The organism is Vagococcus sp. 211 (assembly GCF_056322705.1).
On sequence record NZ_CM150475.1, the window covers coordinates 807,399 to 865,069 of the forward strand.

A 57,671-nucleotide genomic window follows, 5' to 3' on the forward strand; every position below is an offset into this window, starting at 1 on the left:
GGCAGCGCATGAGATGAAAGAGTTAATCTTATCGATGAAGAACGAATCTATTGTTATTTTTTCGACACATATTCTACAGCTAGCTCAAGATTTGTGTGATGATATTGTTTTGTTGCACGAAGGAAAACTAGTCGGGCTTAAGAGTTTAGACATTCAAGGGGATGACTTTGAAGAACAGATTGTCGATTTGTTATCAGGTGTGACAAAAGGGGAAGAGTATGACAGTTGATTTTAAGAAAAGTAGCCGTTTGTTGTGGCAGTTTGAACAATTTAAAGGGAGCCTTTTTGTTAATGGTCTTATTTATTATTTAGGACGAATTCCCTTAATTGGTAAGTACATACCCACATCTATGCTGTATTCAGATTATAGTCTTAAAAAAATAATTGCCCAAATAAAAATAGGTATGGGCCAACTAATGAAATTAGTTAGTACCTTTATTGGCTTTTTTATTAGTTTTGGAATAACCAAAGTCATTAATATGTTATCAGAGCATCAACTAAGTGTCTTTTTTGTGTGGTTTCTTCTATTTCCAGTGCTTGGATCCATGATTGAGTCCTTGTTTTTATCCTTAGACCGAAAGGAAATTCAATTCACTGAAAGTTACCACGTCTCACGAAAAGAGTTTTTAATTAGTAAAACATTATTAACAGTCTTAAAAAAGAGTCTATTCTATCTTGTTCCTTTGCTTGTGTTTGGTTTTATTGAAGAAAATGTGATGTTATATGTTTTAGTTGGCTTCTTTGGTTATATGACGTTGTCTTTATTCTGGGCAGTGGTTAGTTTGAGGATAACAGCGTATAAAAAACATTTTCAATTAAAACTTGGCTTAAGTATCATGATGATTCTTATAAGTAGTGTTATCACATTTGCCTGTTATTATTTCGATTATTTACCTCACATTGAGGGAGCACTAGTTAGTTGGTTAACAGCATTACTATTTATTTTATTCAGTATCCCTTGTTTATATGCTTACGTCCATTTTAAAGATTTTGACAAAGTAACGATTAATATTGTTGAATCATCTATGATTAGTATTAGTAAGTCTTCCAAAGAAGAACAATCGAAAGTACGTTATTTTGGAGAAGGTCAAAAAATGCAAAGTAAGATGGCGATTGAGAGTGATGATTTCTCTCACTTGAAAGGGCAAGAGTATTTAAATGCCTTATTATTTAGTCGTTTTAAACGGACATTGCGTCGTCAATTATTAGTGAGGGTTCTGATTATAAGTGCCATTATGCTGGCTATGACGATTACGGCACGATTTGCTCCTGTGGTATCGTCCAAAGAGTTAGAATCGCTATTTTATGCCTTATTACCGTCTATGTTTTTTGTTATGTTTGTTTTTTCTTTCGGTAAAAAGGTCGTACAAGTTATTTTTATGAACTGCGATGCATCAATGTTAGCCTACCCATTCTATAGAGAAGCTCATGAGATTAGACAAGGCTTTACTTACCGCTTTTTTAAATTATTTTATTATAATGGCATGCTTGCGGTGACGTTCTTTGTTTGGTTATTAATTTTTAACAGTGTCAATGGCTGGGTACTAAATATAACGTTCTTGTTTATTTATGGCATTGTCTTACTAAGTTTAGTGTTATTCTTTTCATTTCATGAACTGTTTGTCTACTATATTTTACAACCTTTCACAAGTCAACTTGAGGTTGTAAATCCTGTTTATAAATTTGTTGATGGTTTATTTTATGGTATCTCGTATATTAGTCTTCAAATTAAAACAGCTGGATTTGGTATTGCGATGATTTTCACGGTGGCTGCGATTTTCTATGTTAGTGTAGGCTTCATTATTATTATGAAAGTCGCACCAAAAACATTTAAATTGAAAAGCTAATAAATCTCACTTGCCTTTATAGAGCAAACATGTTTTAATATGTGTAGTTATATAGTGATTGATGAGAAAGACATGAATCAATGCAAGCAATCTTACAGGGAAGAGAACCTCGACTGAAAGTTTTCTAGATGAAGCTCATTGTATTTACCACTTTCGAGAGTTTAGTTGAAACTAAGCCGGTACGTACCGTTAACACGTTTGAGAAAAAGCAATAACTGCTTTTAAAAGATTTAGGTGGAACCACGATTATTTCGTCCTAGTCCGTACAGATGTATGGACTAGGACTTTTTTTATTTTAAAGGAGGAAAAAAGATGTCAATGATTAATATTACATTCCCAGATGGGGCAGTGAAAGAATTTGAAGCAAAATCAACAACGTATGATATTGCTAAGAGCATTAGTAACAGTTTGGCTAAAAAAGCATTAGCAGGTAAATTAAATGGAGAACTGATTGACCTAGCTAGAGAAATTGAAGAAGACGGTTCTTTAGAAATCGTCACACCTGATCATGAAGATGCGTTACAAATTATTAGACATTCATCAGCACATTTAATGGCAAATGCATTACGCCGTTTATACCCAAACATTCATTTTGGTGTGGGACCAGCGATTGAGAATGGTTTCTACTACGATACTGATAATGGAGACAACCCAGTTACTGAAGAAGATTTAGTCAAAATAGAAGAAGAAATGATGAAAATCGTTAAAGAGAACAACCCAATTGTTCGTAAAGAAGTATCAAAAGAAGAAGCGTTAGAGTTATTTAAAGAAGACCCATATAAAGTAGAGTTAATTACAGACTTGCCAGCAGATGAAACGATTACTGTTTACGATCAAGGGGACTTTGTTGATTTATGTCGCGGAGTACATGTGCCGTCAACAGGACGTATTCAAGTCTTCAAATTATTATCCGTAGCAGGGGCTTATTGGAGAGGTAACTCAGACAATAAAATGATGCAACGTGTTTACGGAACAGCCTTTTTCGATAAAAAAGAATTAAAAGCGTACTTAAAAATGCGTGAAGAAGCGAAAGAACGTGACCACCGTAAATTAGGTAAAGAACTTGATTTATTCATGGTAAGTCCTGAAGTTGGTTCTGGATTACCTTTTTGGTTACCAAAAGGTGCCACTATTCGTCGTACTATCGAGCGTTATATCACAGATAAAGAGATTAGCTTAGGGTACCAACATGTATACACACCAATCATGGCAGATGTTAACCTATACAAAACAAGTGGTCATTGGGATCATTACCATGAAGACATGTTCCCACCAATGGATATGGGTGACGGAGAAATGCTAGTGTTACGCCCTATGAACTGCCCTCACCACATGATGGTTTACAAAAATGATATTCATAGCTACCGTGAATTACCGATTCGTATTGCCGAATTAGGTATGATGCATCGTTATGAAAAATCTGGTGCATTATCTGGGTTACAACGTGTACGTGAAATGACATTAAATGATGGTCATACGTTTGTTAGACCAGACCAAATCAAAGACGAATTCAAACGCACATTAGAATTAATGGTAGCCGTTTACCAAGATTTTAATATAACAGACTATCGCTTCCGCTTAAGCTACAGAGACCCAGAGAATACTGAAAAGTATTTTGATGACGATGAGATGTGGGAAAAAGCACAAACAATGTTAAAAGCTGCCATGGATGAAATGGAGTTAGACTACTTTGAAGCAGACGGAGAAGCAGCCTTCTATGGTCCTAAGCTAGACGTTCAAGTGAAAACAGCGATGGGAATTGAAGAAACATTGTCGACCATTCAATTGGATTTCCTATTGCCAGAGCGTTTTGATTTAACTTATGTTGGAGAAGATGGCGAGAATTCACATCGACCAGTGGTTATTCACCGTGGGATTGTGTCAACTATGGAGCGATTCGTTGCTTATTTAACAGAAGTTTATAAAGGGGCATTCCCAACTTGGTTAGCTCCCGTTCAAGGAACAATTATCCCTGTGAACTTAGACATGCATAGTGATTATGCATATGACATCAAAGAATTACTTAACAGCAAAGGCTTGCGTTTTGATGTTGATGCTCGTAATGAGAAAATGGGTTACAAGATTAGAGAATCACAAACACTTAAAATTCCTTACCAAATTGTTGTAGGAGATAAAGAAGTGGAAAGTAAAGAAGTAACGGTTCGTCGTTATGGTAGTAAAGAAATGAACACAATTAGCTTAGAAGAGTACGTAGCATTAGTTGTGGAAGAAGTCGCAACTTATAGCCAAAATTAAGCATTATCTCCGACTTTGGTCGGAGATTCTTTTTTTAGTCTATCTATCTAACTATTTTAATTGAAAAACAAGATAAAGCATGAGATACTTTGAGGTGGAAAAATAAAAAAAGATTAAATAACCTGTCCACCCAATGACAGAGGCAAACAAAAATAAGTATAATGAATCATAATGACGGATTGAGAGGGTTTTAAGATAAATGACAAGAAAAAATCAAAATTGGCGACCATTTGGAAAGAAAAATAGAGGTACAGGTACCAATCAATCTCATGTCCCTTTTCGACTGGATGTTCTTTTTTTTATTGTCTTTCTTTTATTCACTGCTTTGATTGTGAGGTTATCTGATTTACAAATCAAGCAGCAAGATAAATTCAATAAGATAGTAGAAACAGGTCAAAAAAATATCGTAGAAGAAAATGCTCCGCGAGGCAATATTTATGATTCAAAAGGCAAAATACTCGTAGGTAATAAGGCAAACCAAGCCATTATCTTTACTAGAAGTGCAGGAATGACAGCGGATGATATTAGAAAGACAAGTGAAGAAATTGTTAAACTCGTTACGATTGAAGCAGATACACTAACAGAACGAGATAAGAAAGATTTTTGGTTATCTGATCCGGAACACTTAAAAGAAGCACAAGAGCGTTTGACAGTGAAAGACAAAGCCAATAATAAAGGGGAGCAAGCCTCTGAAGCTTCTATTTACTTAAAAGTTGTAGAGAAAGTGACAGAAGATGAAATTAATCTGTCTGAGGAAGAGTTGAAAATTGCTTCCGTTTTTAAAAAAATCAATGGTGCTTATGCGCTACAACCTGTGACAATCAAAAATAAAGGTGTTACGCCAGAAGAAATTGCCGTTGTTGGAGAAAACACAGCTAACATTGCAGGTCTTTCAACAGGAACAGATTGGGAACGAGAATACCCTGAAAAAGATCAAATCCGAACTATTTTAGGGACAGTATCTTCTGAAAAACAAGGATTACCAGAAGACAAGGTCGAAGAATACTTGGCAAAAGGTTATAAATTAAATGACCGAGTGGGACTAAGTTACCTTGAAGCGGCTTATGAAAAAGAACTACAAGGTAAAAAAGGGCAATACGAAGTTGTCACAGATAAAAATCAGCAAATCACGTCGAGCAAAGAAGTGAAGCCAAGCGAAAAAGGCGATAATGTTATGCTTACGATTGATTTAGATTTTCAAGATAAAGTTGTAGAAATTCTGAGAGATAATTACCAAGGGCAAATTAATAACGGAAACGCTGATCTTTCGGAAGGTGCGTATATCGTTGTTACAGAACCTAAGACTGGTGATGTTTTAGCGATGGCTGGACTACAACACGACTTGAAAACAGGGGAACTAACAGATGATGCATTGGGAACGATTAATAAGGCCTTTGTTCCAGGGTCATCGATTAAACCAGCCACAATCATGTCAGGTTATGAGAATGGCATTATTAGTGGTAATCAAACCATGGTAGATGAACCTTTAAGCTTTAATGGCGGACAAGTGAAATCATCCTTATTTAACCCTTATGGTGCAGTGTCACTTACAACAGCTCAAGCGTTAGAAGTATCTTCCAACGTTTATATGATGAAAATTGCCTTAGGTATGATGGGAACTCAGTATAGCCCAGGCATGATTTTACCAATTGAGCCAGATGTCTTCAATACTTTAAGAACAACGTATGAAAAATTTGGACTGGGTACTAGCACAGGGATTGACTTACCTGGAGAGTCAACAGGTATTATTAACAAAAAATTTGAGGATGACAATGGTAATTTAATCCCTGGTCTTATGGGGAATTTACTTGACTTATCTTTTGGTAACTATGATACGTATACACCTATGCAGTTAGCGCAGTTTGTCTCAACCATTGCTAATAATGGGACTAGAGTAGCGCCTCATGTGGTAAAAGGAGTATACGGTAACAATGATTCTGGAGAACTTGGAAAATTAAAACGAGGAATTGAGCCAAAGATATTAAATAAAATTGAAGGCCGAGACAGCGAATTTGAAATTATTCAACAAGGAATGTCTCAGGTTGTTTATGGACCGATGGGAACAGGTCATGCTTTGCAAGGAGCTAAATATGATATTTTAGCCAAAACAGGGACGGCAGAAACGTTTGCAGTAGATCCCAAAACGAATCAAGTAGTACCTTTGATTAATAGTACAATAGTAGGCTACGCGCCAGGAGCTGATCCACAAGTGGCAGTGAGTGTGGTTGTTCCACAATTAAGAAATGATAGCTCCGGTATTAACACGACATTATTAAGAGAAGTAATCAATGCGTACTATGATTCAGTGAACGGTACGGAGTAAACAGAAGTGTAAAGTAGAACTACTTAACAAAATTACCAAAAAGGGTAGAAATTTACTTTAAAAGATGATATGATACTTAAGTGTCAAGCGAAGATTGACGTTAAATTTTTTAGGAGGTAAGAAAATGCGCGTAAATATTACTTTAGAATGTACAGAATGTAAAGAAAGAAACTATCTTTCAAACAAAAACAAACGTAATAACCCTGACCGTTTAGAGGTTAAAAAATATTGTCCACGTGACCGTAAAGTTACTTTACACCGTGAAACTAAATAATCATTGTTAATGATAAGCTAGAAGCCTTATGTGTTAAGGTTTCTAGCTCTTTTTTTATTTTCTAAAGCAAGATTGACTACGCTTTTGACTATGTTCTGTTTAAAAATGGCTTTCAGATGTGCATTTTTGGAAGCGGCAACAAAGCTGGGTTGCTTTTATATCCTTATAATAACCCTGTCTGTTATAATGAGGTGATAGAATAAAAGGAGGTTTTTTTGTGAATGACATACTTGATTTTAAAGAAGAGGTAGAAAAACGGCACGGTCATTTTATAAGGGTCCCGTTACAAGTCAAAATAGAGGATAAAAAAATAATAACAGAAGTACCTACAACGTTTTTAAGTGATTACAGTGGAATGTCTCTCAGTTTTATGTGGGAGAATGCAGGGTTAAACAATTACGTAGAATTAGGACTTTTAGATCAATATTTTGCTACTTGGGATAATATGACGTTTAGTGAAGAAAGTAAAAGTATTAAAATAAGGGATAAAAAAGGTTTGGATATAGTAGTGTCTATTTAGCAATTGGTTAAACAATCAGAGCGTAAAGCCGACATTTTTTACATAAAGTCATAATAAAGCGATGTTATCCAAATAATTGGACAAAAGTGATAAAATCGATTAAAATGAAGTGTAAGAGTTTTAAATTACGTTTGTTTTTTTGAAGAGGGGGTTCTTATTATGAAAGAACAATTAGTGATAGGTCAGACTTATTCTGCTAAGGTAATTGGTAGAAAAGGAGTCGAAGAAGTATCTATTTTAGCTTTATTCAATAACACTGCTGTAGTATCAATTAAAGGGACAAAAGAAAACGGTGTTGTCAGATTAGAAGATTTTATTTTTGAAGAGACACGCTAAAGAGTGTGTCTTTTTTTATTATTTAAAATACAAAAATAAAGATATGTCGTTTTAAAAGACATAAAAAATATGTATAAATCCTTTTTTAGTATATAATGTTCTTTAAGGGGAAAACTTATTTTAAGACATCTATCTGGTACTCGAGTTTGGGACGAACTTCGGGTACCTTTTTTGATTTGTTTTTTGCTAAGGGACGGTTATAATGAAACTAATGTCATAAAAATAGGATGGTGACACATGTTAAAAAAAGAAGTACGTCAAGAAGTGTTACAACAATTAACAAAGTTGTCGGCACAACCAGAATTAAAAGAAAAGGCCCAAGAAAAATTAAGGGAGCGTTTATTTAAATCAGAAGAATGGCAACGAGCTAGTGTGATTGGTATAACACTCTCTATGAACAAAGAATTAGACACAGCACCTATCATACAAAGGGCATTGTTAGAAAATAAACGGGTAGGTATTCCTGTAACCTTTGAAAAAGGACGAATGATTTTTTGTGAGTATCAACTAGGAGACCCTTTAGAGGAAACCTCTTTTGGTGTGTTAGAACCAGTGAAACAATTAGACATTCCTAAAAAGGAGATAGATTTATTATTAGTTCCAGGCGTGGCCTTTTCTACTGAAGGCTACAGAGTCGGTTTTGGAGGAGGTTTTTACGACAGGTACTTAGTGGATTTTGAGGGGACAACGTGTAGTCTTGTTTTTACTGTTCAGTTAAGAGATGATTGGGAGCCAAATCAATACGATCTACCTGTCAATAAACTTATTATTGAGAGAGAAGAGGAGATTGATCATGATTTATCAACCACCCACTAAGTTAGAAAAAATCAACCGATTGCCATTTTTTACCTATGGGTTTTTAGGCATTCAAATCATAGTGTATGTCCTGATGGAACTAAAGGGAGTGAGACTTGGTATTATTAATGGGTCTGAAAACAGTGCCATCTTGTATTTATTTGGTGCCATGAGCCCAGCAGCTATTGCACAAGAACATGACTATTGGCGATTAGTAACGCCTATATTCATTCATATTGGCTTTATGCATTTAGCATTAAACTCTTTTTCTCTCTATTTTGTCGGTCGATTATTGGAACCAATTATTGGTCATACACGTTTTTTTGTCTTGTATATGTTAGGTGGTATTTTAGGAAATCTCTTTAGTTTTGCTTTGGGTAATCCTTATGGGTTATCAGCTGGAGCAAGTACATCCTTATTTGGTATTTTTGCAGCCTTTGTGGTATTGGGTAAAATTTTTCCTTACCAACCTCTAATCAGACAAATGTCTCGTAATATGGGGCTTCTTATTATGTTGAATTTAGTAATGAATCTTTTTGATTCAGGCGTGGATATTTTGGGCCATTTTGGTGGTGCTGTGGGTGGAGTATTGCTTATGTTAGTACTAGGTGTACCCAAAGCTCGTAACCGAGGAGAAGTAGATATCAATGGCCACAAAAGAATTGTGTCAGGGATAATGTTTGTCTTTTTATGTGTGGTTTGCTATTACTATGGTATGACCGTCAAATTTTGATAAATAAAGACAAATACGTAATGAAAATGCTAAAATTTGATAGTATAATATAGGGGTGTTGAGATGAGAAGCATGTATGATGTTCAACAATTATTAAAAAGATATGGCATTTTTGTGTATGTCGGCAATCGTTCATGGGATATTGAAGTGATGATGAGTGAGCTCCGGGATTTACGATTGGCCAAAGTAATTGAAGAACGAGAATTTATTAGTGCTATGATGATTTTAAAACGAGAATACCGAATAGAGACGCAGGAGGGTTAACATGTCAAAAAAATTAATTGGGATTGATTTAGGTGGCACGACAGCAAAATTTGCTATTTTAACTGAAGCTGGTGACATTCAACAAAAGTGGAGCATTAAGACCAATATTATGGATGAAGGGATGCACATTGTTCCAGAAATTATTGCTTCTATAAAGCATCATCTTGATCTATACGGGATGACCAGTGCTGATTTTTTAGGAATCGGTATGGGAACACCAGGTACGGTTAATCGTGAAGAAGGAACGGTGATTGGTGCTTATAACCTTAATTGGAAGACATTACAAGCGATTAAAGAACCTATTGAAATGGCATTAAATATTCCTTTTGCGTTAGACAATGATGCTAACGTAGCGGCTCTTGGAGAGCGTTGGAAGGGTGCTGGTAATAATTCTCCTGATGTTAGTTTCATGACTCTTGGAACAGGTGTCGGTGGTGGTCTTATTGCGGAAGGTAACCTCATCCACGGAGTGGCAGGAGCTGCTGGTGAAGTAGGTCATATTACGGTTGAACCTAATGGGTTTGATTGTACATGTGGTAAAAAAGGGTGTTTAGAAACGGTAGCCAGTGCTACTGGCGTTGTACGTTTAGCTTGGACGCTAGCAGAGGAATTTGCTGGGGAATCGGTATTAAAACAAATGATTGATAATGGAGATGATGTCTCCAGTAAAGATGTTTTTGATTTAGCTAAAAAAGATGACCGGTTTGCGTTAATTGTTGTAGACAAAGTCTGCTTCTATCTTGGTCTAGCTTGTGGTAATATAGGTAATATGTTGAATCCAAGTGATATTGTCATTGGTGGGGGAGTCTCTGCTGCAGGGGACTTTTTGTTAGAACGTGTCCAAGAATATTTTGAGCAGTTTACTTTTCCACAAGTACATAATAGTACGAAAATTAAGTTAGCTCAACTAGGAAACGAAGCTGGTGTTATCGGCGCTGCATCTTTGGCGTTGCAATTTAAGGACAACAAATAATAATATAGTGAGGTATTAGAGGCAATGGGATTTGTTAAATTTTTATGGGGCGTTATTATTTTATTTTTACTAGGATATGGTTTTTACCGTTTGTTTTTCTGGTTCAAGAGAAAGCGTTCTGGAGCACAGTTGTTAGATCAAGCTGATTTCCAAAAAAACAGTCGAAAAGCACAGATTATTGATGTGCGTGAGCGTGAAGAGTTTAATAAAGGACATATTTTAGGCGCTCGCAGTGTCCCTTATACTGTGTCAAGAGCACATAAAGAATACCTGACAGCTATTAGAAAAGACATGCCGATTTATTTATATGATAACAATGAATCTATTGTTCTTTATATGGCAACATTATTGAAAAAAGAAGGTTACACTGATATTTTTGTTTTACGTGGCGGTTACAGTGAATGGACAGGAAAAACAAAATAGATAATAAAAAAGACGCCATAAAAGGCGTCTTTTTTTATTATCTAGCGCGACTTTTACGCATCGCTTTTTTACGATTATCATCGATTTGTAATTCTTTTTCTTCAACTGGTTCGATAACGATTTTTTTAACACCAAAAGCAACGCTAGCTAAAGCAGCTAATGTCACAGTGGTACCTGCTAAAAATCCTGATGTGAATTTCTTCATTGATTATCACTTCCTCCGTTTAATATACATTACCATTATGACTTAAATGGACAAAAAAATCTAGTGATAACATATAGGATTGGTGTTATTTTAAAAAAATAGTGTTAAACTAATACATGATTGGAGATGATGAGATGACAAAAATATTTGCTCATAGGGGTAGTAAGGGAACTCATCCAGAGAACACGTTAAACGCTTTTAAAGAAGCATGTCGTGTGAAGGCTGATGGTATTGAATTAGACATACAATTAACCAAGGATCATCATTTAGTGGTGATACATGATGAAACAGTAGATAGAACGACAAATGGTCAGGGTTTTGTTAAGGACTTAACGCTGGTAGAAATTAAGAAATTAGACGCAGGAAGTTGGTACGATGAGAAGTATCAAGGGGTAAAGGTACCAACCTTTAAAGAGGTATTAGCACTATTAAAACAAGAAGCATTTAACGGAATATTAAACATTGAAGTCAAAACAGATCGTTTTAGATACAAAGGAATAGAGAAGTTGATGGTGAAAGAATTAGAAGCGATTTCTTTTCCAGGGACGTACATGTACTCTTCTTTTAATACTAAAACATTGAAAAGATTACAAAGCATTGATCCTGAGACGAAAAAGGCTGCGATATTGGACCGGTCACCTAAGACGTTACGCTTTAGTCAAGAAACGTCTTATATTGAGGGCTTTCACCCTTCATTATTTTGGATTAAGAAAAACAAAGAAAAATTAATGGAATATCAAGGAAATATGAGACCTTGGACGATTAATGAGGATGAGGACATTTCATTGTGTCTGTCGTTAGGATTAGAAGGCATCCATACTGATTTTCCAGAGAGAGCGATACGAATAAGGGAGGACTATCAAAAGTGAAACAACCGTTAGTAGTTATTGTAGGACCAACAGCTGTCGGCAAGACAGCACTAAGTATTGACGTGGCGAAAACCTTTAATGGCGAAATTATTAGTGGGGATTCTTTACAGGTTTATAAAAACCTCAACATTGGAACAGCTAAAGTAACACCTCAAGAGATGGAAGGAATCCCACATTATCTAATAGACGTGGCTGAACCAGAAGATACTTACTCTGCTTTTTCGTTTAAAGAACAGGCACAAAGATGCATCGAAGACATAGCCTCTAGAGGAAAACTACCGATTATTGTAGGTGGGACTGGCATGTACATACAGTCTCTTTTGTTTGATTTTGATTTAGGGAGTCAAAATAAAGAAGATCAAAAAGAAAAAGAAGCACTAAGACGAGAATTAACTGATTTAGTGTCAACACAAGGTGGGGACGCTTTGTGGGATGAATTAATGCGCATTGACAGTAAAGCCGCTTTGACTATTCATAAAAACAATGAAAAGCGAGTGATGAGAGCTATAGAAGTGAAGCGTTTAACAGGCAAAAGTATCACGGATCAACAAGGCGTTGACTTACATGATTTGAATCAAAGTTCTTATGATGTTAAATTAATCGGCTTAATGACTGATAGAGAGGTCTTGTATGATCGGATTAATCACCGCGTGGATCAAATGATGACTGAGGGGTTGTTAGAGGAAGCGAAATATGTCTATGAATTGGGCCTTGTACAAGCAAGCCAAGGAATCGGATACAAAGAGTTCTTTCCTCATTTTTCTCACGAGAGTTCATTAGAGCCTTGTATAGAGCAAGTGAAACAACATTCTCGCCAATATGCGAAACGCCAGTTAACATGGTTTAGAAACCGAATGACAGTGGAATGGTGGGATCTTGTAAGTGATCCAACAATGACGATTGAGTTAATTGAAAACATCCGTAAGTGGATAGAAAAAGAAGGTGGATAAGATGGAGCGTGTCATTATTGTAGGAGTAGAAACACAAAATAATTATCGAACATTTGAGGCCTCGATGGAAGAGTTAGTTAATTTAACTGAGACGGCTCAAGGAGAAGTAGTGGGGCGATTAGATCAAAAAAGGCAAAATCTAGACCGACGGACCATTGTGGGTAAAGGAAAACTTGAAGAACTTCACTCCTTAGTCTTATCTACGGAAGCCGATGCTATTGTTTTTAACCATGAATTGACAGCAAGGCAGACAACATCTATTGAAGAAATTGTAGGAATTAAAGTGATTGATCGAGTGCAGTTGATTCTAGACATCTTTGCTTTACGAGCTAGATCAAAAGAAGGTCAATTACAAGTGGAATTGGCCCAGTTGAACTACATGCTACCACGCCTAGTAGGAAAAGGAACAGCTCTTTCTAGGTTAGGTGGAGGAATTGGAACCCGAGGACCTGGTGAAACGAAATTAGAAACAGATCGCCGACACATTAGATACAAAGTAACTCAAATCAAAGAAGAATTAAAACAAACGGAAAAACACCGAGAGAGAAGTCGTCAAAAACGTCGGGACAGCAATGTCTTTCAAATTGGGTTAATTGGTTATACAAATGCGGGTAAATCAACTATTCTTAATTTATTAACAGATGCTGGAACCTATTCAGAAGATCAATTATTTGCTACTTTAGACCCATTAACAAAGCAATGGACCTTGCCGGAAGGCTTCCAAACAACGTTGACAGATACTGTAGGATTCATTCAAGATTTACCGACACAATTAATTGAAGCCTTTCAATCAACCCTTGAAGAAAGTAAGGGGATGGATTTGTTGCTTCACGTAGTCGATGCAACGAGTGAGAATCGTCACCAACAAGAAGAAACCGTACTGAAATTATTAGAGTCTTTAGATATGAACGATACGCCTGTATTGACCGTCTATAATAAAGCCGATTTAATTGATACCGAGACGTTTGTTCCAAGTTTATTTCCTAGCTGTTTAGTATCCGCTAAGATACCTGAACACAGTGATTTATTAACACATCACATTAGAGAGATGATGAAAACAGTATTAGTTCCATACGACATGGCATTGCCCGCTCATGAATTGTATCAATTGAGCCAGATGCAGCAAGATACTATGGTAGTGCATTATGAGTTTGATGAAGAAGAAAATGGATACGACGTAACTGGTTTTGCGAAAGAAAATTCTAAGTGGATTAGAAAGGAAGAGCCAGATGAGTTGGAGTGGTAAACTACACCCAGATTTAGTAGCTGTGATTCAACGCGTTGATTTTAAAATAACAGAAGAGCGAAATAAAATACAAGATGTGGCGCTGACAAATCAAGGGAAAGTTTTAGAGGCTTTTCGAGAGCATCGATTGTCAGAAGCACATTTTGCCCCTTCTACAGGATATGGTTACGATGATATGGGAAGAGAGGCTTTAGAGGCAGTTTATGCCAGTGTGTTTAGAACGGAAGCAGCTTTAGTAAGGCCGCAACTAATATCTGGGACTCATGCTATCGCGACTGCATTATTTGGTATATTGCGACCTGGAGATGATTTATTGTACATAACTGGTCGACCTTATGACACCCTACATGAAGTCATTGGAACAAGCGGGGATGGGATTGGTTCCTTTAAAGAATATCATATTGGTTATAACGAAGTTTTATTGACAGAGGACGGACAAGTTGATTTTAAAGAAGTGGCAAATCAGATGACGGAAACAACGAAAGTAATTGGTATTCAGCGTTCCAGAGGTTATGATGCTAGGCCGTCATTTACTGTGGCTCAAATAAAAGAAATGATCGCTTACGTAAAAAAAATTAACCCTGAAGTGATTGTGTTTGTTGATAATTGCTATGGTGAGTTTGCTGAGGAGATAGAGCCGACTGAGGTGGGGGCGGATTTAATGGCCGGATCCCTCATAAAAAATCCTGGTGGCGGCATTGTCAAAACCGGTGGCTATATTGTAGGGCGACAGGACTTAGTGAATAGAGCCGCTTATCGGTTAACAACACCTGGTGTTGGTGGTGAAGGAGGAGCGATGATTTACAGCACTCACGAAATGATTCAAGGGTTCTTTCTAGCCCCGCATGCTGTAAGTCAAGCCATTCAAGGAGCTATTTTTACAGCAGCGTTGTTAGAAGAGTTTGAGATTGAATCGACACCGAAATGGCATGAACCTAGAACAGATTTGATTCAAATGATTGCTCTTAATGATCAAGAAAAAATGATTGCTTTTTGTCAGGCGATACAAAAATTTTCTCCGATTGATGCCCATGTTTTACCAATCCCAGCTTATATGCCGGGGTATGAGGACGATGTGATTATGGCAGCGGGGACGTTTATTCAAGGAGCAAGTCTAGAATTAACTGCCGATGGACCAATTCGTCCACCTTATCAGCTGTATGTTCAAGGTGGTTTGACGTATGAACACGTTAAATTAGCTGTTTCTGAAGCGGTGAATCATGTGTTTTTCTAAAATAATAAAAAAAGTTGATTATCATGTTAGATTATCTAACATAGATAATTGACTTTTTTTTTAGATACTGTTATTCTTTTTTTAACCTTTCAGTAAGGAAGTGGTCTAGTTGAGTGAAAAAGAATTACGACGCAATTTATCAGTCTTTCCGATGAGTTCTGTGATGAAATTAACGGAGTTATCTGCTCGGCAAATTAGGTATTACGAAGAACATGACTTAATAACGCCTGAACGGAATACAGGCAATAATCGCTTGTTTTCTTTGAATGAGATAGACGTCTTACTTGAAATCAAAGAGTTGTTAGATGAGGGGTTCTCTATTAAAGACATCAAGAAGCAATTTCAAAAAGTGGTAGCAGAAGAAGAAAAAATATCGGAAGAGAAAATCCGGATAGCTTTGTACCGTGACTTAATGAAAGAGAGCGGACTAAACAAAAATCAGCCATTTTAATGGTAAACAGAAGAGGGAATGAACACATGGGGAAATATAAAACAGCAGCACAAATTAAAGAAGTCGCACAACAAGAAAATGTTAGGTTCTTACGCTTAATGTTTACTGATATTCTAGGACGCATTAAAAACGTAGAAGTGCCAATTAGTCAGTTAGACAAAGTATTGGATAACAAAATGATGTTTGATGGTTCTTCTATTGAAGGATTTGTACGTATTGAAGAAAGTGATATGTACTTATATCCAGATGTATCAACTTGGATGATTTTTCCTTGGGAAAGTGATAAAGGAAAAGTAGCTCGTTTAATTTGTGATGTTTATGGGACTGATGGCAAACCCTTTGCTGGAGACCCTCGTAGTAATTTAAAACGTGTGATGCAAGAGATGAAAGAATTAGGATTTACAGAATTTAACATTGGACCAGAGCCAGAATTCTTCTTATTTAAGCTAGATGAGAATGGTCGTCCAACTAATCAATTAAATGATAATGGTGGTTATTTTGATTATGCTCCTGTAGATTTAGGTGAAAACTGCCGTCGTGATATTGTGTTAGAATTAGAAAATCTAGGTTTTGAAGTAGAAGCCTCTCATCATGAATGTGCCCCAGGACAACATGAAATAGACTTCAAGTATTCAGATGCAATCGAGGCATGTGATAACATTCAGACCTTTGAATTAGTGGTTAGAACCATTGCTCGAAAACATGGCTTGCACGCAACCTTTATGCCAAAACCGATTTATGGTATTGCCGGATCAGGTATGCACATTAACATGTCTTTATTTAATGAAAAAGGGAATGTTTTCTTTGATGAGACAACAGAAGACCAATTAAGTGAAACAGCGTATCATTTCTTAGGTGGGTTATTAGAGCATGCTCGTGGATACACAGCGGTATGTAACCCAATTGTTAATTCGTATAAACGATTAGTACCAGGATACGAAGCCCCAGTTTATGTGGCTTGGAGTGGAAAGAATAGATCGCCTTTAGTTCGTGTGCCAAGTTCAAGAGGCATGTCAACCCGTCTTGAGTTACGTTCTGTTGATCCAACGGCTAATCCTTATCTAGCTATGGCAGTTCTGTTAAAATCGGGATTAGATGGCATTAAAAACCAAACGAATCCTCCCGCTGAAGTTAATAGAAACATCTATGTTATGACCGAGGAAGAACGGAAAGAAGCAAGTATTTCTGACCTACCTTCAACACTTCATAACGCAGTAAAAGCGATGAGAGAAGATGAATTAGTTAAAGAAGCGCTTGGTTCTCATATTTTTAATAATTTTGTGGAAGCAAAACGTATGGAGTGGTCAGCCTTTAGAGAACAAGTATCAGAATGGGAAAGAGAACAGTACTTAGAAATGTATTAATCTATAGACTACCAGTATTTTACTGGTAGTTTTTTATTATTTCAGAAAAAAAACAAAAAGTATGGTAAAATAGGAAGCGAAAATAACTTAGAGGTGATGGAAAATGATATCAGCAGTAGATTTAAGAGCAGGAATGACATTTGAGAAAGACGGAAAACTAATTAAAGTGTTAGATGCGAATCATCATAAACCTGGTAAAGGTAACACTGTTATGAGAATGAAGCTTAAAGATCTACGTTCTGGCGCGACAACTGAAACAACAATGCGTCCAGATGAAAAAGTGAAAAAAGCACATATTGACAGTAAAGAAGTACAATATTTATACATCCAAGATGATATTGCAACATTTATGGATTTATCGACTTATGAACAATATGAAATTCCTGCAGACGTAATTGAAGAAGAGTTATTATATTTATTAGATAACATGGTTGTTAAAATTCAATTTTACGAAGTAGAAGTTGTTGGCGTTAGTTTACCAACAAGTGTGGTACTAGAAGTAGCTGAAACACAACCATCTATTAAAGGTGCAACTGTGACAGGTTCTGGTAAACCAGCTAAAATGGAAACAGGTTTAGTTGTATCTGTCCCTGATTTTATCGAAGTTGGCGAAAAATTAGAAGTAAACACTTCAGATGGTAGTTATATTAAACGTGCAAAATAAGCAAAGTCTTTTAGACTTTGCTTTACTTTTTGCCCAAATGGTTATAAATGTATTAATCATGTGAGAAGATTTAAAATTTGATAAGAGTTATGCTATACTTTTAGAGAGAATGATTAAAAAAGAGAGGGGGACAGGCAAGATGGATCTGAATTTTCTTGACTTGTTCAAACCCAGTGTATGGCAGTATTTTTTTAGTAATTTAACGCCAGGTATTTTTATCCATCTATTGGATATTCTTGTTGTATGGTATGTGATTTACAAATTAATTATGTTGTTAAATGGTACAAAAGCGATTCAGGTATTTAAAGGGATTGCTATAATTATCATCGTAAGAATATTAAGCGATTGGTTGGGCTTGAATACAGTATCCTGGTTAATGGGGCAAGTTATCACCTACGGGGTCATTGCAGCGATTGTTATCTTCCAACCAGAAGTTAGACGTGGTCTAGAGCATTTAGGTAGAGGGGCGTTATTCAGACCTGTTAAAAAAAATGCTGACGATCGAACGCTATTTATTAAGGGCTTAGATGAATCGATTCAGTATATGTCTAAGCGTAAAATTGGTGCGTTGATTTGTATTGAAAAAAAGGACAGCTTAAAAGAATTCATAGAAACAGGTATTTCTTTAGATGCCGATGTATCGAGCCAATTATTGATTAATATTTTTATTCCAAACACACCACTACATGATGGTGCTGTTATCGTCTCTGGGAATAAAATTGCCTCGGCATGTTCGTATTTACCATTATCGGAAAGTTCTATGATACCTAAGGAGTACGGGACACGGCACAGAGCGGCCATTGGATTAAGCGAAGTGAGTGATGCGTTGACGATCATTGTATCCGAAGAAACAGGTGATGTGAGTATTACTTATCACAACAGTTTCCTTCCTCATTTATCAAGAGAGGCGTACTTGGATATTTTAGAAAAAGAACTAAATGAACCGACAGAACCTGAGAAGAAAAACATCGTCGCCCAAATTGTAGATGATGCAGTCAATACAATCAAGGGAGGACGCAAGAATGAAAAAAGATAGTAAAGCACCTTGGTTTATCCGTATTCTTTCTCTATTTTTTGCGATACTACTTTATTACAACGCTAACGCGATATTGAAAGATCAAAATAATAAGCCGAGTTTTGAACGCTTAGAGGCTATTTCACAAAATGTTCCTGTTCATGTTACTTATAATGATGAGAAATATTTTATATCCGGCTATGAACCTACTGTCACCGTTAATTTGAAAAGCTCTAACAAAATTTTGTTAGACAAAGAATCCAATTCAGAAACCAGAAGTTTTTCGATTGTTATGGATTTGACAAAGTACAAAGAAGGGACATTTGAGGTTCCTCTTCAAATTGTAGGGCTACCTAATTCTGTGAAAGGAACTGTGAATCCTTCTAAGCTTCATGTGACCGTAGAGAAAAGAAAGCTCAATACGTTTGAAGTTCAACCAGCTATCGACCCTAAGATATTTGCGCCAGGCTATGAAATGAAATCAGCAACGACAACACCTCCAACTGTTACTTTATCTGCTGGAGATGAAGTGTTAAGTCAAGTTAGTCGAGTGATTGCTGGGGTAAGTGATAGAACAGATGTGACAGAAGATTTTTCACAAAAAGTTCAAGTCTATGCTATCAATGACAAGGGAGAAACCTTAGATGTAGACATTAATCCAGACAACGTTAAAGTAGATGTAGCAGTTGATGTTCCGACTAAAAAAGTAAAAATTAATCCGATTCAAGCAGGTAAGATTCCAAGAGGGGTCAAAGACTACACTTTTTCAGTGAAAGAAGATGAAGTGAGCATTGAAGGGCCTAAACATATTTTGGATGAAATGAATTCCATTGATTTGAAGATTGATACAAGTAATATCAGGGAAACAGTTAGCAGTTCCTACATAGTCGTTGTGCCTAAAGAGGTAACAGTGGATCCTGAAACGGTATTTGTGACAGTTATACCAAATGAAAATACAAGTACTAGTACAAAAGAAAAATCGACATCTACAGAAAAGTCTGATAAAATTTCTGAGAGTGAAGCAAAAGAGTCAGAATAACTTATGACACGAGGAGAATTAATAATATGGGAAAATATTTTGGAACAGATGGTGTTCGTGGGGTAGCAAACCAAGAATTAACACCTGAACTAGCATTTAAAATTGGAAGATGTGGCGGTTATGTCCTATGCCAACATCATCAAGATGAGTCAGAGAAACCACAAGTGTTGGTGGCTAGAGACACGCGTATATCAGGACAATTATTAGAACAAGCATTAATTGCGGGGTTATTATCCGTTGGTATTGAAGTGCTTCAACTAGGTGTTATTTCAACACCGGGTGTTGCTTACTTAACACGTACACAAAAAGCTGCTGCAGGAGTAATGATATCAGCTTCACATAATCCAGCAGAAGATAATGGCATTAAGTTTTTTGGATCAGATGGGTTCAAACTTGTTGATGAAGAAGAAGCAGAAATTGAAGCATTATTAGATGCAGAAGTGGATGAATTGCCACGTCCTTCAGCAGATGGATTAGGCACATTAGACGACTACCCAGAATGCATTCAAAAGTACGTTCAATTTTTAAAACAGACTATACCTGGTGACTTATCAGGACTTTCTGTTTGTTTAGACGGTGCAAATGGTGCAACAACACCTATTATTAATCGATTGTTTGCAGATTTAGAAACAGACTTTTATACGATGGGAGTTAGTCCAAACGGCATTAATATTAATGATGGTGTAGGATCAACTCATCCAGAAGCATTAGCTACTTTTGTTTGTGAAAAAGAAGCTGATTTAGGTCTAGCCTTTGATGGAGATGGAGATCGTGTGATTGCAGTGGATGAAAAAGGAAACATTGTCGATGGAGATAAGATTCTTTACATTTGCGGTAAATATCTAGCTGAAAAACATTTATTAAATAAAAATACCATTGTTGCTACAGTAATGAGTAATTTAGGTTTCCATAAAGCGGTGAAGAATGCTGGAATGAATGCCTTAGCGACACAAGTTGGCGATAGATATGTGGTAGAAGAAATGCGTAAATCTGGCTATAACTTAGGCGGAGAACAATCAGGTCATATCGTATTCCTTGATTACAATACAACAGGTGATGGCTTGTTATCAGGGATTCAATTGATGAACGTTATGAAAGATACTGGTAAGAAATTATCAGAATTAGTAGCTGAAATCGAAGAATACCCACAAAAGTTAGTGAACATTAAAGTGTCAGATAAACATGGCGCTATGGATGTACCAGCTATTAAAGCGGTAATTGAAGAAGTTGAAACAGAGATGAATGGTGACGGTCGCGTATTAGTTCGACCTTCAGGTACTGAGCCTTTATTAAGAGTTATGGCTGAAGCGCCAACAACAGAACAAGTGAATTATTATGTTGATAAAATTGCAGCAGTTGTTGTTGCTGAAATAGGATTAGATTAAGACTAGATATTTCTAGTCTTTTTTTATTTATCAAAAGACATATATACCAATTGGTGAAAAATATGATGAAAACAGTCATTTTTTATTGACGGGGTATCGTAATCCATGTATGATTGTCTTGTTTCTATGGAAAAAGAACAAAGGAGGATAGTATACCAATTAAAAGGATAGCGCCAGACCTTATGTAAGGTGACGAGGAGAGAACTCATCGAATGATTCGGCGGATGGTTCTAGGGACTGCACTCTATAAGCAAGTCATAAAACAAAGCAGTGATGTTTTAACAAAGGACGAGCTAAGCAGATAGAAACAAATCTCTATATGAAAGTTGGAAATGTCAGATGTGTGGTATTGTAGGCGTAGTGGGAAATGATAATACAAAAAATATTTTATTAGAAGGTTTACGTAAGTTAGAGTATCGAGGCTATGATTCAGCAGGCATTATGCTCGTTAATGAAGGACAACATTATTTAATGAAAACTGCAGGACGTGTGGCTGAACTAGAAGCTTTAGTATCAGATAAAGACAATAATGGCACAGGGATTGGCCATACTAGATGGGCGACTCACGGGGTTCCTAGTGAAGAAAATGCGCATCCTCATGTGTCTAAAGATGGTAGATTTTCATTAGTACACAATGGTGTTATTGAAAACTACAATGAATTAAAAACGACTTATTTAAAAGAAGTTGATATGAGCGGTGAAACGGATTCTGAAATCATTGTAGAATTGGTAGCACATTTTGCGAAGGATGGACTAACAGGTTTTGAGGCTTTCAACAAAATGTTGTCAGTAGTTGAAGGATCGTATGCTTTTGCTTTAATTGATTTAGAGAACATCGATACTATTTATTTAGCTAAAAACAAAAGCCCATTATTAATTGGTTTAGGTGATGGCTTCAATTTAGTAGGTAGTGATGCCATGGCGATGATTAGTGAAACCAATCGTTTTGTAGAAATCATGGACGGGGAACGCATTGTCTTAACAAAAGATCACGTGACGATTCTCGATCCTTCATTGAAAGAAATGACAAGAGATTCATATGAAGCTGAAATGGATGCAGAGGACTCTGAAAAAGGGCTATATCCTCATTACATGCTAAAAGAAATTGACGAGCAACCATCAGTTATCAGAAAACTTACGCAAGCATACTTACCAGAAGGGGAAAACATACAAATTGATGCTTCTGTGATTGAAAAAATGTCACAGGCTGATCGTATTTATGTGGTTGCTTGTGGAACGAGCTGGCATGCTGGACTTGTTGGGAAAGACATTATTGAAAAAATGACCCGTATTCCAGTTGAAGTTCATGTGGCAAGTGAAATTGGCTATGATATGCCATTGCTATCTGAAAAACCTTATTTCATTTTCTTAAGCCAAAGCGGGGAAACCGCAGACAGTCGCCAAGTATTAGTAAAAGTCAATGAATTGGGTCACTCTTCATTAACTATTACTAACGTCAAAGGGTCAACATTATCAAGAGAATCAACGGATACCTTGTTATTACATGCTGGGCCAGAAATTGCTGTGGCATCAACAAAAGCTTATACGTCACAAATTGCTGTCATGTTATTTTTAGCTAAAGCTGTGGGAATGTCTAAGGGAAATAAGTTAGCTGAAGAGTTTGATATAGCACATGAATTAGGTTTGGTTGCTTCAGCAATGGATAGCCTAGTTGATAACAAAGAGTTATTTGCTAAATTAAGTCATGACTATTTATTAGAATCAAGAAATGCCTTTTACATTGGCCGAGGACTTGACTATGCTGTGTCCTTGGAAGCCGCTTTGAAATTAAAAGAAATCTCTTATATTCAAGCTGAAGGTTTTGCTGCTGGAGAATTAAAACACGGTACGATTGCTTTAATCGAAGAAGGCACACCGGTTATAGCTGTTATTACATCCCCAGTTGCGGCAAGTCATACGCGAGGTAACTTGAAAGAGGTTGAGAGTCGTGGCGCAAACACCATCGTTGTCTCAATGGAACACTTATCTAATGACGATGATACGATTGTTTTACCGAAAGTTCATGACTTAATCACACCACTTGTAAGTGTTGTACCGTTACAATTAGTAGCTTATTATGCTAGTTTACAACGTGGACTAGATGTAGATAAGCCTAGAAATCTAGCTAAGAGTGTTACCGTAGAATAGAGACTATCACTAATAAGAACAAAAAAATCCATTCGAATTGCTATGATTTAGTCAATTCGTATGGATTTCTTAGTAGCTATTAAATAAAAAGTGTTATTTAATTTCTCTGATATCTAGAACAGCAAATTCAATCATAGAATGTTGATTAAAGGCAGTCAAAATAGGTGTTTGTAACAGGGTTTTAGTTGCAGCGCCTTGGCTATAATCAACAAGATACCGTAGAGTAAGGTGGATACCTGCTTCTGATACATCTAAGTTAAACACTGGAGAGATATCTAGGTCTAATTTTTTATACATGGTATCGTCAAAATCTGGAATTAAGATGGTTTTGTAATAATTGTTAACCTCTGTAAGCATAATATCCTTTGCATCTTGCCAGTTGGAATCATGTCTTAAAACATAGGTAAGCTCATGCCAAATGTATCGGTCCATTCCGTTATAATTGGCGATGGGCTCATCAAAAATTTCTTTATTTGGAATGCGAATGTACCTTCCGGTTAAAGAATCGGAAGATAACCAGTTTTTAATTTCGGCCACTTCAAAATAGAAAAGGCTAGTTGTCACGACGCGTCCGAGCATCCCTTTTACTTCAATCTGATCACCAAGTTTAAAGTAGTTACGTTTACTGATAATAAACCAGGCAATAATATTATCTAGGGTGCTTCTTATAAGTACCATAATGAATAACCCTAACCCAATCGTGATTAAAACAAATGAATTCAAGGCGTTAATCCAGATGATAAGTATGAGGATAGAGTCTATTATTAACGTCGTAGTATTGATTGATTTTTTTATTCGTTGCTTTTTAGTGAAGTGAGTTGACGTAGGCAAGAATAATTTTTTTACAGCCCAGTTAATAACTAAACTAAGGATAATGATTAAGACTGTTTTTGTTAAATTATTGGTGTAATTAATCGGAGAATTAAAAATCTTTGTAATTTCGTTGACAAGGTTTGATTCGAATCGGTTTAAGAAATCTATCATCTTTACGCTCCTTTCTGGTAATTATGTTGTATTCTAACATAGATAGCTAGAGGGTCAAAGATGTAACATCTTATTTAATTAAAATACTCAAAAAAAGTAAAACAAGTGTTGTAAAATAGTGATAAAAAATATATAATTGGACTATACCAAAAAACAGGAGGCATCATCATGAAAGTTATCAAAGTAAAAGATACTATCGAAGGCGGAAAGAAAGCATTTGAACTAATCAAGGAAAGCATGGCCCAAGGGAATGTTAAAACATTAGGTTTAGCAACAGGAAGTACCCCTGAAACCTTATACCAAGAGATGGTTAAAAGTGATTTAGATTTTACGAACATGACTTCAGTTAACTTAGATGAATATGTTGGTCTAGCTGCTGATAACGATCAAAGTTACTATTATTTCATGAATGAGCATTTATTCAATGCTAAGCCATTCAATAAAAATTATTTACCAAACGGTTTAGCGACAGATGCTAAAGCAGAGTGTGAAAGATACGATCAAATATTAGCAGAAAACCCAATAGATATCCAAATTCTAGGTATTGGAGAAAATGCTCATATTGGTTTTAATGAACCAGGTTCTTCTTTTGAGGGAACGACGAATGAAGTAGAATTAACACAGTCAACGATTGAGGCAAACAGCCGTAATTTTGAAAAAATTGAAGACGTACCAACAAAAGCATATTCTATGGGAATTAAGTCAATCATGGCATCAAAACAAATCATACTAATGGCTTTTGGCGAGAAAAAAGCAGAAGCGGTTTACAATACGATTAACGGGGCTATCACCGAAGCAGTACCAGCAAGTGCACTTCAAAATCATCCAAATGTTACGGTTATTGTGGATGAAGCGGCTGCATCTAAATTATAATTATAGCAGCTGGAAAGACAGGTTATCTTAACCTGTCTTTTTTTTATAGATAGTTTTATGGTTTTATTTAGTGTAAAATGAACAGATAAGAGACAATTAGGAGGAGTAATATGACAGTAGCAATACTTGGTGGGGCGGGATACATTGGCTCCCATGCAGTAAAAGCATTTGTAGAAAATGGTGATAAGGTGGTTGTTATTGACAACTTACTAACAGGCCATAAAGCAGCAGTAGATAAAGAGGCCGTTTTTTATCAAGGAGACATTAAAGATGTTCCTTTTTTAATTGATGTTTTTACAAAAGAAAAAGTGGATGCGGTTATTCATTTTGCCGCAAGTTCCCTTGTAGGAGAATCGATGACAGAGCCATTAAAATACTTTGACAATAATGTGTATGGCACACAGTGTTTATTAGAAGCGATGAAACATTGTGGTATAGAATCGATTGTTTTCTCTTCTAGTGCGGCAACTTATGGTGAACCTGAGAGTACGCCTATTCTAGAGACGGAAAAAACCGAACCTAAAAACCCATATGGTGAAAGTAAATTAATGATGGAAAAAATGTTACGTTGGTGCGATGAGGCTTACGGGATAAAATACGTGGCTTTGCGTTATTTTAATGTCGCAGGAGCAAGCTTAGACGGAAGCATTGGGGAAGATCATACACCGGAGACTCATCTAGTGCCTATTATATTAGAAACAGCACTAGGAAAACGTGAAAAATTGACGGTATTTGGTGATGATTATCCAACGCCTGATGGCACATGCATTAGAGATTATGTCCACGTAGTTGATTTGGCAGATGCCCATGTCAAAGCGCTAGATTATTTAAAACAAGGTCAAGACAGTAATGTCTTTAATCTCGGAAGTAGTCAAGGTTTTTCAGTGAAAGAAATGATTGATGCTGCAGTAATAGCTACTGGAAAAGAGATTCCTTTCACTTTGGGAGACCGTCGACAAGGGGACCCGGCAACCTTGGTCGCTGGCTCAGAGAAGGCAAAGACAGTGCTAGGCTGGATCCCTCGTTATACCAATTTACCCACAATATTAAGCTCTGCTTGGGAATGGCACAGTGCGCATATTAATGGTTATAAATAATGAGAGGAGTGAAGATGTGAATATTGAAGGAATGATCAATGATTTTGTTAAAGTAGCGATTGAAACAGGTGGTTGGATGGCCCTAGATCAGGTTTATTTAAGGCATCGATTAAGTGCATTGATTGGTGAGCCTCCTGTGAAAGCATCGCATCAAGAAGCTAAAGAAATTGCCCCCATCGAATTGGTCTCTCAATTAACGGATGTCGCGGTGGCTAATGGCATAGCTAGTACAAAGAAAGAAATAGAGTCATTACGTGCTCAAATTTGTGATTTGTTAACGCCACCACCATCAGTGCTCAATGCTCTATTTGCACAACAGTACGAAGGAAACCCTAAAGTAGCAACGGATTATTTTTATCAAGTCATGAGAACTAACTTGTTTATTCATTCTACTTGGCTTGACAATAAGCCGATGGCAACGAGTTATGGAACGCTGTTTATTAAAGAAGAATCCTCTGATAAAAATTATGCCGATATGTTGCATTTATCTAACGAGGGGATGACAGATAAAGAGTCAGGTATGGCATTGGCACATCATCGGGCGATTCGCATGAATTTGAATCAATCTAGTTGGGGTTATGCTTTTCATCCATATCCTTCTTTTGAAGAACACGCTTGGTTTATTCCTGAAACAAAAATGTCTCAAAGTTTAACAAGAGACACATTGAGTTACTTGTTTCAGTTAGCTGACTTGTTTCCACATTATTTTGTGGCATTTGCCGAAAGCGCGAACGTTGAACAAGAGTCGTTATCTTTTCAAGGTGGGCTTAAGAAAAGGATTCCTTTATTCGAAGCTGAAGGGATTAGAGACTTCAATATCCCAGGATTTATTCAAATTAAAACAGAATTTCTGGATTGGTATCAACCGACGATTAGAATTACTGGTAAAGATAAACGCATGGTGCTGAATGCCATTGATTATTTAAGTTTGAAATGGAAAGATTTTTCTTATCCCTCATTGGGGATTACTCCTAAATCCGAAGCGTTTACTAATAATCATCCAATAGGAATTATTGTTAGAAACGAAGAAGAATATATCGTTGATTTAGTCTTGAGTCAAGGAGAGCAAGAGTTGACTCTCACTGATAGTTTGGGCATTATTTCATATGATGATAAGATGCCAACGGAAGAAAAAGTCAGTCAACGATTGAAAGAAATGCAACTTTTTCAGGATTCAGAAGAAGGAGCAAAAGCATTGTACCAATTTTTTGAAACATTATAATTTTAGGAGGACATAGATGAAAGCGAAGAAACAAAATAAGGTATTATCTATTATATTAGCAGTGGTTATTTTACTTGGGTTTGTTGTATTATCACAAATCCCTATCAGTACAGTATTATTAGTTAATGAGTTAGCAAAGTTAGGAGTAATATGGGGATATATTGGGGCAATTGTATGGGCGCTCCTTTTATATGTGATTATAAAATTCACTTGGAAATACTACCGTAAAATATCAGGAGATGAAGATAGGAGCATTAAAAAAGGGGATGTCGGCCGTGCTTTGGTTTATTTTTTAATTGGCCGTGTTTTAGCTGTTGTCTTTACACTAGTGATGCAAGGCGTTTATGGAGAAGGTACAAGTGCTAACGATGAAGCCATTCAAGGGATGTTCACGAAAGGAACACCCGTCATCGTCTTGTTGCTTTTTAGTTTATCTATTTCTATTGCAGCACCTATCCTTGAAGAATTAATCTTTAGAGGTTTGACGACTCATTTATTATTTAAAAAAACACCAACATGGGTACCAATGATTGTTACGTCATTAGCTTTTTCAGGGGTACATCAAAGTTCTAATATTATCTCATTCTTAATGTATTTTTCTTTAGGAATGTTAATGTATCATGCGTATCAGAGACGAGGTCGTATCGTTGATTCTATGTTGTTCCACTTCTTTAATAATCTTATAGCAGGTATTGTGCTATTTTTAACCAGTGTTATGTAAAGACAAGAGATATCTCTTGTCTTTTTTTGTTATAGAGGGAGGTCAACTTCAACGTATTTAGTTTCCCCTTGTGTGATGGTGCATTGATTACTAAGAAGATTAATAATATCTTCTTTGTATTTTTCTGTGTGTTCTTCGTCTACATAAAGAGTCACAGTGACTTTGTCAGTAAAGAGGGTGTCATCAAGGATGATGGTTTCCGTATTATTATTAATATAGTGTTCTAATTTACCGTGAGTCCCGTAATCCACAGTCACAATCAGCCCTTGTTTTAACATTCCTTTAACTAAACCGATCTCCTCTAATGCACTAGAAACCGATTGACTGTATGCTCTAATAAGGCCACCTGCCCCAAGTTTCGTACCGCCAAAGTAACGTGTCACAACAGCAATGACGTTTCTCAGCTCCTTAACCTTTAATACTTCAAGCATAGGAACACCAGCTGTTCCGCTGGGTTCACCATCATCACTTGAACGCTGGATATCCTGGTTATCCCCTAAGACATAGGCATGGCAATTATGGTTGGCTTTCCAATGCTCTTTTTTTAATGCTTGTATCAGCTCTTTGGCTTCTTCTTCTGATTCGATGCGTTGTAAGGTGCAAATAAATCGTGATTTTTTTATTTCAATAACGCTTTGACCATCTTGTTTTATGGTATAGTAATGTGGCAGCATAAGTACCTCCTAGTTTTTTTACTGATACTTACAGTATACAGCAAAACAGGAAAATATTTAAATTTAGACAGATGAGGATGAGACAGATGAAAAAATTATACTATGCCTTAATGGCTTTGTTAGTGGTGTTAGTTGGTTGTGGAGCACCTAAAGAAGATAAAAAAGCGACACCAGAAGTCAGCCCAGAAGATGCTTTTACGTATACCTTTGATTTTGACGGTATGGATTACCGATTTAGGCTACTCGATGGTTGGGTTAAGTTTCCTGATAAAGATACCAATATTGCTTTTTTAGTAGGAAATAAAGATATTAAGTCGCTGATGACAGCAGGTTTTGAACCTAAAGAAACACAATCATTGGAGAACTATCAAGAAGAATTTGTTAAGAAAATAACAGATGGCGGTGGCGTTATTGTGTCTGAACCAAAAGAAAAAACGGTTCATGATTTAGATGTGTACCATCTTGGTTTTAAAATGAAAGATGCCAAAGACCGCTGGTTAACTTATCGGACGCACTTGATAGAAACACCAGATTATTTTGTTAATTTAGGTGCTTGGACGAGTGAAGAAGAGCCTTCAGAAGGAATTATCAATCATTTAGACGCGATGCTTGACACGTTTGAATTATTAGGTGAAAAAGAGTAGACTGGAGGTAATAACTTTTGAAGGAGTGTGACACTGGATGAGACGATTGACAACAAAGCAACGTGGCTGGATATATGGCATAGTTCTTAGTCTTTTATACGGATTGAATTTTGCGAATGTGCTACTTGGTTCAGGACCAGTAAATAAATGGAAACTGAGTATTAATTTGGGGTTTGCTGTCGTTATGGGGTGGGTATTTTACAGTACATACATGTCCAGAGTGCGTTTTGAAGAAACGTTTCTAACCTACGTAGAAACCTACGAATTGACACCAGATATCTTGGGGGACATAACGTCTTTTTCTCGCTATGACTTTTCATACGATAATAAAAATAGATTAACATTCCATGCTTTTCCTTTTAAAGAACAGGATAGAAAACAACTACTAGATGATATAAAAAAGAATGTCGGTGAACAACTGATATAAGTAAAACGACCTCCAAGGGTTAGACATCAAATCTAATCCTTGGAGGTCGTTATTTTTTTATAGTCGGCTAGTCATCCAGTCGTAGATGTCATACATGACATCTTCTTTTTCTTCTTCGTTTAAAATTTCGTGTCTTAAATCATGGTATAACCGCAAGGTGACATCTTTGAAGTAATGCTCTGTTAAATCTAAGGCCAATTTACGAGGTCCTTTGCCATAATCTCCAACAGGATCTTTTTCCCCACTAATAATTAGGATAGGTAAATCTGTACGAATGGTTTGATACCAACCTCGTTGAGTGGCTGTATCCATCAAGCTTAATAAGGTGTAGAACCCATTGTTGGTAAAAATGAAGCCGCATTTGTCATCTTGTTCGTAAGTTGCGACATTGTGTTCATTTTTACTAATCCAAGCAAAAGAAGATTGAGGGTTTTTGATTTTTTTATTGAAACTACCAAAAGCCAGACGATCAATGGCAGGATTAACCGTTCTGGGGCTAATAGTATTAAGTCCCTTAAGAAGTTTAGAGACCAATTTAACTTCTTCTTTTCTTGCCCCTGTTCCCATAATAATCGCTCCATCTACTTCGCTTGAATAAGTTTTTAGGAAGTTGCGTAGGACAAAGGAGCCCATGCTATGACCTAAAATAAAGTAAGGGATATCAGGGTAACGTTTTTTGATAAAGTGAGTTATTTGATAGGTATCTTCTACAATAATTGACGGGCTATCACCTTCAGAAAAATAACCATAGGCGGGGTCTTCTAAAGGAATAGAATCGCCATGTCCTAGATGATCATGACCGACGACTAAAAAATGATGCTCGGTTAAAAACGAGGCAAATTCATCGTAACGTTCAATATATTCAGCCATCCCATGAACCAATTGAATAATGGCTTTCGGTGATTTAGTCTGTTCGTTTTGCCAGATAACGCCATTTAAATCCGTTTGTTCATCTGTTGATTCAATGACAAAGTATTTTTTCATAGTGTACATCCTCTCATTGTGTGTTCCTATTTATCATTATAAGCTATTTAAAAAAAGGAAACTACTTATTTAGCGTATCTTTTTATAGGTGATAAAAATGACAGAGTTAGATTTTTTTAGAGGAAGATACCTTTTAGAGGCTGAAGTACCAGTAGACATAAAGCCTTTGCTAAGAAATAGTAAGATCAAGAAAATCCCCTGTATGCTGACACAACATCAAACCATTCAATGTCAACGGTGTGGAGTGGTTGAAAAACGAGAAGAGGTGAAGGTGGCATTAGCTCCTCATCCTTTTTATTACTGCCCATCTTGTCTGATTCTTGGAAAAGTGGAGAGTAGGCAAGCTTTTTACTATGTGGAAGAGTCGGAGAATCTTGCTAAAAGGAAGATTAATTTTAAATGGGGAGGAACATTGACAAAGCAACAAGAACGAGTGTCTAAAGAAGTCATTCGTTCTTACCGTAAAGGACAAGATCATATGATTTACGCTGTGACAGGAGCAGGTAAAACAGAGATGTTATTTCCTTTGGTTAAGAAAGTTTTAGGAGAAGGGAAACGTATCGCTATAGCATCACCACGAGTGGATGTTTGCCTAGAATTGTACCCAAGGTTTCAAGAGGTATTTCCTGATGAGAGGATGGCACTGCTCCATGGAAATCAAACAGAAAAGTATGTTTATAGTCCCTTTGTCATTTGTACAACGCATCAATTACTTCGATTTAAAGCGTCTTTCGATGTGATTGTGGTAGACGAAGTAGATGCGTTTCCTTATAAAGGGAACGAGATGTTAGCCTATGGGATGGAGAAAGCCACAAAGTCAAAAGGGAGTCATGTTTTTTTAACAGCAACTCCTGATAAACAGGAATTAGAAAGGGTTCGTAAAGGTGAACTGGGTATCAGTCAAGCATTCCAACGGTACCACGGTTATCCATTACCTGTGCCAAAAAGTCTGTATATCCCTAGTGTCAGTGATTGGAAAAACAAAGGAACCATTCCTCGTAAACTAGCTAAATTATTGACTGAGGCTAACAAAAAGTATTTAATTTTCTTCCCCAATATAGAAATGATGATGGTTTATTATAAACTATTAAAGAAAGCATACCCTAATAAAAAAATGAGTTATGTCTATGCTAGCTCAAAAGGACGAGAAGAACGAGTCTATGGGATGCGTGAGGGGAAGTGGGATTGGCTACTGACCACAACAATACTAGAAAGAGGTGTGACGTTTACAAATGTACATGTCATTGTGATGCAAGCGGAGCACAGGGTGTTTAATACTGCTAGTTTGATACAAATAGCAGGTAGGGTTGGACGAAAAAAAGAATACCCTACAGGTGATGTGTATTATTGTTACAAGGTCCAAAGTCGAGGGATGAAGGAATCCATTCGTAAGATAAAAGAGATGAATCGTCATGACTAGATATAAGAGAAGGTGATGCGAGTGAAATGCGTTATTTGTAAAAATGAATACAACGCAACATGGCCGTTAAAAGCTTTGTTTTTTTCTAGAACCCCTTTAATCAATCAATGCTGTTCGGGGTGTCAAAAGGTGTTTAAGCGAATCAATTTAGAAGAAAGTTGTCGGTGTTGCAGTGGACGTGTCATCGCTAGGGAAGAAGTGTGCCATGATTGTAAGGAGTGGGCTACCTTCTATCCCAAAATGGAAATGAGGCATCAGGGATTGTATCATTATAACGAGGGGATGGGGGATTATTTTCAGCGTTATAAATTTCAAGGAGATATTCAGATGAGTCGTGCTTTTTGTTTATCATTACATGACGGATTATTGAAGGAAAAAAAAGGACTCGTTGTCCCTATACCAATATCAAAAAGTAGACGGAAAGAACGAGGGTTTAATCAAGTAGAAGAATTATTAGATCAAAGTCATATTCCTTATGTCCCTGTCTTGAAAAAAAGAAGGGGATTTTCTTCTCAAGGGTCAAAAAATAAAGAAGAGCGTTTAGACATGGCTCAGTGCTTTTATATTGATAGTAAGTTCAGAACAAAAATTAAGGGAGCGGATATTGTTTTAGTAGACGATGTGTACACGACTGGACGAACCATGTACCATGCTTATGAGTGTTTGATGAGAGAAAAACCCAATAGTATTAAGTCATATTCTCTAGCCAGGTAATAAAAAAAGCGTTTTAGTGAAAAGATATTTGTCATATTATGTTTATTTAGGTATAATATAAATAAGAAGAGATGGATGGAAGAGTGGTCCTGAAACCTGTCTCTTTGAGTGATAGACGAAAGGGGTAATTAGTATGTTTAGATATAACGTTAGAGGAGAAAACATTGAGGTTACTCAGGCAATTAGAGAGTATGTTGAAAAGAAAATTAGTAAATTAGAGCGCTATTTTACTAACGTGCCTGAATCAACAGCCCATGTTAACTTGAAAGTATATAACGACAAAACAGCTAAAGTTGAAGTGACGATACCACTTCCTTACTTAGTATTGAGAGCTGAAGAAACATCACCAGATTTATATGCAAGTATTGACCTAGTAGTTGATAAATTAGAGCGTCAAATCAGAAAATATAAAACAAAAATTAACAGAAAATCAAGAGAGACTGCTTTAGAAGTACCAACACCGATTTTTGAATCAGCTGCAGCAGATACAACAACTGAACCAGATTTAGAAATCGTTCGTACAAAACGTCTATCATTGAAACCTATGGATAGTGAAGAAGCTGTATTACAAATGAATATGTTAGGACATAACTTCTTCATTTTTGAAGATGCTGAAACAAACGGCACAAGTATTGTCTACAAACGTAAAGATGGAAAATATGGCTTAATTGAAACAAATTAAAGACAAAAACACCTGCGAGAGATGCTCGTAGGTGTTTTTTATAGATAATCCTTATAAAAAGCTCTTTTTTTTGAATAAATAGTTTAAATTTGTGACGACTAATGCTAAAATGTTAAAGATGACCTCATTCTATAATTAGAAGTGAAAAAGAACAGTATGAGAGGGTAGATAAAATTAATGGCTAATTTTTTGAAGAATTTAATAGAGAACGATAAAAAGGAATTAAAACGATTAGGTCACATTGCGGATCAAATCATTGCATTAGAAGGTCAAATGGAAGCTTTATCAGATGATCAAATTAAAGAAAAAACAGAAGAGTTTAAAGAGCGTTATCAAAAAGGTGAAACGTTAGATGACTTACTCGTTGAAACGTTTGCTGTTGTTCGTGAAGCTGCAAAACGAGTGTTGGGACTTTTCCCTTATAAAGTCCAATTAATGGGTGGTATTGTTTTACATGACGGTAACATTCCAGAGATGAAGACAGGGGAAGGTAAAACATTAACAGCAACGATGCCTGTATACTTGAATGCTATTTCAGGTAAAGGTGTTCACGTTGTTACAGTAAATGAGTATCTTTCAACACGTGATGCGAGTGAGATGGGCGAATTATACAATTTCTTAGGTTTAACAGTTGGTTTAAACATTAACTCTAAATCATCAGAAGAAAAAAAACTTGCGTATGCTTGTGATATTACGTATACAACAAACAGTGAACTAGGCTTTGACTATTTAAGAGATAACATGGTTGTTTATCGTGAACAAATGGTACAACGTCCATTAAACTTTGCTGTTGTGGATGAGGTTGACTCAATTTTAATCGATGAGGCTCGTACACCGTTAATTATTTCAGGTCAAGCTGAAAAATCAACAGCCCTTTATAACCGTACCGATAATTTTGTCAAAACATTAACGGCAGAAGTAGATTATAAGATTGATGTTCAATCTAAAACAATCAGTTTAACTGAAGAGGGTATCAATAAAGCAGAAGCTCATTTTAACGTGGCGAATCTTTACGATATTGAAAACACATCATTAACACATTATTTAGATCAATCATTAAGAGCCAATTATATTATGATCTTAGATATTGACTATGTGGTACAAGAAGGCAAAGTAATGATTGTTGACCAATTTACGGGTCGTATCATGGATGGCCGTCGTTACTCAGACGGGTTACATCAAGCAATTGAAGCCAAAGAAGGCGTTGAAATCGAAGATGAAACGAAGACAATGGCTAATATTACTTACCAAAACTTCTTCCGTATGTATAACAAATTGTCAGGTATGACAGGTACAGCGAAAACAGAAGAAGAAGAATTTAGAGAAATCTATAACATGCAAGTTATTCAAATCCCGACAAACCGTCCATTAGCACGTGACGATCGTCCAGATTTATTATACCCGACGTTATCAAGTAAATTTGATGCAGTGGTAAGAGATATTAAAGAGCGACATGAAAACGGGCAACCAGTTCTTGTAGGGACAGTAGCTGTTGAAACATCTGAATTATTGTCAGATTTATTAAATAAAAATAATATCCCCCACGAAGTCTTGAATGCAAAAAATCACTTTAAAGAAGCTGAAATTATCATGAACGCTGGTCAACGTGGTGCCGTGACAATTGCTACCAACATGGCTGGTCGTGGTACAGATATCCGTCTTGGATTGGGAGTTATTGAAGCGGGTGGATTGGCTGTCATCGGGACAGAACGTCATGAATCTCGTCGTATTGATAATCAGTTACGTGGACGTTCAGGTCGTCAAGGAGATGTGGGGGTAACACAATTCTACCTATCTCTTGAAGATGATCTGATGAAACGTTTTGGATCGGAACGTATTAAGAGTTTCTTAGATCGTATGAACTTAGAAGAAGAAGATGCTGTTATCCAAAGTAAAATGTTAACAAAACAAGTAGAATCAGCTCAAAAACGAGTGGAAGGTAATAACTACGATACTCGTAAAAACGTCCTACAATACGATGATGTAATGAGAGAACAACGTGAGGTTATCTATCGTCAACGTCATCAAGTTATCACTTCTGATACAGACTTAGAACCAGTACTAATGGGCATGGTAGAACGTACGATTGACCGTTATATTGAGAGTCATACACAAGGTGAAAAGGCTAATTGGAATATCCAAGGATTAGTTGACTTCGCTGGAGCAACGATTACCCATGAGGATGATATTTCATTAAGCGATTTAGAAAATAAAACACCTGCTGAAATGAAAGAAGTTATTTTCAATAAAGCAAAAGAAAACTACACAGAAAAAGCTGAAATATTAGACAGTTCAGAACAACTGTTAGAATTCCAAAAAGTAGTTATTTTACGAGTGGTGGATACTAAGTGGACAGATCATATTGATACAATGGATCAATTACGTGAGTCTATTGGTTTAAGAGCGTACGGTCAAAATAATCCATTAGTAGATTACCAAACAGAAGGTTACCAAATGTATAATGACATGGTGGGAGCGATTGAATACGAAGTAACGCGTTTATTCATGAAAGCCGAAATCAGACAAAACGTTCAAAGAGAACAAGTGGCTCAAGGTGAAGCAATACAACCGACAGAAGAGCAAGGAACTGTTTCTAAGAACGAGAAACGTCAACCTGTCAAAGTAGAAGCAACAACTGGAAGAAATGACGCTTGCCCTTGTGGTAGTGGTAAAAAATATAAAAACTGTCACGGTAAACCAGTTTAAAACGTAAGCGACTTAGTCCAACTGAGTCGCTTTACTTTTTTTGAGAGGAAGAACAACATGGAATTAAGTGAAATTAGAGTGAAAATCGAAGGATTAACGCATAAAATCGACAACTTCAGGGGGTCTCTTTGACTTAGAAGGCTTAGAAGAGGCGATTGCAGAATCAGAATTTAAAATGACAGATCCAAGTTTTTGGGATGATTCAAGAGAAGCTCAATTAGTCATTGATGAAAGCAATCAATTAAAAGCTCAATATGATACCTTTAAAAAGATGGAAAATGGGCTAGAAGAATTAGAATTACTCTTTGAAATGGCTATTGAAGAAGAGGATGATGAGTTAGTATCAGAATTACAAGAGAGCACAACTAAGATGGAGACCATCATTAACGACTTTGAATTAACTCAACTTCTTAGTGGTGAGTATGATAGTAATAACGCTATTTTAGAATTACATCCAGGTGCAGGTGGAACAGAATCACAAGACTGGGGCAGTATGCTATTAAGAATGTATACTAGATGGGCTGAGCGACGTGGCTTTAAAGTTGAAACCCTAGATTACCTAGCAGGTGATGAGGCTGGGATTAAGAGTGTGACGCTATTAATTAAAGGACATAATGCTTTTGGTTATTTGAAATCAGAGCGTGGCGTACATCGATTAGTCAGAATCTCACCATTTGACTCTAACAGTCGACGACACACTTCTTTTTGTTCTGTTGATATTATGCCTGAGCTTGTAGGGGACATTGAAATAGATATTAATACAGATGACCTTAAAGTTGATACTTACAGAGCAAGTGGTGCGGGTGGACAACATGTCAATAAGACAGATTCTGCGATTCGAATCACACACATACCATCAGGCATTGTTGTGACAAGCCAAGCCCAGCGCTCTCAATTAAAGAATAGAGAACAAGCTATGGGTATGTTGAAATCTAAGTTACATCAACTTGAAGTTGAGAAAAAAGAACAACATGAGGCAGAAATCCGTGGGGAGCAACTAGAAATTGGTTGGGGCTCACAGATTCGTTCTTATGTGTTTCATCCGTATTCAATGGTCAAAGATCATCGAACAGATCACGAAGTAGGAAATGTTCAAGGTGTTATGGATGGCGATTTAGACGGTTTTATGGATGCTTACCTAAGATGGCATTTAGAGAAATAAAGGATTATTTGATTTATTACTCCTTGAAACATAAATGTAACGTAAATGTACACATAAAAATCAATAAGACATGTTATACTTAATGTAATTATTGCTTGAATGATCGATAATCATTGATAAAAAGAAAGTTGGGAAGACATTAATGATTGAAATGAAAAAAGTAACTAAAAAATATTCTAATGGAACGACAGCCTTAAGAAATATCTCTGTTAATATTAATCAAGGAGAATTTGTTTATGTTGTAGGGCCAAGTGGGGCTGGTAAATCAACCTTCATTAAACTAATGTATCGTGAGGAAAAAGCGACAAAAGGGTCTCTTGAAGTATGCGGTTATGATTTGTTAACCATAAAAAATCGGAACGTTCCTTATCTTAGAAGAGAGATAGGAACAGTATTCCAAGATTATAAATTGTTAACACAAAAAACAGTTTATGAGAATGTGGCTTATGCTATGTTTGTTATCGGTAAAAAACCACGTGAGATTAAGAAACGTGTGATGGAAGTATTGGATCTAGTTGGTCTAAAACATAAAGTTCGTATGTTCCCTAACGAATTATCTGGTGGGGAGCAACAACGTGTGGCCATTGCTCGTGCGATTGTTAATACACCAAAGATTTTAATTGCCGATGAACCAACAGGAAATTTAGATCCGGAAAATTCATGGGAAATTATGGATTTATTAGAACGTATCAATAGTCAAGGAACGACTGTAGTTATGGCAACTCATAATAGTATGATTGTGAATGAAATTCGTCACCGTGTTATCGCTATTGAAAGTGGTCGCATCACAAGAGACCAAGACGAGGGGGATTACGGATACGATGATTAGAAACTTTTTTAGACATATAGGTAGTGCATTAAAAAACTTAAAGCGTAACGGTTGGATGACATTAGCCTCTGTTAGTGCTGTAACAGTCACGTTGACATTAGTTGGTATCTTTTTAACGGTTATTTTAAATGTGACAAAAATTGCTGATGATATTAACAAAAACGTTGATGTTTCTGTTTTCGTTGATATTGGAACCAAAGAAAAAGAGATTGAAGCCTTAGGAAAAGAGCTTAACAAGGTAGATAATGTAACCAAAGTAACTTTTTCTAGCAAACAAAACGAGTATAAAAAACTAACAGATAAACTTGGTGACACTTGGAAACTATTTGAAGGCGATGAAAACCCGTTGTATGATGTTTACATTTTGACGGCGAAAGATTCAGATTCTATCAAAAAAATTGCTAAAGACGCTGGGGAATTGCCTAACGTGTATAAAGCAGATTATGGTGGACAAAACTCTGATAAGCTATTTAAAATTTCAGAAAATGTGAGATTATGGGGTAGTATCGCTGGAGTATTCTTAATTGCGGTAGCGGTATTTTTGATTTCTAATACAATTAGAATTACCATTATTTCACGAAAAAGAGAAATTCAAATTATGCGATTAGTTGGAGCTAAAAATGGTTTTATCCGTTGGCCGTTCTTTATTGAAGGTGCTTTTATTGGCGTATTAGGCTCGATTGTCCCATTATTATTAATATCATTTGGGTATTCGCAAGTCTATTATATTTTTACTAAAAGTATGATTGCCACAGCTTCTTATGACTTAGTTAGTCCAGGAGCCTTAGTATTCAAATTAAATCTCTTTTTAATTGCGATTGGTATGGTGATTGGTTCCTTAGGATCAGTCCTATCCATGAGACGTTTCTTAAAAGTATAAAAGATAAAACTGTCATTCTTATAAGGGTGGCAGTTTTTTTGTATAAAAAAACACTCCCATTGTCATCAATGGAAGTGTTTTGATAGGATTATAACATGTCTTGCTGATGAGGGTCATCAATATTAATTTCAAAAACGAGACCTAGCGCCATCATGGTTGATACTAGAGCGGTTCCTCCTTGACTTAAGAAAGGTAAGGGAATACCTGTTAAAGGGAGCAGACCGACAGAAGCCCCAATGTTTTCGAAGGTTTGGAAAACAAGCATGAAGACAATACCAACAGCAATATAAATATTAAATTTAGAGTTACTTCTTAATCCAGCGTAGAAAATTTGGAAGAAGAGGTAGAAATACAGCAAAATAACAAAGGAGCTTCCTAAGAAACCATATGCTTCACCAACGAAGGTGAAAATCATATCAGATTCTCTTACAGGTACATAAACATCGATACCTGAGGCTCCTTTACCAAATAATCCGCCAGAACCAATAGCTACCAAACCTTGTACTTGCTGGTAACCAATGGAATCAGCGTAGTCAAAAGGATTTGCCCAAGCCAAAACTCGGTTAAGTTGGTATTGTTTAAAATGAAGCTTATTGAGGATAGTGTGTCCAGAATCTGTAAAGACTAAGAAAATGAGAAGTCCCCCAATAAGAGTTAAAATACCTGCGAGAGTACCGATGATTCGCCAATCAACACCAGCAGCAATTAGCATTGCTCCTAGAACGATAAGGAAAACCAATGAGGTTCCAAAATCTTTTTGCATGAACATAAGGGCAAAAAGAGGAAGACTATACAGGATTAATTGCTTTAATAAAGCGATATCTGTTTGAATTGTTTGTTTTTCAGTCTTTAAATCGTACTTGATAAGTTCTCTTGAAATGAATAGAATATAAGAAATTTTAGCAAGTTCTGAAGGTTGGAATTTGAACCCAGCAATATCTATCCAACGTTTTGTATTAGTTAAAGCATACATGGAAGCATCATAATAAAAATACAAAGATGCCATGAGGAGTAAAGATAAAAGATAGAGCCATGGAACAAGTCTCCAAATTATTTTTTTGTTAATAAGTTTGATTAAAAACATTGCACCGAATCCTAAAACGACAAAAATAAATTGTTTTAAGGCTTGTTGAACACCAGAATGGTTATCATAAACCGCTACCCAATACTGAAACCAAACACTGAGGGTTAGCATGAGAAATATAGGTAATAGCAAGCCATAATTGATAGTGATGTTCTTTTTCTTTTGTTTGTTTCGAGTCATTTTTAGTCTCCTTTGATCACTTTCGTCTGAGACGTAAGTGTGCCTGTTATAGATATAGACACATAACTTAATTACTATACCACTAAATAGCGTCTAAATCATGAACTAATAATGAATTTAATGAATTATTTTATGATTCACAACGAACCTTTAAAAAAACTCATAAACAAATGAATAGACTTTTATTTGTTTAACGGGTAAAGTTAAAGACGAAATAGAGATTTGGAGGAATCGTTATGTATGATGTTATTGTTATTGGTGCAGGTCCTGGAGGGATGACTGCAGCTTTGTATGCTTCGCGTGCAGATTTATCAGTATTAGTGATTGAAAGAGGAGCGCCTGGTGGACAATTAATGAACACGGCTGAGGTAGAAAACTACCCTGGTTTTGCTTCGATTGAAGGGCCAGACTTAGCATTAAAAATGTATGAAAACTCATCTAATTTTGGGGCAACACATGCTTATGGGAACGTTGTAAAATTAGAAACAGAAGGCTCTATTAGAAAAGTCATCACTGAAGATGAAACATATGAAGCTAAGACAGTTATTATTGCTTCAGGTAGTGATCATCGTAAAATTGGGGTGCCTGGCGAAGAGGAGTTAGCAGGACGCGGGGTTTCTTACTGTGCTGTGTGTGATGGTGCTTTCTTTAAAGACCGCCATCTATATGTTATTGGTGGAGGAGATTCAGCTGTTGAAGAAGGGCTATACTTGACGCAATTTGCCAGCAAAGTAACCATTGTTCACCGCCGTGATGAACTAAGAGCACAAAAAATCTTACAAGACCGTGCGTTTAAAAATGAGAAAGTTGATTTCTTATGGAACAAAACACCTCTATCTATTAATGGAGATGGTGTGAAAGTGACGTCTTTAACATTAAAAGACACACAAACAGGGGAAGAATCAACAGTAGAAGCAGAAGGTATTTTCGTATATATCGGTTTAGACCCACTCACTGAGCCATTTAAAGACTTAGGAATTACTAACGAAAACGGTTGGATAGTAACCAATGAGCATATGGAAACAAGCATTCCTGGTGTTTATGCTATTGGTGACGTCAGAGAGACAGTCTTACGTCAGATTGCCACAGCTGTTGGTGATGGAAGTATTGCCGGTCAAGAAGTATACAAATATATTACTGAATTAGACTAATTGAATTGAGAAGGAAATAAGTAGCTAAACGGCTACTTATTTTTTTTCAAAAAGGGTATAATGAGGTATAGACTATCGTTAGGGAGTGGATTTGAGTGTCATTTGAAACAACATATAAACAATGGGCAGCGCATGACAATTTAGATAATTTAGTGAAAGAGGATATGAAACATTTAGCGACTCATCCTGAATTAATTGAGGACGCTTTCTACCAACCGCTGTCATTTGGAACCGCTGGCATGCGTGGGATTATTGGAGCAGGTATTAATAGAATGAATACGTATACAGTGAGACAGGCTACGACTGGTCTTGCTCTTTATTTAGAAACATTAGGAGAAGAGGCAAAGAACAATGGCGTTGTTATCGCTTATGATTCGAGACATCAATCGCCTGAGTTTTCTATGATTGCAGCGGAAGTATTAGCAAGTCATGGTATTAAAGCCTATGTTTTTGAAAGTTTAAGACCAACACCTGAATTATCTTTTGCTGTTCGTTATCTAGGGTGCGCGGCGGGTATTATGGTAACAGCAAGTCATAATCCACCTGCTTATAATGGCTATAAAGTATATGGGCCAGATGGTGGACAAATTGCACCAGACTTTGCAGAGCAGTTGACAGGGTTTATTAAAAACATTGATAACCCACTAATCATTGAATTAGCGACAGCTGAGCAAAAAGAAGCTTACGTTACCATGGTTGGTAAAGAAATCGATGAGGCTTATTTAGAAGCAGTAAAAACAGTAACCGTTAACCCAGAGCTTGTTAAACGTTCAGGTTCTGATTTATCCCTTGTTTTTAGTCCACTTCACGGAACGGGAGCCATGTTAGGTGAGCGTGCTTTAGTGAACGCAGGTTTTACAAAGGTGACCTTAGTTCCTGAACAAGCGATACCAGATCCAGATTTTACTACGGTAGTCTCTCCGAATCCAGAGGAAGAAGCCGCTTTTGAGTATGCTAAAACATTAGGGCAAAAAGTGGGAGCAGAATTATTAGTTGCGACAGATCCTGATGCAGACCGTATGGGGGCTGCTATTCTAACGCCTAAAGGAACGTACCAGATTCTGACAGGAAATCAATTGGGAACCTTGATGATTGATTACATTTTGAAACAGTTATCAGAACTTGGTGAACTGCCACAAAATGGGAAAGTAGTTAAATCGATTGTATCCAGTGATTTACCCACACGTGTGTGTCAAAAACACAATGTAGAGATGATAAATGTTTTGACAGGTTTTAAATTTATCGCAGAAAAAATTGAATCTTTTGAGACCGAGCAATCGGGAGAATTCCTATTTGGATTTGAAGAAAGTTATGGTTATTTAGTTAAATCCTTTGCAAGAGATAAAGATGCCGTACAAGCGATGGTTCTTTTAGCAGAAGTGGCGGTTTATTATAAGGAAAAAGGTATGACATTATACGATGCGTTGATTGAAATATATGAAGAATTTGGTTATTTTGAAGAAAAAACAATATCTGTTACCCTTGCTGGAAAAGAGGGGCAAGAAAAAATTCGAGAGATTTTAACTTCAGCACGTAACGCACCAGCAACAGAATTTGGTGGCATCAAGGTATTAGCGACGGAAGATTATCAAACAAAAGAGCGCCAATTTACGGATGGATCAAAAGAAAGCATTGATTTACCGTCATCAAATGTGTTGAAATATTTATTAGCGGATGGTAGTTGGGTAGCGATTCGTCCTTCAGGGACAGAACCTAAGATTAAATTTTATATTAGCACAGTAGGCACTACGGCTGAAGAGGCAACAAATAAACGAAACATGTTTATGAAAGATATTGAACTATTGACGAAGTAGTTTAAAGGAAGTGATAATGTGTCAATAGAATTTGTAACAGATAATAATATCCAAAAAGTCAGTAAATTTTTTAAGAGTTTAGGAGACCCCACAAGACTCAAAATTTTGATAGCTTTGTCTGAGGGTGAGAAGAATGTCACCGCGATAACAACTGTATTAGATATGGAGCAGTCTGCTGTTTCTCATCAGCTCAAAATATTAAGAGATCATCATTTAGTAAAGACGCGTAAAGAGGGGAAGACCGTCTACTATTCTTTGGACGATCAACATGTCATTGATATTTTACAAGCCACGTTTACTCATACGAATCACGTACATTAAAAACTTAGAGGAGACTCTAAGTTTTTTTTGCCTCTAACAAAAAGACGAACAATTACCTTTATTTTTTTAATAAAATACGTGTAATGTTTGACCTTGATGTTTTATGTTGTTAAGATGATTAAAAAAGGAGAGGATGACGAATATTGAAAGTTGCGGTAATAATGGGAAGTATTTCAGATTGGTCCACAATGAGTCTAGCTTGTGACATATTGGAAGAATTTGGTGTTACCTATGATAAGCACATTGTGTCAGCCCATAGAACGCCTGAGAAAATGATGTCTTTTTCTACTGAAGCAAGAAAGAATGGGATAGGTGTGATTATTGCAGGTGCAGGTGGAGCCGCTCATTTACCAGGAATGGTGGCTTCTAGCACAACCTTACCTGTGATAGGTGTGCCTATTCAAACTCAAGCGCTGAATGGCTTAGATTCGTTGTTATCCATTGTGCAAATGCCAGGAGGTATACCTGTGGCAACAACCGCAATTGGCAAAGCTGGAGCGAAAAATGCAGGCTTATTGGCTGTGCAGATGCTAAGTATGACTAATGCAACATTAGAAAGAAAATTAGACAATTATCGACTAAAAATGAAAGAAGAGGTCTTTGAAAGTGAGGCACAACTTGACTAAAACGTTAAAACCCGGGAGTACAATAGGAATTATTGGTGGTGGTCAATTAGGACAAATGATGGCATTAAGTGCTAAAAGCATGGGATACAGAGTAGGCGTGTTAGATCCAACACCTGATTGTCCAGCCTCACAAGTAGCAGATTGGTCAATACAAGGGGATTATGATGATGAGGTAAAACTGGAAGCATTAGGCCATCAATCAGATGTGCTAACCTATGAGTTTGAGAACATTGATAGCCATGTTTTGACTAAACCATTTTTTTTACAAAAATTGCCACAAGGATTACGCTTATTAGAAGTCAGTCAGAACAGAGAAAGAGAAAAAGAATGCCTTAAATTTTTAGGACTTCCTATTGCAGATTTTTGTGTCGTTAATAATCAAGCTGACTTAGAACAAGGGATTAAGACACTAGGGTTTCCTTGTGTTCTTAAGACATCAGAAGGGGGATATGATGGTAAAGGACAAGTTGTGCTTAAAGGAATTACTGATGTAGAAGAAGCGTCTAACTTGTGTGCCAATACCCCCTGTGTCTTAGAAGAATGGATCATGTTTGAAAAAGAAGTATCAGTCATTATTTCTGGGAACCCACAGGGAGAATATAGTGTGTTTCCTTTAGCTGAAAATAAGCATCATCAGAATATCTTACATCGGAGTGTTATTCCCGCCCAGTTAACAGCAGAGTGCCAAAAAAGATGTCTCGCAATTGGACTAGACATCGCGAAAGCATTAAAAAGTGTGGGGACAATAACGGTTGAATTATTTATTACAAAAGAGGAAGAAATTATTGTTAATGAAATAGCTCCTAGACCACATAATTCTGGTCATTATTCACTAGAAGCTTGTTCAATGAGCCAGTTTGATGCCCATATTAGAGGGATTTGTGGATGGGGAATGCCAGAAGTGGTTTTATTTTCAGATGCTGTGATGTATAACTTGATTGGAGAAGAACAGACACGCTCACTGGATTACTTAAATGTGAAGAAAGAGTGGTTTTTTCATTATTATGGTAAAAATGAGCTTAAAAAAGGTAGAAAAATGGGCCATATTACGATATTATCAGAGAGTATAAGAGAGACGCTAGATGAAGCGGAATGTACCACAATCTGGAAAAAAGAAAGGAAATGACTATGTTAGAACGTTACACAAGACCTGAAATGGGGAATATTTGGACGGATGAAAATCGCTATAAAGCCTGGTTAGAAGTAGAAATTTTAGCAGATGAGGCATGGGCAGAACTTGGTGACATACCAAAGGAAGATGCCAAAAAAATTCGAGACAACGCAAGTTTTGATGTCCAACGTATTTTAGAGATCGAAGAAGAAACAAAACATGATGTTGTTGCCTTTACAAGAGCTGTATCAGAGACCCTAGGAGAAGAAAGAAAATGGGTGCATTATGGCTTAACAAGTACAGATGTTGTGGATACTGCTTACGGGTATTTATTAAAACAAGCCAATGATATTTTACGGGCAGATTTGCAACGATTCACAGAAATTATTGGTGAAAAAGCGAGAGAGCACAAATACACAGTGATGATGGGGAGAACCCACGGTGTTCATGCAGAACCTACTACCTTTGGATTGAAACTGGCTTTGTGGTATTCAGAAATGAAACGAAATGTTGAGCGTTTTGAGCATGCAGCTAAGGGCGTTGAAGCAGGGAAAGTGAGTGGCGCAGTTGGCACGTTTGCTAACACGCCACCATTTGTAGAAGAATATGTCTGTGAACGTTTAGGTATTCGAGCACAAGAAATATCAACTCAAGTGTTACCAAGAGATTTACACGCTGAGTATTTTAGTGCGATGGCATTAATTGCCACAAGTATTGAAAAATTTGCCACAGAGATTAGAGGCTTGCAAAAATCTGAAACACGTGAGGTAGAAGAGTTTTTTGCCAAAGGACAAAAAGGATCGTCAGCTATGCCACACAAACGTAACCCAATCGGTTCTGAAAATATGTCTGGTTTAGCTCGTGTGGTTAGAGGCCATATGTTAACAGCTTATGAAAATGTGTCGTTGTGGCATGAAAGAGATATTTCACATTCTTCAGCTGAGCGTATCATTGTTCCAGATACAACAATTCTGTTAAATTACATGTTGAATCGTTTCGGTAATATCGTTAAGAATTTAACGGTCTTTCCTGAAAATATGTTGCGTAATATGGACGCAACATATGGGTTGATTTATAGTCAAAGAGTCTTGTTAAAACTGATAGATCATGGCATGTCGCGAGAGGCAGCTTATGATTTGGTTCAGCCAAAAACAGCCTATGCTTGGGATAATCAAACTCAATTTAGACCGTTATTAGAAGCAGATGAAGCCATCACATCAGTCTTATCACCAGAAGAGCTGGATGATGCTTTTGATTACAACTATCATTTAAAACGGGTGGATGATATTTTTACTCGTGTCGGTTTATAAGAATTAAAGTTCGTGATATAAAATCACGGGCTTTTTTTTATTTTTAAAAATACCTAAAATTCAATTAAACACGAACGATTACCTTTTTTTTGAATAAATAGTTAATGTTATGGTTGACCTTGTTTGTAATGCTTGGTAAGCTTCAAGTGAATAAGGCGTACGAATTTCGTATTTTATCACATTAACGTTTCTATTTAGGAGGAAAAACGATTGGAATCAATGGTTTTGTATCAAGGAAAAGCTAAAAACGTGTATAAAACAGAAATGGAAGGGGTTCTTCGGTTAGACTATTTAGATCAGGCAACGGCATTGAATGGTAAAAAAAAGGATAGGATTGAAGGAAAGGGAGCTTTGAACAATCAGATTACCGCTCTTGTATTTGAGCATCTGACTGAACAAGGCATTCACCATCACTTTATAAAGCAGATATCTGAAACAGAGCAATTGGTGAAGGAAGTCGCAATTATCCCATTGGAAGTGGTTGTACGAAATAGAGCGACTGGAAGCTTTACTAAGCGATTGGGAGTCAAAGAAGGAACGGTGTTAGGGAAGCCGATTGTTGAATTTTATTATAAGAAGGACGCACTGGATGATCCGTTTATCAATGCCTCTCATATTGATTTTTTAGGCATCGCTACGAGAGAAGAGGTCGCATATTTGACAGAACAAGCGTTATTAATTAACAAAGTGTTAACTAAGCTTTTTTTAACAAGTGGGCTACTACTGATAGATTTTAAACTAGAATTTGGAAAATCAAACAACGGAGCGATTCTTCTATCTGATGAAATTTCCCCTGATACGTGTCGCTTGTGGGATGTAACGGATGGACGTTCTCTTGATAAAGATATTTACCGGCACGATTCAGGAGACATTATCCCAATATATGAGGAAGTATTGCAACGGTTAAACCAACAAAAAAAGGAGACGATATAATGTATAACGTTAGAGTGTATGTTAGCTATAAAGCCAGTGTTCTAAATCCACAAGCAGAGGTGCTAGAAGGAACCATGCATCGACTAGGTTATCAGGAAGTATCTGACGTTAAAATGGGAAAATACTTTGATGTTACGATTCAAGCTGAAACGAGAGAAATTGCTGAACAGATGGTAGATGAGTTATGTGATAAGTTGCTCGCAAACATAACGATGGAAACCTATCATTTTGAGATAAAGGAGGCAGAATAAGATGAAGGTCGCAGTCATTGTTTTCCCTGGATCTAACTGTGATGTTGATTTATTTATGGCCATTAAGGAAGTATTAGACGAAGATGTTTCTTACGTAAAACATACAGAGACGAGTTTAGAGGGATATGATGCAGTACTGATTCCAGGTGGTTTTTCATATGGCGACTATTTAAGGTGTGGAGCCATTGCTCAATTTTCGCCTATTATGTCTGAGGTGACACGTTTTGCTAGAGAAGGAAAACCTGTTTTTGGGACGTGTAATGGGTTTCAAATTTTAACAGAAGCCGGGCTACTTCCGGGAGTGTTACTTAAAAATACATCCTTAAAGTTCGCCTGTAAAACGGTCCCTGTCAAGGTAATGAATAATCAAACGCCGTTTACCTTAGATTACGCATTGCACGAGACTCTCCAGTTACCTATTGCTCATGGAGAAGGTAATTATTACTGCGATGAGGCAACCTTAGCTGAGTTAAAGGAAAATAATCAAATTATTTTTACCTACGAAGGAGAAAATCCTAATGGTAGCTTAGAACAGATTGCAGGGATTACCAACAAGTCAGGAAATGTCTTAGGTATGATGCCCCATCCAGAAAGAGCTACAACGGAGTTACTTGGGAGCGATTCTGGTCGTAAACTATTCACATCAATGATGACTTATATGAGAAAGGTGACTGCCTAACATGATGGAGATAAAAGAGCCAACAGCCTTAGAGGTAAAAGATAAAAAGATGTATGCTGATTGGGGGTTGAGCGAGGAAGAGTACGAATTGATTGAACATAAAATACTAGGAAGGTTACCAAATTATACAGAAACAGGGTTATTCTCAGTCATGTGGAGCGAACATTGTTCTTATAAAAATTCAAAACCTGTGTTACGTAAATTTCCTACATCAGGGGAGCATGTATTACAAGGTCCAGGAGAAGGAGCTGGGATTGTAGATATAGGTGACAATCAAGCAGTTGTATTTAAAGCAGAGAGTCATAATCATCCTTCAGCAGTTGAACCTTATGAAGGAGCTGCTACAGGTGTAGGTGGGATTATTAGAGATATTTTTAGCATGGGAGCTCGTCCCATAGCTATGCTTAATTCATTAAGATTCGGAGAATTGAATAATAATCGTACCAGGTATTTGTTTGAGGAAGTGGTCGCAGGGATTGGGGGTTATGGTAATTGTATTGGTATCCCCACAGTGGGTGGAGAGATAGGGTTTGAGCCCTGTTATGAAGGGAACCCACTTGTTAATGCCATGTGTGTCGGTTTAATTGACCACAAAGACATTCAAAAAGGGCAAGCAAAAGGAATTGGAAATACCATTATGTATGTCGGTGCTAAAACGGGACGTGATGGTATCCATGGAGCTACTTTTGCTTCAGAGGAATTTGTTGATGGCCAAGAGCAACAACGATCTGCAGTACAAGTAGGAGACCCATTTATGGAAAAATTACTAATGGAAGCTTGTTTAGATTTAATCCAAAACCATTCAGATATTTTAGTTGGTATTCAAGACATGGGGGCAGCAGGACTTGCGTCTTCAAGTTCAGAAATGGCGTCAAAAGCAGGCTCAGGGTTGAAGTTATACTTAGATGATGTGCCTCAACGAGAAGCCAACATGACTGCGTATGAAATGATGCTCTCAGAATCTCAAGAAAGAATGCTTTTATGTGTGATGAAAGGCTCAGAAGAACGGATTGTTCGGTTATTTGAAAGTTATGGATTAGAAGCCGTTAATATAGGAGAAGTGACGGATGATGGTATGTATCATTTGTATCATCATGGGAAGGAAGTGGCTTGTTTACCAGTAGATGCGTTGGCAGAAGAGGCCCCAATCTATTACAAAGAAGGGGTGGAACCTGAACGTATGGCTCGTTTTAGGAAACTAGCTCCCTTTGAACCAAAAATTGAAAATGGGGCTGAGACGTTATTACAGCTATTACAACAGCCAACCATTGCATCAAAAAAATCTGTCTATGAAACCTATGATTCACAGGTTCGCACGAACACGGTTGTGGGTCCTGGGAGTGACGCTGCTGTGGTAAGAGTGAGAGGAACCGATAAAGCCTTAGCTATGACCATGGATTGTAATAGTCGATACCTGTATTTAAACCCCGAAATAGGTGGGCAAATGGCAGTGGCTGAAGCTGCTAGGAACATTATTGCTAGTGGAGGGAATCCCTTAGCTATCACAGATTGTTTAAACTACGGTTCCCCAGATAAGCCAGAAGGTTTTTGGGAATTAAGTACCTCAGCAGACGGTATCGCAGCTGCTTGTCGTATGTTAGAAACACCTGTCATCTCTGGGAATGTGTCTTTATATAATGAAACGAGTCAGCAATCTGTTTATCCAACCCCTGTGATTGGGATGGTTGGTTTGATTGATTCCTTGGATCATGTGACCACACAGGATTTTAAAGAACCAGATGATTTGGTATATGTTGTGGGTGAGACCTACAATGACTTCAATGGGTCGGAATTACAAAAAATGACATTAGGACGAATTGAGGGTGAACTGATGGGAATCGATTTAACCCTTGAAAAAGACCACCAACAAAAAGTATTGCAAGGAATCAGAAAGGGCTGGATAGCAAGTGCTCATGATTGTTCTGAAGGCGGTCTAGGCGTGGCCCTAATGGAAGCTTGTTTTGGTAAAGAACTAGGCGTTCATTTAGAAACCAAGTTAAACGTTAGCCAGTTATTTGCTGAGACCCCCTCACGTTTTGTGCTTTCTGTTCCTTCAAAAAATAGAGAAGCGTTCGAAGAATTAATGGATGGTAGTGCTACTTATCTAGGTAAGACATGTAGGGAATCTACCTTACATATTAAGTGTCAAGACGGGGATATAACACTAGATATTCAAGAGGCCAAGAAGGTATGGGAGGACGGAATTCCATGTCTTATGAAGTAAGGAGTTTAAATGAAGAGTGTGGTGTGTTTGGGGTTTGGGGTCATCCTGAAGCGTCAAAGTTAACTTATTTTGGTTTACATAGTTTACAGCACCGAGGCCAAGAAGGTGCAGGAATTGTGACAAATGACGAGGGAAGATTACAAGGTTATCGCAACTTAGGGTTATTAACAGAAGTGTTTCATTCTCCAGAGACACTGTCGCAATTACCTGGAAACAGAGCCATTGGTCATGTCAGATATGCCACATCTGGCACAGGTGCAGTGAATAATATTCAACCTTTTTTATTTAAATTTTATGATGGGGATATCGCCTTAGCTCATAACGGGAATTTAATTAATGCAAAGACGTTACGTGATGAGGTAGAACAAGAAGGCGCTATTTTTCATTCTAATTCTGATACAGAGATACTAATGCACTTAATCAGACGAAGCAAACACCCTCACTTTGAAGAAAAACTAAAAGAGGCCCTGAACCAAGTCAAAGGAGGATTTGCTTACCTGTTATTAACAGAGACAGCTCTTTATGCCGCGCTAGATCCTAATGCCTTTAGACCTTTGGCGATTGGTCAAATGAAGTCGGGAGCTTACGTCATTGCAAGTGAAACCTGTGCGCTAGAAACAGTTGGTGCTAGCTTCATCAGAGATGTGGAACCTGGAGAATTGATAAAAATAAACGATGAGGGTCTAGTTATTGATCACTTTACGAAAGAAACAACGTATTCTATTTGTGCCATGGAATACATTTACTTTGCCCGTCCTGATTCAAACATTAAAGGAATCAACGTTCACAGAGCTCGAAAAAATATGGGAATGTTACTAGCCGAGGAAGCACCTGTCGAGGCAGACATGGTAATTGGTGTTCCTAACTCCTCTTTGTCAGCTGCAAGTGGCTACGCTGAAGCAAGTGGGATACCTTATGAGATGGGCTTAGTCAAAAATCAATACGTCGGAAGAACCTTTATCCAACCCACTCAAGAATTACGAGAAGAAGGGGTTCGTATGAAGTTATCGGCTGTTAGAGGAGTTGTAGAAGGCAAGCGGATTATTTTAGTAGATGATTCTATTGTACGAGGGACAACGAGTCAGCGAATCGTTCAATTATTAAAAGATGCAGGAGCAACAGAAGTCCATGTGCGTATTGCAGCACCACCGTTAAAGTACCCTTGTTTTTACGGTATTGATATTCAGACGAAAAAAGAATTAATTGCGGCCAATCATTCGAACCAAGAAATACAGGCATTGATAAAAGCGGATTCTTTAGCTTTTTTAAGTGAAGACGGTTTGATTCATGCTATTGGCTTGCCTTTAAATGCACCTTATTCGGGGTTATGTATGGCTTATTTTAACGGAGATTATCCCACAGAATTATACGATTATGCTGTTGATAAAAAATGAAGACAAGACGATTAAAGGAGAAATGACATGAAAAATGCTTATCAAAAAGCCGGTGTTGATGTTGAGGCTGGCTATGAAGTTGTAGAAAGAATTAGCCAACATGTCAAAAAGACAGAACGTTTAGGGGTTATGGGGAGTCTAGGTGGCTTTGGTGGTTGTTTTGATTTAAGTTCTTTCGATGTGAAGGAGCCTGTACTAGTATCTGGTACAGACGGTGTGGGTACTAAATTAATGTTAGCCATAGAGGCGGATCAACACGACACCATTGGGATTGACTGCGTTGCTATGTGTGTGAATGACATATTAGCTCAAGGTGCAGAACCGCTCTATTTTTTAGATTACTTAGCAACAGGGAAAACGAATCCTAAAAAAATAGAGAGCATTGTAGCTGGCATTGCTAAGGGCTGCGAGGCGTCTAATATGGCTTTGATTGGTGGAGAAACAGCAGAGATGCCAGACATGTATGAGACGAACGATTACGATGTAGCAGGCTTTGCGGTTGGATTAGCAGAAAAATCAAAGCTTGTTACAGGAGAAAAAATCATCTCTAGTGACGTACTGATTGGCTTGCCATCTAGTGGTATTCATTCTAATGGTTACTCGTTAGTAAGACACATATTCTTTAAAGAACAGCAGCTGACTCTTGATACGATTCTACCGGAAATGCCACACGTTACGTTAAAAGAAAGCTTACTAACACCGACTAAGATATATGTTAATAGCCTATTGCCTTTAATAAAAACAAATAAAATAAAAGGGATGGCTCATATTACTGGTGGTGGTTTAAGGGAAAACATTCCTCGTATGTTACCTAGTAACTTGTCTGCATGTATTCAACTTGGAAGTTGGCCAGTATTGCCTATTTTCGATTGTTTAGAACAATATGGCGCATTAGATCATCAAGAAATGTATGATATTTTCAATATGGGGATTGGGATGGTGCTAGCAGTCAGTAAGGAAGATGTTGCGTTTTGCCAGGCTTATTTTGAAGAAAAAGGGGAAGCCAACTATATCATAGGGAGTATTGTAGATAAAGAAGAGGAATCCATTACTTTTAGGCAGGAAACTGTATGAAGATAGCTGTTTTTGCTTCTGGTAAAGGGACTAATTTTGAAGCCATTGTCAGAGGTGTGCAAACCAACCAAATTCCTGGAACGATTGTGTTATTATTTTGCGATCAGCCTCATGCTCAAGTGATTGAACGAGGAAAAGAACATAATATACCGACCATAATAATAGAAAAAAAGCCACAGGACGGGAAAGAAGACTATGAAGCGCGTATTGTGACAGAACTTAGACAAAGAGGTGTTGAACTCATTGTTCTTGCGGGATATATGAAGATATTGGGTGATACTTTATTATCAGCTTTCCCCAAAAAAATTCTCAATATTCATCCTTCTTTACTCCCTCTTTTTCCAGGTAAACAAGGCATAGTGGATGCTTACAATGCTGGGGTAGAGGAGACGGGGATCACCATCCATGTGGTGGATAGAGGGATAGACACTGGTCCTATTATTTTTCAACAGTCGATACCTTGTCAAAAGGGGATTAGCTTAAGAGAATTAGAGCATCAGATTCATGAATTAGAACATCAGTATTACCCTGAAATTATAGGAAAGTATATGACAAAGGAGTGCCGAATAGATGGAGAAGCATAAACATAAGTGGGCGTTAGTTAGTGTTTCTGATAAAACAGGGATTGTTTCTTTTTGTCAGAAATTAGAGCAATTAGGGATTGGTATTATTTCAACAGGGGGGACTAAAACATTACTGGAGAGTCACGGCATCGAAACGGTGGCTGTGGATGCCATCACAGGCTTTGAGGAAATGATGAACGGACGAGTCAAAACGCTTCATCCTATTATTCATGGAGGTCTACTAGGAAAGAGAGAGAATGAGGCGCATTTAGAAGCAATGAAGAGACATGATATTCCCTTCATTGACTTAGTATGTGTTAATTTATATCCATTTAAAGAGACCATTCTGAAAGAGGGAGTTACTGAAGAAGAAGCCATTGAAAACATCGATATTGGTGGGCCTAGTATGATCCGCAGTGGGAGTAAAAACAGTGAGAGTGTGACTGTTTTAGTTGATCAAAGGGATTATGAGACCGTGATAGATGAGTTGACAGAACACGGAGAGACTAAGAAAGAAACCCGGAAACAGTTAGCGGCAAAGGCTTTTAGACATACTGCAGCTTATGATGCGCTAATCGCTGATTATTTAACACAATCTGTTGGAGAGAGTCACCATGATACATTAACCCTGTCTTATGAAAAGAAGGCCGATTTGAGATACGGAGAAAATAACCACCAAACAGCAGCCTTTTTCACCTCTCCCTTTTCTGAAGAGTATTCAATAGGAGCATCAAAGCAAAGGCATGGTAAAGAATTATCGTTTAATAATATCCGGGATGCTGATGCAGCGTTGCGTTTATTGAGAGAATTCAAAGAACCAACCGCAGTCGCGCTCAAACACATGAATCCTTGCGGCATTGGTGTTGGGAGCACCTTGTTATCTGCGTATCAATCAGCTTATGAGAGCGACCCTGTTTCTATATTTGGTGGCATTGTTGCGGTCAATAGAGAAGTGGACGAGGACGTAGCAGAAGAGATGAGCCACACCTTTTTAGAACTCATTATTGCTCCACGTTTTACAGAAACAGCTCTTGCTATTTTAACCAAAAAGAAAAACATACGACTGCTTGAGTTACCTATGGATAAGACGACAACAACAGATAAAAAAGAAATTATTTCGGTTTTGGGAGGCATATTGGTTCAGGAGTTAGATGATTGTGAGGAAGACCTCTCTCAGTGGCAAGTTGTGACAAAAAGACAACCAACAGAAGAAGAAATGGCAGCATTAATCTTTGCTTGGTCTTCAGTGAAACATGTTAAAAGTAATGCGATTGTGCTAGCTAATGGCGCTCGGATTATTGGTGTTGGAGCAGGTCAGATGAACCGAGTGGGGGCAGTATCTATTGCCTTGAAACAAGGAGAAGGACAACTTGAAGGAGCTGTCTTAGGAAGTGACGCTTTTTTCCCGATGGCTGATAGTATTGAATTGGCAGGGAAACAAGGCATTAAAGCCATTATTCAACCAGGAGGCAGCATAAGAGATCAAGAATCTATCGATATGGCTAACCGATATGGCATGACAATGATTATGACAGGAACACGTCACTTTAAACATTAAACACTGGAGGCAATAGGATGAAACGCAAGATATTAGTGGTAGGTAGTGGTGGCAGAGAACATGCTCTGGCTCAGAAAATAAACCGGAGCCCTTTAGTTGAGACGGTCTATTGTGCAAAAGGGAATCCTGGTATGTTAGAAGATGGGATTGTCCTTGTGGCTATTGATGAGAGGAATCATGAGGGATTGATTGATTTTTGCCTTGATATGAGCATTGATTGGGTGATTGTAGGGCCGGAGCAACCATTATTAGATGGGTTAGTAGATGATTTGAAACAGGCTGGCATTCCCGCATTTGGCCCCTCAAAAGAAGCGGCTAAAATAGAAGGTTCAAAGGATTTTGCAAAAGAGCTCATGGTAGCTAATGAGATACCAACGGCGCAATATCGTAGTTTTAAAGACTATAAACAAGCCTTAGATTATGTTATCTACCAAGGTTTTCCGATTGTTATTAAGGCTGACGGTTTGGCCAGTGGTAAAGGTGTGACGATTGCACATTCTATGTTAGAAGCCAAAGAAGCGTTACGGGCTATTTTTGAGGAAAATATTTTTGGTGAAGCAGAGCCTAAAGTTGTCATCGAAGAATTCTTGGAAGGCAAAGAGTTTTCCTTATTGGCCTTTGTTTCTGAAGAAGGTATTTATCCTATGGTAGCAGCAAAAGATCATAAACCTATTTATGATGGAGATAAAGGCCCTAATACTGGTGGAATGGGCGCTTATAGTCCTGTACCATATGTGACGGACGACCTATATAAAGAAGTGGTAACACGAGTGTTAGAGCCAACAATTGATGGTATGAAACGAAGAGGTACCCCTTTTACAGGGATTTTATACACGGGATTAATTTTAACGGAGAATGGTCCTAAAGTAATTGAATATAATGCTCGTTTTGGGGATCCAGAAACGCAAGTCTTATTGTCTCGTTTGAAGACAGATTTAGTAGAAATCATTGAAGGATTACTTCAAAATACCCCTCTCAACGTGGAGTGGTTAGAAGAAGGATATCACTTAGGTGTTGTGTTAGCATCTCAGGGTTATCCTGGTGATGTTACACCATATGTTCCGTTACCAATATTGCCTGAAAAAGCAGGCGTTGAGGTGTTTTATGCTGGTGTCACAACAAAAGATAATCAGCTGGTGTCTTGTGGTGGAAGAGTTCTCCTAGTTGCAGGTGAAGGGAAAACGCTAGATGAAGCACATAATACAGTGTATGGTTTTTTAGAAGGTATGAAGACAGAAGGCTTCTATTATAGAAGTGATATTGGTATTATTTAATCCATAGAAAAAACGCCTAACTTAATAAAAGTTAGGCGTTTATTTCTTTATTTTTTGATCTGTTTTCCAGCATTTCTACCAGAACCATTAGTTGTGTTGTTATTTTTGTTTGTTACTTGTTTTTTAGGAGCTTCTGGCGTGACATCTTTCATACCAGGTGAACTCACAGGACTAACTTTGATTGGGTTCTTTTCAAAGTGTTCTGCTAATTGTTTTTTTACTTTAGGTTTGTGATATAGGTTTGTAATCAAGGATTGAATACATCCGAAAGTACCACTGACTACCCAGTAAAGAGTTACACCAGCAGGAGATTTGAAAGAAACCATCACAATCATTAACGGTGACATAAACGTCATCATTTTCATTTGTTTCTTTTGTTCTTCTGGCATACCAATCATGCTGATAAAGCTTTGACCTAAATAGATTAATCCAGCTAAGGCTACTAGGAAGTAACTAGGTTTACCTAAAGGAATCATGTTTAAGAAGTTGGTTTCAGCAATCCCAGGTGTTACTTTTGCTGCAAAGAAAAGGGCTGTAAAGATTGGCATTTGAATCAGCAGTGGTAAACAGCCTAAACCACCAACTAAGCTAATGTCATTTTCTTTGTATAAAGATTGTAATTCCATTTGAGCGGCCATTTTCTCTTGACTATCTGTCGCTGCGGCCATTTTTTTATTGATAGCATCCATATGTGGTTTAACAGCAGCCATCTTTTCCTGTTGTACCATAGCCTTTTTCATTTGGCTTAAGCCAAGAGGCATGATAATGATACGAACAATAATGGTTAACAC

Annotated in this window: 57 protein-coding genes (2 of these 57 cut by a window edge); 51 read left to right on the forward strand and 6 right to left on the reverse strand. The window is 37.2% G+C overall.

What is annotated here, in order from left to right:
• The 12 genes from ACVWM0_RS04025 to ACVWM0_RS04080 all read left to right on the forward strand — a co-directional run.
• On the forward strand, window positions 1–229 hold the 3' end of the coding sequence (locus ACVWM0_RS04025) for an ABC transporter ATP-binding protein (RefSeq protein WP_476473344.1). It extends 494 nt beyond the left edge of the window; 229 of the gene's 723 nt are visible here — the last part of the coding sequence; its start codon lies beyond the left edge, outside the window; its stop codon occupies window positions 227–229.
• Complete coding sequence (locus ACVWM0_RS04030; RefSeq protein ID WP_476473345.1) at window positions 219–1,847, forward strand: hypothetical protein; 1,629 nt, start codon at window positions 219–221, stop codon at window positions 1,845–1,847. The genes ACVWM0_RS04025 and ACVWM0_RS04030 overlap by 11 nt, the downstream gene beginning before the upstream one ends.
• A gap of 318 nt (window positions 1,848–2,165) precedes the next feature.
• Window positions 2,166–4,103 (forward strand): threonine--tRNA ligase, encoded by a 1,938-nt coding sequence (gene thrS / locus ACVWM0_RS04035; RefSeq protein ID WP_476473655.1) that lies wholly within the window; start codon window positions 2,166–2,168, stop codon window positions 4,101–4,103.
• A 199-nt stretch (window positions 4,104–4,302) separates the two neighbouring features.
• Complete coding sequence (locus tag ACVWM0_RS04040) at window positions 4,303–6,426, forward strand: penicillin-binding transpeptidase domain-containing protein (RefSeq protein WP_476473346.1); 2,124 nt, start codon at window positions 4,303–4,305, stop codon at window positions 6,424–6,426.
• Between the two features lie 124 nt (window positions 6,427–6,550).
• A complete protein-coding gene (gene rpmG / locus ACVWM0_RS04045) occupies window positions 6,551–6,700 on the forward strand; it encodes a 50S ribosomal protein L33 (RefSeq protein ID WP_476473347.1) in 150 nt (49 codons plus the stop codon).
• 217 nt (window positions 6,701–6,917) lie between these two features.
• The gene (locus tag ACVWM0_RS04050) at window positions 6,918–7,220 is read left to right on the forward strand and encodes a hypothetical protein (RefSeq protein ID WP_476473348.1); all 303 of its coding nucleotides are present in this window, start codon (window positions 6,918–6,920) and stop codon (window positions 7,218–7,220) included.
• A 159-nt stretch (window positions 7,221–7,379) separates the two neighbouring features.
• A complete protein-coding gene (locus ACVWM0_RS04055) occupies window positions 7,380–7,556 on the forward strand; it encodes a hypothetical protein (RefSeq protein ID WP_476473349.1) in 177 nt (58 codons plus the stop codon).
• A gap of 237 nt (window positions 7,557–7,793) precedes the next feature.
• On the forward strand, window positions 7,794–8,372 hold the full coding sequence (locus ACVWM0_RS04060) for a 5-formyltetrahydrofolate cyclo-ligase (protein ID WP_476473350.1): 579 nt from the start codon (window positions 7,794–7,796) through the stop codon (window positions 8,370–8,372).
• Window positions 8,350–9,084 (forward strand): rhomboid family intramembrane serine protease, encoded by a 735-nt coding sequence (locus tag ACVWM0_RS04065; RefSeq protein ID WP_476473351.1) that lies wholly within the window; start codon window positions 8,350–8,352, stop codon window positions 9,082–9,084. The genes ACVWM0_RS04060 and ACVWM0_RS04065 overlap by 23 nt, the downstream gene beginning before the upstream one ends.
• A 63-nt stretch (window positions 9,085–9,147) precedes the next feature.
• Complete coding sequence (locus tag ACVWM0_RS04070; protein ID WP_476473352.1) at window positions 9,148–9,348, forward strand: YqgQ family protein; 201 nt, start codon at window positions 9,148–9,150, stop codon at window positions 9,346–9,348.
• A gap of 1 nt (window position 9,349) precedes the next feature.
• Window positions 9,350–10,321: an ROK family glucokinase gene (locus ACVWM0_RS04075; RefSeq protein ID WP_476473353.1), complete on the forward strand. Its 972-nt coding sequence runs from the start codon at window positions 9,350–9,352 to the stop codon at window positions 10,319–10,321.
• A gap of 24 nt (window positions 10,322–10,345) precedes the next feature.
• Complete coding sequence (locus tag ACVWM0_RS04080) at window positions 10,346–10,744, forward strand: rhodanese-like domain-containing protein (protein WP_476473354.1); 399 nt, start codon at window positions 10,346–10,348, stop codon at window positions 10,742–10,744.
• Between the two features lie 37 nt (window positions 10,745–10,781).
• Here the strand turns inward: ACVWM0_RS04080 and ACVWM0_RS04085 are convergent, their stop codons facing one another.
• Window positions 10,782–10,949: a DUF3042 family protein gene (locus ACVWM0_RS04085; protein WP_476473355.1), complete on the reverse strand. Its 168-nt coding sequence runs from the start codon at window positions 10,947–10,949 to the stop codon at window positions 10,782–10,784.
• A 134-nt stretch (window positions 10,950–11,083) separates the two neighbouring features.
• Between ACVWM0_RS04085 and ACVWM0_RS04090 the strand changes: the two genes are divergently transcribed.
• The 11 genes from ACVWM0_RS04090 (at window position 11,084) to glmS (ending at window position 23,314) form a co-directional block, all read left to right on the forward strand.
• Entirely contained in the window at window positions 11,084–11,818 is a 735-nt protein-coding gene (locus tag ACVWM0_RS04090) for a glycerophosphodiester phosphodiesterase (protein WP_476473356.1), read from the forward strand.
• On the forward strand, window positions 11,815–12,768 hold the full coding sequence (gene miaA, locus ACVWM0_RS04095; RefSeq protein ID WP_476473357.1) for a tRNA (adenosine(37)-N6)-dimethylallyltransferase MiaA: 954 nt from the start codon (window positions 11,815–11,817) through the stop codon (window positions 12,766–12,768). The genes ACVWM0_RS04090 and miaA overlap by 4 nt, the downstream gene beginning before the upstream one ends.
• 1 nt (window position 12,769) lies before the next feature.
• Entirely contained in the window at window positions 12,770–14,014 is a 1,245-nt protein-coding gene (gene hflX, locus ACVWM0_RS04100) for a GTPase HflX (protein ID WP_476473358.1), read from the forward strand.
• Entirely contained in the window at window positions 13,998–15,248 is a 1,251-nt protein-coding gene (locus ACVWM0_RS04105; protein ID WP_476473359.1) for a methionine gamma-lyase family protein, read from the forward strand. Before hflX ends, ACVWM0_RS04105 begins: the two co-directional genes overlap by 17 nt.
• A gap of 109 nt (window positions 15,249–15,357) precedes the next feature.
• A complete protein-coding gene (locus ACVWM0_RS04110; protein ID WP_476473360.1) occupies window positions 15,358–15,699 on the forward strand; it encodes a MerR family transcriptional regulator in 342 nt (113 codons plus the stop codon).
• A 26-nt stretch (window positions 15,700–15,725) separates the two neighbouring features.
• Window positions 15,726–17,063 carry a type I glutamate--ammonia ligase gene (glnA, locus tag ACVWM0_RS04115; RefSeq protein WP_476473361.1) on the forward strand — a complete coding sequence of 446 codons (1,338 nt, stop codon included), beginning with the start codon at window positions 15,726–15,728 and terminating at the stop codon, window positions 17,061–17,063.
• A 103-nt stretch (window positions 17,064–17,166) separates the two neighbouring features.
• A complete protein-coding gene (efp, locus tag ACVWM0_RS04120) occupies window positions 17,167–17,727 on the forward strand; it encodes an elongation factor P (protein WP_476473362.1) in 561 nt (186 codons plus the stop codon).
• 139 nt (window positions 17,728–17,866) lie between these two features.
• The gene (gene cdaA, locus ACVWM0_RS04125) at window positions 17,867–18,763 is read left to right on the forward strand and encodes a diadenylate cyclase CdaA (RefSeq protein ID WP_476473363.1); all 897 of its coding nucleotides are present in this window, start codon (window positions 17,867–17,869) and stop codon (window positions 18,761–18,763) included.
• Window positions 18,750–19,781, forward strand: a complete 1,032-nt coding sequence (locus ACVWM0_RS04130) for a CdaR family protein (RefSeq protein WP_476473364.1) — start codon at window positions 18,750–18,752, stop codon at window positions 19,779–19,781. Before cdaA ends, ACVWM0_RS04130 begins: the two co-directional genes overlap by 14 nt.
• A 26-nt stretch (window positions 19,782–19,807) precedes the next feature.
• A complete protein-coding gene (glmM, locus tag ACVWM0_RS04135) occupies window positions 19,808–21,166 on the forward strand; it encodes a phosphoglucosamine mutase (protein WP_476473365.1) in 1,359 nt (452 codons plus the stop codon).
• Window positions 21,167–21,505: 339 nt separating this feature from the next.
• Complete coding sequence (gene glmS, locus ACVWM0_RS04140; protein ID WP_476473366.1) at window positions 21,506–23,314, forward strand: glutamine--fructose-6-phosphate transaminase (isomerizing); 1,809 nt, start codon at window positions 21,506–21,508, stop codon at window positions 23,312–23,314.
• A gap of 93 nt (window positions 23,315–23,407) precedes the next feature.
• On the opposite strand, the gene ACVWM0_RS04145 is transcribed toward glmS, so the two are convergent.
• On the reverse strand, window positions 23,408–24,298 hold the full coding sequence (locus ACVWM0_RS04145; RefSeq protein ID WP_476473367.1) for a mechanosensitive ion channel domain-containing protein: 891 nt from the start codon (window positions 24,296–24,298) through the stop codon (window positions 23,408–23,410).
• A gap of 168 nt (window positions 24,299–24,466) precedes the next feature.
• Between ACVWM0_RS04145 and ACVWM0_RS04150 the strand changes: the two genes are divergently transcribed.
• The 4 genes from ACVWM0_RS04150 (at window position 24,467) to ACVWM0_RS04165 (ending at window position 28,211) form a co-directional block, all read left to right on the forward strand.
• Window positions 24,467–25,171 carry a glucosamine-6-phosphate deaminase gene (locus ACVWM0_RS04150; RefSeq protein WP_476473368.1) on the forward strand — a complete coding sequence of 235 codons (705 nt, stop codon included), beginning with the start codon at window positions 24,467–24,469 and terminating at the stop codon, window positions 25,169–25,171.
• Window positions 25,172–25,281: 110 nt separating this feature from the next.
• Window positions 25,282–26,268: a UDP-glucose 4-epimerase GalE gene (gene galE, locus ACVWM0_RS04155; protein ID WP_476473369.1), complete on the forward strand. Its 987-nt coding sequence runs from the start codon at window positions 25,282–25,284 to the stop codon at window positions 26,266–26,268.
• 16 nt (window positions 26,269–26,284) lie between these two features.
• On the forward strand, window positions 26,285–27,490 hold the full coding sequence (locus ACVWM0_RS04160; RefSeq protein ID WP_476473370.1) for a hypothetical protein: 1,206 nt from the start codon (window positions 26,285–26,287) through the stop codon (window positions 27,488–27,490).
• A gap of 16 nt (window positions 27,491–27,506) precedes the next feature.
• On the forward strand, window positions 27,507–28,211 hold the full coding sequence (locus tag ACVWM0_RS04165; protein WP_476473371.1) for a lysostaphin resistance A-like protein: 705 nt from the start codon (window positions 27,507–27,509) through the stop codon (window positions 28,209–28,211).
• A gap of 29 nt (window positions 28,212–28,240) precedes the next feature.
• On the opposite strand, the gene ACVWM0_RS04170 is transcribed toward ACVWM0_RS04165, so the two are convergent.
• A complete protein-coding gene (locus ACVWM0_RS04170) occupies window positions 28,241–28,885 on the reverse strand; it encodes a YigZ family protein (protein ID WP_476473372.1) in 645 nt (214 codons plus the stop codon).
• A gap of 86 nt (window positions 28,886–28,971) precedes the next feature.
• Here ACVWM0_RS04170 and ACVWM0_RS04175 point away from each other — a divergent pair, with 86 nt between their 5' ends.
• Together ACVWM0_RS04175 and ACVWM0_RS04180 are read left to right on the forward strand one after the other, a co-directional pair.
• Window positions 28,972–29,529 carry a hypothetical protein gene (locus ACVWM0_RS04175; protein ID WP_476473373.1) on the forward strand — a complete coding sequence of 186 codons (558 nt, stop codon included), beginning with the start codon at window positions 28,972–28,974 and terminating at the stop codon, window positions 29,527–29,529.
• Between the two features lie 37 nt (window positions 29,530–29,566).
• Window positions 29,567–29,956 (forward strand): hypothetical protein, encoded by a 390-nt coding sequence (locus ACVWM0_RS04180; RefSeq protein WP_476473374.1) that lies wholly within the window; start codon window positions 29,567–29,569, stop codon window positions 29,954–29,956.
• Window positions 29,957–30,013: 57 nt separating this feature from the next.
• On the opposite strand, the gene ACVWM0_RS04185 is transcribed toward ACVWM0_RS04180, so the two are convergent.
• Window positions 30,014–30,940, reverse strand: a complete 927-nt coding sequence (locus tag ACVWM0_RS04185) for an alpha/beta fold hydrolase (RefSeq protein ID WP_476473375.1) — start codon at window positions 30,938–30,940, stop codon at window positions 30,014–30,016.
• 97 nt (window positions 30,941–31,037) lie between these two features.
• On the opposite strand from ACVWM0_RS04185, the gene ACVWM0_RS04190 reads away from it, so the two are divergent.
• The 7 genes from ACVWM0_RS04190 to ftsX all read left to right on the forward strand — a co-directional run bounded on the left by ACVWM0_RS04190 (window position 31,038) and on the right by ftsX (window position 39,333).
• Window positions 31,038–32,360, forward strand: a complete 1,323-nt coding sequence (locus ACVWM0_RS04190; protein WP_476473376.1) for an ATP-dependent helicase ComFA — start codon at window positions 31,038–31,040, stop codon at window positions 32,358–32,360.
• A gap of 21 nt (window positions 32,361–32,381) precedes the next feature.
• A complete protein-coding gene (locus tag ACVWM0_RS04195; protein WP_476473377.1) occupies window positions 32,382–33,074 on the forward strand; it encodes a ComF family protein in 693 nt (230 codons plus the stop codon).
• Between the two features lie 133 nt (window positions 33,075–33,207).
• The gene (hpf, locus tag ACVWM0_RS04200) at window positions 33,208–33,756 is read left to right on the forward strand and encodes a ribosome hibernation-promoting factor, HPF/YfiA family (RefSeq protein WP_476473378.1); all 549 of its coding nucleotides are present in this window, start codon (window positions 33,208–33,210) and stop codon (window positions 33,754–33,756) included.
• Window positions 33,757–33,933: 177 nt separating this feature from the next.
• Window positions 33,934–36,462: a preprotein translocase subunit SecA gene (gene secA / locus ACVWM0_RS04205; protein WP_476473379.1), complete on the forward strand. Its 2,529-nt coding sequence runs from the start codon at window positions 33,934–33,936 to the stop codon at window positions 36,460–36,462.
• Window positions 36,463–36,519: 57 nt separating this feature from the next.
• Window positions 36,520–37,624 (forward strand): peptide chain release factor 2 gene (gene prfB / locus ACVWM0_RS04210; RefSeq protein ID WP_476473380.1). Its coding sequence is split into 2 segments (ribosomal slippage): window positions 36,520–36,591 and window positions 36,593–37,624, totalling 1,104 coding nucleotides; the frame shifts between segments, so codons are not numbered across the junction.
• Window positions 37,625–37,766: 142 nt separating this feature from the next.
• Window positions 37,767–38,453: a cell division ATP-binding protein FtsE gene (ftsE, locus tag ACVWM0_RS04215; RefSeq protein WP_476473381.1), complete on the forward strand. Its 687-nt coding sequence runs from the start codon at window positions 37,767–37,769 to the stop codon at window positions 38,451–38,453.
• Window positions 38,446–39,333, forward strand: coding sequence for a permease-like cell division protein FtsX (ftsX, locus tag ACVWM0_RS04220; protein WP_476473382.1), 888 nt, complete (start codon window positions 38,446–38,448; stop codon window positions 39,331–39,333). Before ftsE ends, ftsX begins: the two co-directional genes overlap by 8 nt.
• 88 nt (window positions 39,334–39,421) lie before the next feature.
• Here the strand turns inward: ftsX and ACVWM0_RS04225 are convergent, their stop codons facing one another.
• Complete coding sequence (locus tag ACVWM0_RS04225; RefSeq protein ID WP_476473383.1) at window positions 39,422–40,597, reverse strand: FtsW/RodA/SpoVE family cell cycle protein; 1,176 nt, start codon at window positions 40,595–40,597, stop codon at window positions 39,422–39,424.
• 236 nt (window positions 40,598–40,833) lie between these two features.
• On the opposite strand from ACVWM0_RS04225, the gene trxB reads away from it, so the two are divergent.
• The 15 genes from trxB (at window position 40,834) to purD (ending at window position 56,880) form a co-directional block, all read left to right on the forward strand.
• Window positions 40,834–41,748 (forward strand): thioredoxin-disulfide reductase, encoded by a 915-nt coding sequence (gene trxB / locus ACVWM0_RS04230; RefSeq protein WP_476473384.1) that lies wholly within the window; start codon window positions 40,834–40,836, stop codon window positions 41,746–41,748.
• A gap of 95 nt (window positions 41,749–41,843) precedes the next feature.
• Complete coding sequence (locus tag ACVWM0_RS04235) at window positions 41,844–43,562, forward strand: phospho-sugar mutase (RefSeq protein ID WP_476473385.1); 1,719 nt, start codon at window positions 41,844–41,846, stop codon at window positions 43,560–43,562.
• A 24-nt stretch (window positions 43,563–43,586) separates the two neighbouring features.
• Entirely contained in the window at window positions 43,587–43,883 is a 297-nt protein-coding gene (locus ACVWM0_RS04240; RefSeq protein ID WP_476473656.1) for an ArsR/SmtB family transcription factor, read from the forward strand.
• A 140-nt stretch (window positions 43,884–44,023) separates the two neighbouring features.
• On the forward strand, window positions 44,024–44,509 hold the full coding sequence (gene purE, locus ACVWM0_RS04245; protein ID WP_476473657.1) for a 5-(carboxyamino)imidazole ribonucleotide mutase: 486 nt from the start codon (window positions 44,024–44,026) through the stop codon (window positions 44,507–44,509).
• Complete coding sequence (gene purK, locus ACVWM0_RS04250) at window positions 44,502–45,635, forward strand: 5-(carboxyamino)imidazole ribonucleotide synthase (RefSeq protein WP_476473386.1); 1,134 nt, start codon at window positions 44,502–44,504, stop codon at window positions 45,633–45,635. The genes purE and purK overlap by 8 nt, the downstream gene beginning before the upstream one ends.
• A gap of 2 nt (window positions 45,636–45,637) precedes the next feature.
• Entirely contained in the window at window positions 45,638–46,930 is a 1,293-nt protein-coding gene (gene purB / locus ACVWM0_RS04255) for an adenylosuccinate lyase (protein WP_476473387.1), read from the forward strand.
• 219 nt (window positions 46,931–47,149) lie between these two features.
• Window positions 47,150–47,863 (forward strand): phosphoribosylaminoimidazolesuccinocarboxamide synthase, encoded by a 714-nt coding sequence (gene purC, locus ACVWM0_RS04260; RefSeq protein WP_476473658.1) that lies wholly within the window; start codon window positions 47,150–47,152, stop codon window positions 47,861–47,863.
• Complete coding sequence (gene purS, locus ACVWM0_RS04265) at window positions 47,863–48,114, forward strand: phosphoribosylformylglycinamidine synthase subunit PurS (RefSeq protein WP_476473388.1); 252 nt, start codon at window positions 47,863–47,865, stop codon at window positions 48,112–48,114. The genes purC and purS overlap by 1 nt, the downstream gene beginning before the upstream one ends.
• 1 nt (window position 48,115) lies before the next feature.
• A complete protein-coding gene (purQ, locus tag ACVWM0_RS04270; protein ID WP_476473389.1) occupies window positions 48,116–48,793 on the forward strand; it encodes a phosphoribosylformylglycinamidine synthase subunit PurQ in 678 nt (225 codons plus the stop codon).
• Between the two features lies 1 nt (window position 48,794).
• Window positions 48,795–51,017, forward strand: coding sequence for a phosphoribosylformylglycinamidine synthase subunit PurL (gene purL / locus ACVWM0_RS04275; RefSeq protein ID WP_476473390.1), 2,223 nt, complete (start codon window positions 48,795–48,797; stop codon window positions 51,015–51,017).
• Window positions 51,002–52,411 (forward strand): amidophosphoribosyltransferase, encoded by a 1,410-nt coding sequence (gene purF, locus ACVWM0_RS04280; protein ID WP_476473391.1) that lies wholly within the window; start codon window positions 51,002–51,004, stop codon window positions 52,409–52,411. Before purL ends, purF begins: the two co-directional genes overlap by 16 nt.
• Window positions 52,412–52,438: 27 nt before the next feature.
• Complete coding sequence (purM, locus tag ACVWM0_RS04285; protein WP_476473392.1) at window positions 52,439–53,485, forward strand: phosphoribosylformylglycinamidine cyclo-ligase; 1,047 nt, start codon at window positions 52,439–52,441, stop codon at window positions 53,483–53,485.
• The gene (gene purN, locus ACVWM0_RS04290; protein ID WP_476473393.1) at window positions 53,482–54,069 is read left to right on the forward strand and encodes a phosphoribosylglycinamide formyltransferase; all 588 of its coding nucleotides are present in this window, start codon (window positions 53,482–53,484) and stop codon (window positions 54,067–54,069) included. Before purM ends, purN begins: the two co-directional genes overlap by 4 nt.
• A complete protein-coding gene (gene purH, locus ACVWM0_RS04295; RefSeq protein WP_476473394.1) occupies window positions 54,056–55,606 on the forward strand; it encodes a bifunctional phosphoribosylaminoimidazolecarboxamide formyltransferase/IMP cyclohydrolase in 1,551 nt (516 codons plus the stop codon). The genes purN and purH overlap by 14 nt, the downstream gene beginning before the upstream one ends.
• A 17-nt stretch (window positions 55,607–55,623) precedes the next feature.
• Window positions 55,624–56,880, forward strand: a complete 1,257-nt coding sequence (purD, locus tag ACVWM0_RS04300) for a phosphoribosylamine--glycine ligase (protein ID WP_476473395.1) — start codon at window positions 55,624–55,626, stop codon at window positions 56,878–56,880.
• Between the two features lie 47 nt (window positions 56,881–56,927).
• Here the strand turns inward: purD and yidC are convergent, their stop codons facing one another.
• Window positions 56,928–57,671 carry the 3' portion of a membrane protein insertase YidC gene (gene yidC, locus ACVWM0_RS04305; RefSeq protein WP_476473396.1) on the reverse strand. Its footprint extends 198 nt past the window's final position, so 744 of the gene's 942 nt are visible here — the last part of the coding sequence; its start codon lies off the right edge, out of view; its stop codon occupies window positions 56,928–56,930.

What these genes read in the sequence shown, in the direction of transcription:
- ACVWM0_RS04030 (WP_476473345.1), top strand. Translation starts at nt 219, where the DNA reads ATGACAGTTGATTTTAAGAAAAGTAGCCGTTTGTTGTGGCAGTTTGAA.
- thrS (WP_476473655.1), top strand. Translation starts at nt 2,166, where the DNA reads ATGATTAATATTACATTCCCAGATGGGGCAGTGAAAGAATTTGAAGCA.
- ACVWM0_RS04040 (WP_476473346.1), top strand. Translation starts at nt 4,303, where the DNA reads ATGACAAGAAAAAATCAAAATTGGCGACCATTTGGAAAGAAAAATAGA.
- rpmG (WP_476473347.1), top strand. Translation starts at nt 6,551, where the DNA reads ATGCGCGTAAATATTACTTTAGAATGTACAGAATGTAAAGAAAGAAAC.
- ACVWM0_RS04055 (WP_476473349.1), top strand. Translation starts at nt 7,380, where the DNA reads ATGAAAGAACAATTAGTGATAGGTCAGACTTATTCTGCTAAGGTAATT.
- ACVWM0_RS04060 (WP_476473350.1), top strand. Translation starts at nt 7,794, where the DNA reads ATGTTAAAAAAAGAAGTACGTCAAGAAGTGTTACAACAATTAACAAAG.
- ACVWM0_RS04065 (WP_476473351.1), top strand. Translation starts at nt 8,350, where the DNA reads ATGATTTATCAACCACCCACTAAGTTAGAAAAAATCAACCGATTGCCA.
- ACVWM0_RS04070 (WP_476473352.1), top strand. Translation starts at nt 9,148, where the DNA reads ATGAGAAGCATGTATGATGTTCAACAATTATTAAAAAGATATGGCATT.
- ACVWM0_RS04075 (WP_476473353.1), top strand. Translation starts at nt 9,350, where the DNA reads ATGTCAAAAAAATTAATTGGGATTGATTTAGGTGGCACGACAGCAAAA.
- ACVWM0_RS04080 (WP_476473354.1), top strand. Translation starts at nt 10,346, where the DNA reads ATGGGATTTGTTAAATTTTTATGGGGCGTTATTATTTTATTTTTACTA.
- ACVWM0_RS04085 (WP_476473355.1), bottom strand. Translation starts at nt 10,949, where the DNA reads ATGAAGAAATTCACATCAGGATTTTTAGCAGGTACCACTGTGACATTA.
- ACVWM0_RS04090 (WP_476473356.1), top strand. Translation starts at nt 11,084, where the DNA reads ATGACAAAAATATTTGCTCATAGGGGTAGTAAGGGAACTCATCCAGAG.
- hflX (WP_476473358.1), top strand. Translation starts at nt 12,770, where the DNA reads ATGGAGCGTGTCATTATTGTAGGAGTAGAAACACAAAATAATTATCGA.
- ACVWM0_RS04105 (WP_476473359.1), top strand. Translation starts at nt 13,998, where the DNA reads ATGAGTTGGAGTGGTAAACTACACCCAGATTTAGTAGCTGTGATTCAA.
- glnA (WP_476473361.1), top strand. Translation starts at nt 15,726, where the DNA reads ATGGGGAAATATAAAACAGCAGCACAAATTAAAGAAGTCGCACAACAA.
- efp (WP_476473362.1), top strand. Translation starts at nt 17,167, where the DNA reads ATGATATCAGCAGTAGATTTAAGAGCAGGAATGACATTTGAGAAAGAC.
- cdaA (WP_476473363.1), top strand. Translation starts at nt 17,867, where the DNA reads ATGGATCTGAATTTTCTTGACTTGTTCAAACCCAGTGTATGGCAGTAT.
- ACVWM0_RS04130 (WP_476473364.1), top strand. Translation starts at nt 18,750, where the DNA reads ATGAAAAAAGATAGTAAAGCACCTTGGTTTATCCGTATTCTTTCTCTA.
- glmM (WP_476473365.1), top strand. Translation starts at nt 19,808, where the DNA reads ATGGGAAAATATTTTGGAACAGATGGTGTTCGTGGGGTAGCAAACCAA.
- glmS (WP_476473366.1), top strand. Translation starts at nt 21,506, where the DNA reads ATGTGTGGTATTGTAGGCGTAGTGGGAAATGATAATACAAAAAATATT.
- ACVWM0_RS04145 (WP_476473367.1), bottom strand. Translation starts at nt 24,298, where the DNA reads ATGATAGATTTCTTAAACCGATTCGAATCAAACCTTGTCAACGAAATT.
- ACVWM0_RS04150 (WP_476473368.1), top strand. Translation starts at nt 24,467, where the DNA reads ATGAAAGTTATCAAAGTAAAAGATACTATCGAAGGCGGAAAGAAAGCA.
- galE (WP_476473369.1), top strand. Translation starts at nt 25,282, where the DNA reads ATGACAGTAGCAATACTTGGTGGGGCGGGATACATTGGCTCCCATGCA.
- ACVWM0_RS04165 (WP_476473371.1), top strand. Translation starts at nt 27,507, where the DNA reads ATGAAAGCGAAGAAACAAAATAAGGTATTATCTATTATATTAGCAGTG.
- ACVWM0_RS04170 (WP_476473372.1), bottom strand. Translation starts at nt 28,885, where the DNA reads ATGCTGCCACATTACTATACCATAAAACAAGATGGTCAAAGCGTTATT.
- ACVWM0_RS04175 (WP_476473373.1), top strand. Translation starts at nt 28,972, where the DNA reads ATGAAAAAATTATACTATGCCTTAATGGCTTTGTTAGTGGTGTTAGTT.
- ACVWM0_RS04180 (WP_476473374.1), top strand. Translation starts at nt 29,567, where the DNA reads ATGAGACGATTGACAACAAAGCAACGTGGCTGGATATATGGCATAGTT.
- ACVWM0_RS04185 (WP_476473375.1), bottom strand. Translation starts at nt 30,940, where the DNA reads ATGAAAAAATACTTTGTCATTGAATCAACAGATGAACAAACGGATTTA.
- ACVWM0_RS04190 (WP_476473376.1), top strand. Translation starts at nt 31,038, where the DNA reads ATGACAGAGTTAGATTTTTTTAGAGGAAGATACCTTTTAGAGGCTGAA.
- hpf (WP_476473378.1), top strand. Translation starts at nt 33,208, where the DNA reads ATGTTTAGATATAACGTTAGAGGAGAAAACATTGAGGTTACTCAGGCA.
- secA (WP_476473379.1), top strand. Translation starts at nt 33,934, where the DNA reads ATGGCTAATTTTTTGAAGAATTTAATAGAGAACGATAAAAAGGAATTA.
- ftsE (WP_476473381.1), top strand. Translation starts at nt 37,767, where the DNA reads ATGATTGAAATGAAAAAAGTAACTAAAAAATATTCTAATGGAACGACA.
- ftsX (WP_476473382.1), top strand. Translation starts at nt 38,446, where the DNA reads ATGATTAGAAACTTTTTTAGACATATAGGTAGTGCATTAAAAAACTTA.
- ACVWM0_RS04225 (WP_476473383.1), bottom strand. Translation starts at nt 40,597, where the DNA reads ATGACTCGAAACAAACAAAAGAAAAAGAACATCACTATCAATTATGGC.
- trxB (WP_476473384.1), top strand. Translation starts at nt 40,834, where the DNA reads ATGTATGATGTTATTGTTATTGGTGCAGGTCCTGGAGGGATGACTGCA.
- purB (WP_476473387.1), top strand. Translation starts at nt 45,638, where the DNA reads ATGTTAGAACGTTACACAAGACCTGAAATGGGGAATATTTGGACGGAT.
- purC (WP_476473658.1), top strand. Translation starts at nt 47,150, where the DNA reads ATGGTTTTGTATCAAGGAAAAGCTAAAAACGTGTATAAAACAGAAATG.
- purS (WP_476473388.1), top strand. Translation starts at nt 47,863, where the DNA reads ATGTATAACGTTAGAGTGTATGTTAGCTATAAAGCCAGTGTTCTAAAT.
- purQ (WP_476473389.1), top strand. Translation starts at nt 48,116, where the DNA reads ATGAAGGTCGCAGTCATTGTTTTCCCTGGATCTAACTGTGATGTTGAT.
- purL (WP_476473390.1), top strand. Translation starts at nt 48,795, where the DNA reads ATGATGGAGATAAAAGAGCCAACAGCCTTAGAGGTAAAAGATAAAAAG.
- purF (WP_476473391.1), top strand. Translation starts at nt 51,002, where the DNA reads ATGTCTTATGAAGTAAGGAGTTTAAATGAAGAGTGTGGTGTGTTTGGG.
- purM (WP_476473392.1), top strand. Translation starts at nt 52,439, where the DNA reads ATGAAAAATGCTTATCAAAAAGCCGGTGTTGATGTTGAGGCTGGCTAT.
- purN (WP_476473393.1), top strand. Translation starts at nt 53,482, where the DNA reads ATGAAGATAGCTGTTTTTGCTTCTGGTAAAGGGACTAATTTTGAAGCC.
- purH (WP_476473394.1), top strand. Translation starts at nt 54,056, where the DNA reads ATGGAGAAGCATAAACATAAGTGGGCGTTAGTTAGTGTTTCTGATAAA.
- purD (WP_476473395.1), top strand. Translation starts at nt 55,624, where the DNA reads ATGAAACGCAAGATATTAGTGGTAGGTAGTGGTGGCAGAGAACATGCT.